The sequence below is a fragment of the Actinomadura oligospora ATCC 43269 genome, from assembly GCF_000518265.1.
GTDB classification, from domain to species: Bacteria; Actinomycetota; Actinomycetes; order Streptosporangiales; family Streptosporangiaceae; genus Spirillospora; species Spirillospora oligospora.
The window spans coordinates 453,540-510,524 of record NZ_JADG01000008.1 but is presented as its reverse complement, the minus strand read 5'-3'; the positions used below and the strand labels follow the sequence as shown (position 1 = coordinate 510,524).

Sequence of the window (56,985 nt, the reverse complement as noted above, 5' to 3'; positions counted from 1 at the left end):
CTCGCGGGACGCGTCCACACCTCGCGGCGTACCTGGTCGACGACCTGCGTGAGGTTCCGCGCCCGCCAGACGAGCAGCTCGTCGCCGAGCAGCAGCGGGTGCGGGATCGCGAAGGCGTCCGCGTCCGCCCACGCGCTCTCGCGCAGAAGCGCGCAGCGGCCGAGGTCGGGCGCGCCGTCGACGATCGGGGCGACGACCAGGTCGGTGAGCGTCTCGCGCCAGACCGGGTCGTCCCAGACGGCCGCGAACACCTCGGCCGGGACGGGCAGCGACCGCACCATCCAGGACTCGACCCGGTCGTGCGCCGAACGCGCGTGCTCGCCGAGCCGGTCGCAGAGGGTGGCGAGCCGCACCGCCGCCGGATCCCTCCTGACGGCGGCGGGCACCTTGGCCAGCACGCGGCCCGCGGCCGTCCGGCAGGCGAGCGCCGGACGCCGCGTCCCCTCGACGGTGAGTTCGTGGCCCGTCGCGATCCCGATCCATCCCATGGCGGGCCATTCTTGATCATCCATGGGACATTCGACGGGGAACGGAGAATTCACCCGCGGTGGCGGGCCCCGGAGCGGGTCAGCGTTCCCCGGCGTCGTCCACGATCGACGCGGTCAGGACGGCCTCGTCGGTGAGCAGGGCCCCCTTGCGCAGGGCGAGCGTCCCGTCGGCACCGGACGTGCGGGAGTCGGCGACGACGACGCGCTGCTGCCCGGCGTAGGTGTAGGTGGACGGGCTGACGAGGATCGCCGTCCGGATCCCGGCATCGGTGCGGTACAGGCTCAGGGCCGGGCGTCCGGCGAGGTCGGTGACGTGGCCGAGCCGGACGGACCCGGTCCGCGCCAGCGCCCCGTAGAGGGCGGCGTTCAGCTTCGCGGGCAGCACGGGGTAGTTCTCCATCAGCGCGAGCACGGCGTCGAAGACCTGGTTCTCGGCCAGCGGCGTCCTCGTCGTCGCGAGGTTGTGCCTGATGGTCGTCAGGAGCCTGTCGGGGTCGGTCGGCAACGACTGCAGGTAGGCGTAGTCGAGCCCGGCGGGCCAGCCCCCGACCTGGCTCGGCATGCCGTTGGCGAAGACGAGCCTGCCGTTCTCGAAGTGGGCGAACCTCAGGAAGTCCACCCGGTCCCACGTCTCCTTCACCTGACGCGTGCCGGGGTCCTGCACCTGCGCGCCCGACGGCTTGGCGTGCGAGGTGGTCGTCATCATCCGGGTGTGGATCCACTGCGTCGGCTTCGGCGGCGGGGACCCCTTGGCCAGCGCGGCGGCGTTGGAGGCCAGCGTCATCGGGCTGGTCACCGCCACCAGCCTGACCGGGGACGACGCGCCGGGCGAGGACGGAGCGTGCCGGGACCCGCCCGAGCCGAGCGTGGTGACCGCGACGACCGCGCCGGCCGCGACCGCCCCCGCCAGCAGGCCGCCGAGCAGGATCGGCCTGCGCGTCCCACGGCCTCCGCCGGGCCAGGACCTGCGCGCCTTGCCTCCGCCGAGCCGGACCGGCCCGCTCGCCTCGCGGCCTTCGGCGTTCGACGGCCGTCCCGCGATCTCCGCCAGCAGGGCCTCCCGGGCGGCCGGGTACCGGGCGTCGGCGGGGACCTGACTGCGCATCTCGGAGAGCGTCGCGAGCTCATCCATGGCGGTACTCCTTCTTCTCCAGCGCGGAACGGATCTTCGTGCGGGCGCGGCTGAGGCGGGACCGGGCGGTCCCTGCGGGGATGCCCAGCACCTCCGCCACCTCGTTCAGGGTGAGATCGGCCCACGCGGTCAGCAGCAGCACGTCCCGCTGCCCCGCGTCCAGCCCGGCCAGGACGGGGGCCAGCACCCGCGAGGTCTCCGAGGCCGCCACCCTCCCGTCCACCTGGTCGGCGAAGGAGTCGGCCAGCACCGGATCGACCCCCGTCCGCTGCAGGGCCTTGAGGGCGCGCATCTCGTCCCTGCGATGCCGCCTGATGAGGTTGGTCGCGATCCCGTACAGCCAGGGAGCCGCGTTCCTCCGGCTCCGGTCGTACGCCGTGCGACGCCGGAACGCCACCAGGAAGGTCTCGCCGACGATGTCCTCCGCGACGCCGGGCCCGACCCGGCGGGTGACATAGCGTCCGATCTCCCCGGCATGCCGTTCGAACACCTCGGCGAACGCGCTCGGATCTCGCAGCGACCGGTCGATGACATCCGAGTCATCGACCCTCGGCAGTTCTGACGTCCGTCTCACCCAAGCCGCCTTCCGTAGACCCTTCGTCACCCCCTTCTTGTCCACTGCGTCTCAGACGGGTCCCACCTTTTTCAGAGTCCTCCAACCGGACGTTTCCGGCAGTCGTTCATGCGGTCATGGGACGGTGACGGGCTCGGTCTCCTTGACCTCCGTGTCGTCCGCCGTCGCCGCGGGGGTGTTGTTCTTCGGGCCGCGGAGGGCGATGTAGACCAGCACCACGGCCATGACGGCGACGCCCGCCCACATGGACTGCTGCCATCCCTCAACGTAGGACTGCTTGGCGGCGTGCACCAGGTCCTGGGCGTGCGGGCCCGCGCCGCCCGAGACCGCGACGGCGTTGGCGATGCCTTCCCGGGCGGTGTCCGCGGTGCCCTGGGGGACGTCGTGCAGCCGGTCGTCGATGGCGTGGCGGTAGCCGGCGGTCAGGAGCGCGCCGAAGACCGCGACGCCGAGCGCGGTGCCGAACTCCCGCGTGACGTCGTTGAGGGCGGAGGCGACACCCTGCTTCTCGCGCGGCAGGGAACGGGTGATGGCCTCGGTGGACGGCACCATCGACAGAGCCAGGCCGACGCCCATGACGATGATGCCGGGCAGGATCGACAGGTAGCCGTCCTCGACCGAGACGAACAGAGCCATGAGCGCCAGGCTGACGCCGGTCAACCCGATGCCCGCGGCCATGGTCGGACGGGCGCCGAACCGCGCGGCCAGCTTGGGGGCCAGGCCGGACGCCGTCATCATGGAGGCGGCGAGGGGCATGAGCGCCGCCGCGGACCTCAGTCCCGACCAGCCGAGCACGGCCTGCAGGAACGGGAACAGGACCACCGAGATCCCCGCCTGGGCGCCGAAGACCATGACCAGCGTGATCGAGCCGCCCGCCAGGCCACGCTCGCCGAACAGGCGGACGTCCAGCAGCGACGCGTCCCGGCGGTGCAGCTCCCAGGACACGAAACCGGCCGTGGCGACGAGGCCGACGGCGAGACCCGCCAGCGTCACCGGCGCGGTCCAGCCGCGCTCGGGGCCCTCCTGCAGGGCGAAGATGAGACCGACCACGGCGACGACGGACACCAGCGCGCCAACGGTGTCGAAGGCGTGGCCGGAGCGCTCGTGGGAGTTCGGAACCGACGTCAGCGTCATCGCCAGGGCGAGGACGACCAGGACCACGGGCAGGACGAACAGCCAGCGCCAGTCGGCGACGTCGACGAGGAAGGCGGAGAGGAACATCCCCAGGATGCCGCCGCCCCCGGCGACGCCGGTCCACACGCCGATCGCCTTCCCGCGCTTGTCCTCGGGGAACGACGAGGTGATGACGGCCAGGGTGATCGGCATGATCATCGCTGCGCCGACACCGCCCGCCACGCGCGCGCCGATCATCACCCCGGCCGTCGGGGCCAGGCCCGCCACGACGCTCGCGACGCCGAAGACGGCCAGCCCGGCGACCAGCATGGGCTTGCGGCCCAGGCGGTCGCCGATCGCGCCGAGCGGCAGCAGCAGCGCCGCGAGGGTGAGGGTGTAGATGTTGATGATCCACAGGACCGTGTTCTGCGAGGCGTCGAAGTCGACGGCCATGTGCGTCTGGGCGACGTTCAGCCCCGACACCGACGCGATGACGGCCATCAGCGCCATCGAGACGGCGATCAGGATCGCGCGCAGCTGACCCGCGTTCAACTCACCCCCGCCACCTCGGCCGCTCCCGCTGGTGGATGCCACCCGTTCAGGGTTCGCGCTCATAGGTTCCTCTCACAGGACGTGCTGTTCGTGCTCTTCGTGGATCGAGCGGGGCAGCGCCCCGATTGCTGACAGGAACCGCATGTAGCGTGCGTCACAGCCCTGTGACGTGCGGTTTTGGACGTCGTCCGCCGTCCGCCGAGTGCTGGCGAAAGCGAGCGGTTCAGAGGAAGTCGGCGATGAGGGGGTTGGCCTGGTCGGGGCAGTCCTCGTGGGCGTTGTGCCCGCAGCCGGGAAGGACGTGGGCCACGGATCCGGGGATGCGGCGCGCCATCGCGGTCGCCTCCCAGGGCTTGTCCCATCGGTCCTGATCGCCCCAGAGGATGAGGGTGGGGACGTGGACCTGGCCCATGAGGCGCTGGGTGAGCGCGTAGTCGAGGTTGCGCTGGGACATCCAGAGGGCCTTCCGGTTCTGGAGGCGGCTCATCGGCGCCCAGTCCTCGTCGATGAGCTCCGGGGTGACGCGTTCCGGATGGGCGAAGGCCTTCCGTAGCGTCCGGGCGGCGTCGGACCTGCGCATGAGCTTGCCGATCAACTCGCCCGCGACGGGGTACTCCAGCGGACGCCAGTCCCAGCTGGACGGGACGTCCAGGCCGGTGGAGTCGATCAGCACCAGCCGGTCGACCCGTTCGGGGTGGCGCTCGGTGAAGTACAGGGACCAGCTGCCGCCCCAGGAGTGGCCGACGATCGAGGCCCTGCGGAGCCCGACCGCGTCCAGGAAGGAGCCGATCGCGCCGGACATCGCGTCCAGGTCGTAGCGGAAGCCGTGCTGTTCGAGGGTGGTGTAGCCCTGGCCCGGCAGGTCGACCGCGTACACCGTGTGCTCCTTGGCGAGGGCCGGGATGGTGTCCCGGTAGGAGTAGATCCACTGGCCCCCGCCCGCGATGAGCACGACGGGCGAGCCCTGGCCGGTCCGGGTGTAGTGGAAGCGCGCGACCGGCGTCCGCACGTACAGCGCCTGCGATCGGGCCAGGTAGGACGAGCTGTACCGGGCCTCCGACGGATGCCAGGCGTAGGCGGCCAGCAGCGCGGCGGCCACGACGAGCGTCGTCAGCGCGCCCACGCTCACCAGCGTGCGGCGGATCCATCTGCGGCGTCGAGAGGGGTTCTGGCTCATGACACGGTCCTCACCGGCGGCGGAGCGCCGCTCTACACTTGGAGAAGTATGTTCGCCGAACGTAGAGATTCTCTCTCCAGGTGTCAATCGGCTGGCATAATCCCGGCATGGGCATCGGGAAGGACGCGGGGACGGCCGGACGCACCGACCGCCGGGCGCTGCTGCTGGACACCGCGATCGCGGTCATCGCGAGCCACGGGCTGCGCGGGCTCACCCACCGGGCCGTCCAGGAGGCGGCGGGCCTGCCCCACGGGTCGGTGACGTACTACTTCAAGACCCGGGACATGCTGATCCTCGCCGTGGTCGACCGCATGATCGAGATCGACAAGGAGCGCTCAGGCCCGGCCGCCCACGAGCTGCTGCGCGCCATCGCGACCCGCTCGGACGCCCCGGACTACGACCGGATCGCCGAGTTGCTGCGCGGCTGGTGGTCCGAGAGCCGCGAGTTGCTGCTGGCCCGCTTCGAGCTGGAGCTCGCGGGCGCGCGCGAACCGCTGATCCGCGACGCGATGGCCCGCTGCAGGGCCGAGTTCCGGCAGCTGGCCGAGCTGATCGCGCTCGCCGCCGGATCCGAGGACGCCCGCTTCGACGCCGAGGTCGTGACGAAGCTGATCGACGGGCTGATGTTCGACTTCGTCACCCGCGCCCCACAGGACCCGCGGCACCTCACCACCGGCCTGCGCCGCGCCATCGAGCCGATCAAGAACGACCGTGGAACGACAAAGAACGGCGACCGAGGTCGCCGTTCTGTTCAGTGACGTATGAAGTTCGTCGTCGTTGACGACGGGTGGGTCAGGGCTTGCGGCCCACGCCGCCGGTCATGAAGCGGACGTCGACGGTGCTGGCGTCCAGGACGGGCTCGTCGGGGCGCCACAGCGGGAGCGGGACGAGGCCGGGCTGCAGGATCTCGAGGCCGTCGAAGAAGGCGGCCAGCTCGGCCGGGGTGCGGACGCGGCCGGTGCCCAGCTGCTCCAGGAGCTGCTTCTCCAGCGCGACCGACTCGGGCGCGTCGCCCAGGCGGGTGAAGTTGGTGATGAAGAAGTACGAGCCGCTCGGCACCGCGTCCCGCAGGACCCGGACGATCCGGCCGGGGTCCTCGTCGTCGCCGAGGTGGTGCAGGATGCCGACGAGCATCACGCAGACGGGACGGTCGAAGTCGATGAGCGCGCGGATCTCCGGGCGGGCGAGCAGGTCGTCCGGGTCGCGGATGTCGGCGGTCACCACGGCGGTGTTGGCGTTGTCGGCCAGGATCGCCCGGCCGTGCGCGAGGACGATCGGGTCGATGTCCACGTACACCACGTGGGCCTCGGGGTTGGCCTCCTGGGCGACCTCGTGGGTGTTGCGGACGGTCGGCAGCCCCGATCCGAGGTCGAGGAACTGGGTGATCCCCTCCTCCGCGGCCAGGTGCCGGACGACGCGGTGCAGGATCGCGCGGTTGTGCAGGGCGATCTCCCGCAGCTCCGGCATGATCGCGAGGCTGGCCTCGGCCACGGCCCGGTCCACCGCGTAGTTGTCCTTGCCGCCCAGCATCACGTCGTAGACGCGCGCCGCGGTCGGGACGCCGATGGGGATCTGCGGGGACTCGGCCATGTGCACCTCAGGGCTCAGGGAGTGATCATCCGCATCGTACCCCCGGCAAGTCCCTCAAACTGCGAAAAACCCTTGCGGTACAGGGCCTGAAGGCCACGCCTCCCCGTCCGCCGGACGGCCGGGGGAAAGCGTCACCCGTGCGATATGTCACCTACAGCACTCGAATGATTACGTTGAGTTCGCGGTCGGTCGGTCTCCGGCCGCTCACGCCGAACGCATCGGAGGTCATCGAATATGACTCTCACCCCGGTTCAACGAAGTCACCTGAGCGGCGTCGGCCTGGCCGCCGCACTCGCCTGCTGCCTGGGCGCCGCGCCCGCCCAGGCGGCTCCGCCGCAGGTGGTGACCATGGACGGCTCGTCGGTCAAGGGCGCCCAGTACAAGGGGACCCGGTCGCAGAGCTTCCGGCTCGTCCAGCAGAAGGACGGCAGCACGGGCATTCGCGCCTTCTACAAGGACACGATGGTGCTGACCATGCAGGACGCGTCCGTCTCAGGCCAGAAGTACGCGGGCAACGCCTGGCAGAGCTTCATGGTGATCAAGCAGAAGGACGGCAGCAGCGGCATCCGCAACTACTACAAGCGCACCGCGCTGACCCTGCGGGGCGGGCGCGTCTTCGGCTCCCAGTACAAGGGCCTCAAGACCCAGAGCTTCAAACTGGTCAAGCAGAAGGACGGCAGCACGGGCATCCGCGCCTTCTACTAAAGAGGCCGGACGGACTACCAGGAGAGACCGGACGGACATGTCGCCGGGTCACGCCCCCATGGGACGGCCCGGCGAACGCCCGTGCCAGGTCGGAGGACGCGGCGGCGGCGAGCGCACGAGCCACGCCTCACCCGGCTGACACCCGCTGAGGCGGTGTGGGACGCGCGTCAGCCCCGAGCGCCGTGGGGCGCGGTGATCAGGCCGTAGATGACCAGGATCGCCAGGACGATGTTGATCACCGACCAGACCGGGAAGGCGGCCAGGAACGCGAACTGGCCGATCATCACCAGGGCCGCGATCAGGACACCGGCCGCGCGCGCCCAGGTCTGACCGCTCAGGATGCCGATGCCGACGACGATCTGGATGATCCCGATGATCAGCCAGATCCAGCCCCAGGCGGTGTAGTTGAAGACCAGGAGGTGGCCGTTGGCGGTGGTGTAGAAGTCGTGCTTGAATAGGCCGACCAGGCCGTCGATGACGTTGAAGACTCCCAGCAGGGTGCCGAGCACGCCGGCGAAGCCGAGCCATCCGGAATAGGTGCCGCGCGGCGCCGGAGTGGTGGTCATGATGAACTCGCTTTCTCACGGCCGGATTGAAGACCAGAAGACGCCCCCCGGTCACGACGAAGTACTTCTCTTCGAACAGCGCCACGAGCCCGTCGATCACGTTGAAGAGTCCTGTGACCAGGGCCGGCAGCCCGGCGAAGGTCAGCCAGCCGGACGTCCGGGAGAAGTCGGAACCGAGGAGTCGCTCAAGCTCTCTCCTTTCCGGATCGGCGGCCCGGCGGCCCGCGTCGGGCCATGAACAATCTCGACTAAAAGCTCCCCGATCCCCCGATTTCGGAAACCGAAGGGCGACCGAATGGGGTGGGACTTGGCGGAGATTTAGGTGGGGCGTTGCCGGACTCCGGCACCCGCCCTCGACCCGCGGGAGGCTTACTCCTGCCCGACCCGTCCGGTCTCCCAGGCCCACGCGGCGATCTCGACCCGGTTCCGGAAGCCGAGCTTGCGGTGGAGGTTGGCCACGTGCGTCTTGGCGGTGCCGGGCGAGATGAACAGCTCGGCGGCGATCTCGGCGTTGGTGTGTCCCCGGGCGACCAGGCTCGCGACCTGCGCCTCGCGTTCGGTGAGGCGCGGGTCCGGTTCGCCTGGGCCGCCCGTCCTGAAGTGGTCGAGGAGGCGCGCGGTGATCGCCGGGCTGATGAGCGCGTCGCCCGCCGCCGCGGCGCGGACGCCCTCGACGAGCAGGGCGGGTCCGGAGCGCTTCAGCAGGAAGCCGCAGGCCCCGGCGCGCAGGGCCGCGTGGACGTATTCGTCCAGGTCGAAGGTGGTGACGACCACGACGCGGAGGGGGTCGGGCACGTCCGGGCCCGCCAGGAGGCGGGTGACCTCCACGCCGTCCCGGCCCGGCATGCGGACGTCGGTGAGCACCACGTCGGGACGCAGACGCCGGGCCAGTTCGACGGCGGCGACGCCGTCCGCGGCCTCCCCGACGACCTGCATGCCGGGCTGGGCGTCCAGGATGATCCGGAAACCACCGCGGACGTCGTCCTGGTCGTCGGCGATGACGATCCGGGTGATCATGGGCGCGAGCGTACACGTCCGGGCAGGGGCAGCACGGCCGTGACCTCCCAGCCGTGATCGCCGGACGGGCCCGCCGCGAACTCCCCGCCCAGGGCCCTGACCCGTTCGGCCAGGCCGCTGAGTCCGCGTCCGCCGCCGAGGCCCCGGAGACCGCGACGGCGGCGCGGGCGGGCGGGGGCGTCGTCCGCGACGCGCACGCGGACGGCTGGACCGGGCACCTCGGTGACGGTGACGTTGATGGCGGTCGCGTCCGGTGCGTGCCGCCGGACGTTCGTCAGCGCCTCCACGACCAGCCGATACGCGGTCGCCGACACCTCGCGGGGCGGGTCGTGGACGTCCACGCTCAGGTGGACGCGCGCGTCGCACGATTCAGCGAACCGGTCTGTCAGTCCTGGGAGGTCGTCCAGGCCGTACGGTCGCGGGCGCGGGTCGTCGTCCTCGGCTTCGTGGAGCATGTGGACGGTGCGGTCCATGGACTCCATCGCGCGCAGCCCGGCGGCCTCGATGCGTTGGAGCGCGGCGCGCGCCACCTCGGGGTCGGGGCTGACCTGGGCCGCCTGCGCCTGGACGACCATGCCGCTCACGTCGTGCGCGACGAAGTCGTGCAGGTCGCGGGCCAGGTCGAGGCGCTGCGCGCGGCGGGCCTCGGCGACCGCGCGGGACCGCCGCGCGTCCAGGCGCCTCGGGTACAGGGCGGTCGCGGCCGTCGTGAGCGCGACGAGGCCGCAGATCACGCAGCCGAGCACCGCGCCGCGCGTCGTCGCCGGTGGGACGACGTGCAGGGTCAGCCGCAGCGGCAGGGCGGTGATCGCGACGAGCATCGCCGTGCCACCGAGCGCGGCGGCACGGCCGGGCGCCCGCCGTACGGTCAGTCCGAGCGTCAGGATCGAAGCGCCCAGTTCGGCGACCCACCACAGTGCCGTCCGGTTGTCGGCGGGCCCGTCGTGAAGGAGGGTCACCACGAGGGAGGCGGCAGCGGCCACGCAGGGGATCGCGGCCCGCCGGACCTGCGGAAACGCGGAAACGGTGATCGCGGCGGCGCACGCGAGCCATGCCGCGCCGGTGATCGGCAGCCCGGTGCGAGGGGCGTCCGCGACGGCCGGTATCGCCGCCGCAGCGAGGATCGCGCCGCACCACGCGGCTCGGCGGTATGCCTCGCGGGCTATGCCGAATGGCCGAGGTGACCGTCCGGAAGATCTGCCGGACGGCCGATGTCGGGCGGGGGTCCCGTCGCCGAGGCTGTCTTCATGAACGATCACTCACGCATCGTAAGCATGGGCCTGGCGGCGCTCGCCTCCGCCGCCGTGGTCGCCGGCCTGGCCGTCCCCGCGGCGGCGGGCGCGCCCTCGCGGGTCATGCTGCGCGCCGACACCGATCGCGACGGCCGCCTGACGGCCGCCGACGACGCCGGACGCGGCGCCTGGTCCGGCGCGCGCGGCGCGATCATGCTGCCGAACCTGGACGACGACCGGTCCCGCTGCCCCAAGGCGGCACCGGACGGCGCGCGGCTCACCGACGCCGCGCTCGCCGCGTGCGACGACGCGTCCGACGACGTGGTGAACGGCGCTTCCGACCTCGCGGACCTCGCGCGGCTGGAGATCCCGGCGATGCGCGACGTCTCCGCCTCCGCGAAGGCGACGCTGCTTCCGGACGCACGCTCACGCGACAAGGTCCGTGTCTTCGTCGAACGCAAGGGCACGTTCGTCGCACTCGGCCCAAGCGGTTCCGTTCGGGTGGACGAGTTGCGTCGTGGGGTCCGGCTGGCGGTCGAGGCGCGCGACGTCATCCGTGATCCGGCCGTCTGGTCGGGGTTCACCGATCTCACCCTGAGCGTCGCCGACCGGGGCGCGACGCGCACCGACCGGGTGCGGCTGCGCGTCGCGCCGGTGCTCTTCCAGAACGACCTCATGCCGCTGAACCGGGTGGTCGTGGCGAACCCCAAGGCCCCCGAGACCCTCGAGGGACGCAAAACCCCGAGCACTCCGGTCGCGGGAGAGGCCGAATACCGTCGTGACATGCGGCGCGCCCTGGACGCGGACGGCCTGCGCAAGCCGTTCGTCGAGTCGCCCGCGGGCGGCGACCAGTGGATGGGCGACATGTACAAGACCGCCTACGCCTCGATGCCGGGGCCGGGCGGGAGCGAACATCGCATCGTGGTCAACCTCAGGTCGCCCGCCGTCACGCCGAACTTCCCCGCGCGTGACCGTCCGCTGCGCGACGCGTCCCGGCCGGTCTTCACCAAGCTGCGCGGGCCGGGCGTGGCGGGGATCCAGCAGTTCGACGCCACCCGCGTCGACCGTCCGGACGACAACCTCTACTACGGCTCCGCCAGCTCCACCGGCAATTTCGGGACGATCCCGCCGTACGCCGGCCACCCCACCGGACGGATCGTGTACGGCGGCGAGGGCGAGTTCACCCCCGACCCGACGTTCACCACGATGCTCGCCGCGCAGGGCTACCAGGATCCGGTCGTCGTGGACACGAGCTGGCTCGGGGTCGGGCACATCGACGAGTTCATGCACTTCGTCCCGGCGCGCAACCGCCGGGGCTGGGCGATGGTGGTCGCCGATCCGCGCATGGGCATGAAGATCCTCCGGGACCTCGCGGGCAGTGGCGGCGGGTCCCAGCGCCTGATCGAGGGCGTCGACCCGTCCAAGACCGACAAGCCCGGGATGACCGTGGCGCAGGCCCTGCGCGACCCGGCCCTGGTGGACGGCACGCGCATCGCGGGCCGGGGCGTCGACAAGGCCCTGCGGCAACTGCGCGAGCAGGCGGGCATCACCGAGAAGGACATCGTCCGTGTCCCGGCCCTGTTCACCAAGCTGACCGTCCCCGAGGGCTACCCGCGCGACGGCCTGACGGTCACCTACCTGCCGGACGCCGCCAACGGCATCGCCACCGGAACCGGCACGCGCGGCTATCTCGCCCCCGCCCAGCACGGTCCGCGACGAAACGGGAAGGACCTCTTCGAGCAGGCCACCGAGCGGGCGCTGCGGAAGGTCGGAACCCACGTCCGCTGGATCGAGGACTGGGACTACGCCCACCATGTCGGCACCGCGGGCGGCGACATCCACTGCGTCACCAACGTCGACCGCGACCTGCGCGGCACGACCGCCTGGTGGAGGACCCCGACGTCCTGAGCGGACGGCGGCAGCGGCGGCACACGGGCGTGCGGCCGGTGTTGACAGCGGCGATCGAGCATGAATTAACTATATATCTATGGATATAGATAAAGTGGTGGCGGCCGGCCGTACCCGCTCTCTGGGGCTGGTCGCCGCCGCGGCCGCACTCACCCTGGCGCTGGCGGGATGCGGCGGCTCGACCGGCCGGGACGCCTCCGCGAACACGTCCCGTTCCGTGACCGCCCGTTCCGTTGCCGCCCACTCCGTCGCTGCACAGTCGTCGCAGAGCCCCGCGCTTCCGCGTCCGGCCGGCCCGCACGCGGTCGGACGCGACGTCCTGCAGGTCGTCGACGCGCACCGCCGGGACCCCTGGGTGCCGTCGGCGGGCGCGCGGCGGCTGATGGTCTCGATGTACTACCCCGCCCAGCCCGGGACGGGCGAGACCGCGCCGTACATGACCACCGAGGAGGCTCGGCTGTTCCTCCAGGCCAAGGCTCCGGGCTCCGCCTTCCCGCCCGCCCTGCTCGCCGCCACCCGCACCTGGGCGCGCGCGGACGCGCGTCCGGAGGACGGCCGCTTCCCCCTCGTGGTGCTCTCCCCCGGCATGACCCTCCCGCGCGCCACCCTCACCGGACTCTCCGAGGACCTCGCCAGCCGGGGATACGTGGTCGCGCTGGTCGACCACACCTACGAGTCCTCCGGCGTCACCTTCCCCAGCGGACGCACCCTCGCCTGTGCCATCTGCGACAAGCCTCCGGCCGGGGGGAATCCGGCCGTCGCCCGGAGCCGGGCCAAGGACGTCTCCTTCGTGCTCGACCGGCTGACCGCTCACCGTCCGTCCTGGCGTCATGCGGGCACGATCGATTCCCGGCGGATCGGCATGGCCGGGCACTCCATCGGCGGCGACGCCACCGCCACGACCATGGCCGCCGACCATCGCGTGCGCGCGGGGGTGAACATGGACGGCACCTTCTTCGCGCAGGTCCCGCTCAGCGGCCTGAACCACCGCCCCTTCCTGATGTTCGGCGCCGAGCACGAGGCCCCGGGCGACGACCCGTCCTGGACGACGGCCTGGACGCGCCTGAACGGCTGGAAACGCTGGCTCACCGTCGCCGGTTCCGACCACGGCACCTTCACCGACTTGGCCGTCCTGAACGCGTGGGCGGGCAGGCCCGGCCCCGGAATCTCCGCGGAACGCGCCGAAGCGGTCACACGCACCTACGTTGGCGCGTTCTTCGACCGGCACCTCAAGGGCGTCCCACGACCGGTGCTCGACGGCCCGTCGGCGTCCAACCCTGAGATCACCTTCCAGCACCCCTGACGAGGCGGCTCCGCCGCCGGCGGCGGAACAAGCGCCTGACCTGGGCGGACGCTCGTACGACGCGTCCGCCCGGGTCTTTCTTGTCCGCGCCGACCGGTCGGTCCCGTCGGGACGGGTCGTCAGGGGTTCTTCAGGGGCGATATCAGGGGTCGGCCCGGAGGTGGCGGGGCCGGGCGCGGCCCTACCTTCGGGGGGCGGCGAGGCCGGGGAGCCTCGCTTCACCCTCTGAAGGCGGAAGCGTGTTCTGGAGAACCTCCTCGTCGGCGTCCTCGCCGGATCCGGCCCCTGCCGGGACGGCCGACAAGCGGGCGGTCGTCAGCCTGGTCGACGTCCGCAAGACCTACGGGAGCGGCGGCGGGGGCCAGGTCGCCGCCCTGGACGGGGTCAGCGTGTCCTTCCGGGCCGGGACCTTCACGGCGATCATGGGGCCGTCCGGGTCGGGCAAGTCGACGCTGCTGCAGTGCGCGGCGGGGCTCGACCGGGTGGACGCGGGAGAGGTCCTGCTGGACGGGGCGCCGCTGCACCGGCTGTCCGAGCGGGCGCTGACCGAGCTGCGCCGGGAGCGGATGGGGTTCGTCTTCCAGTCCTTCAACCTGGTCCCGGCGCTGACCGCCCGGCAGAACGTCGAGCTTCCGCTGCGACTGGCCGGACGCGGGATCGACGCCGCGGCCGTCGACCGGGGGCTCGCCGAAGTCGGGCTCGCCGAGCGCGGCGGGCACCGTCCTTCCGAACTGTCCGGCGGGCAGCAGCAGCGGGTCGCCATCGCGCGGGCGCTGGCGACCAGGCCCAAGGTCCTCTTCGCGGACGAGCCGACCGGCGCGCTCGACTCCCGCACCGCGCGCGACGTCCTGGCACTGCTGCGCCGCCTCGTCGCGGACCACGGCCAGACGGTGATCATGGTGACGCACGACCCGGTCGCCGCGTCCCACGCGGAACGGGTGGTCTTCCTCGCCGACGGCCGGGTCACCGGCGAACTCACCGACCCGACCGCCGAGTCCGTCGCCCTCCGCATGGCCGCCCTGGAACCCGACGACCCCGGAACCGACTCACGCCCCGGAACAGACGCGCGCCTCGGAGCGGACGCGCGCCTCGGAGCGGACGCGCGCCTCGGAGCGGACGCGCGCCTCGGAGCGGACGCGTGTTGAAGGTCGCGGTCGCCACTCTGCGCCATCGGCTGACGGGCTTCGTGGGCGCCTTCGTCGCGCTCGCGCTCGGGACGGCCATGATCGGCATGATGGCGCTGACCCTCGCGGCCACCGCCGGCACGCCGCATCCGGGGCCGCAGCGCTTCAAGGACGCCCCGGTCGTGGTCGCGCCGCCGGGCTTCGAGGGGAACCCGATGAAGGCCCCCGCCGTCCTCCCACCGGACGTGGTGGCGCAGGTCAGCGCGGTCGGCCATGCCACGGCCGACCGCGGGTTCCCCGTCCGCCCCACCGTCGGGCCGTCGTCGGACGTCATCGGCCACCCCTGGTCGTCGGCCGCGTTCGCGCGCTACCGCCTCACGGCCGGACGCGCGCCGGCGGCCTCCGACGAGGTCGTCATCGGCGGCGGTTCCGCGACGTTGGTCGGACGCGGGATACCGGTGGCCACCCGCGACGGCGTCCGCCGGTACCAGGTGGTCGGCGTCACCGGCGCGCTGTGGTTCGAGAACGCGGTGTTCTTCAGCGACATGGAGGCGGCACGGCTGTCCCCTGGCGTGAACGCGCTGGTCACCGACCAGGACCCAGCCCGGTTGTCCAAGCTCGTGGGCGACCGGGCCGCCGTCCTCGCGGGCCGCGACCGGATCCGGATCGACCCGGACGACACCGGCGGATCCGCCGAGTTGTCCAACGCGCGGGGCATGGCGGGCAGCACGACCGGGCTCGCCGTGTGCGTCGCGGTGTTCGTCGTCATCGCGACGTTCGCGTTCGCCACCGAGCAGCGCCGCCGCGAACTGGCGCTGCTGCGGCTGGTCGGCGCCGCGCCCCGGCAGGTCCGGCGCATGGTGCTCGGCGAGGCCCTCCTGGTCGGCGTGGCCGCGGCCACCACCGGATGCGCGCTCGCGCCGCTCGGGACCGTCCCGCTGCGCTCCTGGATGCTCGACCACGGCGTGGCCCCGCCCTGGTTCACGATCCCGTTCGACGTCGTGCCGCTGCTGATCGCCTTCGTCCTCGGCGTGGCCGCGGCGCTGACCGGCGCGGCGGCGACGCTCCCGCGCGTCTCGCTGATCCGTCCGGTCGAGGTGCTGCGCGAGAGCGCGGTGGAGCGCCGCGCGATGACGCCGATCCGGCTCCTCCTGGGCACGGCGATGCTGGCCGGAGCGGTCGTCGCGGGGATCCAGATCGCTCGGACGACGCCCTACCTCGCGGCGACCGTCCGCAAGTACGAGGCGGTCCCGGTGCTCTATGTCGGCGCGGTCGCCCTGTTGTCGCCGCTGCTCCTGCGTCCCGTCACCCGCCTGCTGCTCGCCCCGCTCCGCGGCTCCACGAAGGCCGGGCCCCTGCTGGTCCGCGAGAACATCCTCACGTCCCGGCGCCGGACGGCCGCCATCGTGACGCCGATCGTCCTGGCCGTCGGGCTGGTCGGCACCCTGCTGACGATGCAGAAGTCCGGGGACGCCGCGACGCTCGTCCGGCAACGCCAGGAGGTCCGCGCGTCCGCCGTGGTCATGCCCGGCAGCGGCATGGAGATCGACGCCCGGACGCTCGCCCGCCTCTCCGCCGTTCCCGGCATCCGGGTCACCCCGGTCAGCACGATGAACGTCCGGATCGGAACCGTCCAGGGCGAGCAGATCGACTCCCTGACCACGAACGCGGTGCCCCCACGGGCTCTGAACGACACCGTCCGGCCGCCCGTCCGCGCCGGTTCCCTCGCCTCGCTCCCCGAGAACTTCCTGGTCATCGACGAGCACGCCGCCGAATCCGACGACCTCGCACCCGGCGACCACGTGATCGCCCTGCTGCCGTCCGGCAGGCGTGTCCCGACCGTCATCGCCGCCGTCGTGGCCCGCGGCCCGCACGGCGACGACACCTACATCTCGTCCTCGCTGACCGGCACGACCACCGCGACCCAGGTCTACCTGGACGGCCCTCTCGACACGACCGCACTGCACCGCGCCCTCGCGGGCACCGGCGCCCACCTCATGACCTTCGACGCCTACCTCGCGGCCGAGCGCTCACACGCCAGCCGGCAAACGAACAACGCCGCAGTCGTGATCCTGGGCATCGCCCTGACCTACTCACTGATCGCGATAGCGAACACCCTGGTCATGGCCATGTCCGCCCGCCGCCGCGAGTTCGCCCTGCTGGGCCTCACAGGCACCACCCGCGCCCAGATCATCCGAATCACCGCCGCCGAATCCGCCATCGCCGTCGTCGTTGGCACACTCCTGGCCGCCGTCGCGACCACCCTGGCCGCCCTGACCCAACACGCCTCACTCACCAAACTCGCCCCCACCGCCCCAACCGTCATCCCCTGGCCACAGATAGCCGCCACCACAGCCCTCTGCACCCTCATAGCCCTAGCGACAGCCACCACCACAACCTGGCAATCCACCCGCCCCACCCTCAATAAGCACCCCTGACCGCGCCCCAGGCTCACCAACGTGCCGCCGGATCACCGCACATCCGTCGCGTTCGCTCGTGCACCCAACGTCCGCCGGCCGTGCTGCGTCCAGCGCTGGGCGAGGTGCTTACTTTCGGCGGTAATGGAGCCCCGCGGGCGACTTGTAGCGTGGGTGGGGTGGTACGGGTTGGGTGGGGTGCGCTGGTTTGGGTTGTTGTGGCCATGCCGGTGGTCATTGGTGGGTTGCTGCCGGTTCGGGGGGCTGACTGGCGGTGGTGGGTCGCGGTGGCCGGGGTGGGGGTCATCGGGGCGGCGGTGGCCGGGTGGATTCGGCCGCAGGTGGGGTTGTTGCTGGTCATCGGGCTCACGATGGATCAGGGGAACTTCGCGTTCGCGGTTCCGGTCGTGGCTTACCTGACCGGACGGCGGGCCGCGCAGGCTCGTCCTGTGGTGTGGCTGTTCTCGGCGGTGTTCGTCGGCGGGACGGTCCTCAACCTCGTGCGCGGGATCGACGTGACGCAGTGGTTCCCGCTGACGATCTGGCTGGTGCTGCTCGGGGTCCTGCCGTGGCTTGTGGGGCGGTACCGGCGGCAGTATCAGGCGCTCGTGCGCGCGGGGTGGGAGCGGGTCGAGCAGCTGGAGCGGGAGCAGCGGATCGTCGCCGAGCGGGAGCGGCTCAGGGAGCGTGCCCGGATCGCTCAGGACATGCACGATTCACTGGGGCACGAGTTGGCACTTCTTGCCGTCCGGGCCGGGGCGTTGCAGGTCGCGGCGGATCTGCCGGAGCGTCATCGGAAGGCGGCGGCCGAGCTGCGCGCGGGCGCGGCGGACGCGACCGACCGCCTGCACGAGATCATCGGGCTGCTGCGGGACGAGGCCGACGGGTCGGTCGCAGGGCTGGTGCGGCGGGCGGCCTCGTCGGGGATGGACGTCCGGCTGGTCGAGGACGGTGTTCCGGTGGACGCTCGGACGGCGTACCGGGTCGTCCAGGAGGGGCTGACGAACGCGGCCAAGCACGCGCCGGGAGCGAGTGTTGTGGTGCGGGTCGGCGCGTCGGTGGTGTCGGTGACCAACGGGCCCTCGGAGGAGACGTCGCAGCTCACTGGGGGTGGTAGCGGCTTGGACGGGCTGGCCGGGCGGGTTCGTGACCTGCGCGCGGGGGCCACGGCGGACGGCGGGTTCGAGGTGCGGGCCGTCCTGGAACGGCCGGAGAGCGGTCCGCAGGACGAGCTGACGCGGCACAGGCAGCAGAGGCGGCGGGGGCTGGTCGTGACGTTCGCGGTTCCGGCCGGGCTGGTGGCGGCGCTGTCGGTGGTGATGGTCGGTTACTACGCCTTCGCGACGCTGAACTCGGTGCTGCGGCCCGCCGACTTCGCGGCGCTGCGGGCCGGGCAGGCGCAGGGCGACGTCGAGCGGGTCCTGCCCCGGATGGATCTGATCAACTCCGACGTCGACCGCGTCCGGACGTTCCCGGACCCGCCCGCCGGAGCCCGGTGCCGGTACTTCCGGTCGGACGGGAACCTCCTGGGGCTCGGGGAGGTTTACCGGCTGTGCTTCCAGAACAACAGGCTGGCCACGAAGGACGCGCGGCCGTGATCCGGGTGCTGCTCGCGGACGACGAGGCCATGATCCGGGCCGGGGTCCGGGCGATCCTGTCCGCCGCCCCGGACGTCGAGGTGGTCGCCGAGGCCGGGGACGGGCGGGCCGCGATCGAGATGGCCCGCGCGCACCGTCCGGACGTGGTGCTGCTCGACATCCGGATGCCCAGGCTGGACGGCCTGTCCGCCGCGGCCGAGCTGCGCCGCGCCGTGCCGGGCACGGCCGTCGTCATGCTCACCACGTTCGGCGAGGACGAGTACATCGAGCGGGCGCTGGCGGACGGCGCGGCCGGGTTCCTGCTGAAATCGGGGGATCCGCACGAGCTGATCGCGGGCGTCCGGGCCGTCGCGGACGGGGCGGCGTACCTGTCGCCGCGGGTGGCGCAGCGGCTGATCAGCGAGTTCGGCGGCGGACGCCTGACCCGCCGGGCGACGGCGCGGCGGCGGACCGCGGTGCTGTCGCCCCGGGAGACCGAGGTGCTGGCGCTGGTCGGGGCCGGTCTGTCCAACGCGGAGATCGCCGCGCGGCTGCACGTCGTCGAGGGGACCGTCAAGTCGTACGTGAGCGCGGTGCTGGCCCGGCTGGACGTCCGGAACCGGGTGCAGGCGGCGATCATCGCCTACGAGGCCGGCATGGTGGACGATCCAGACGGGCCGGGCTGAGCCGGACGCTCAGGCGTCGCGGCGCTCAGGCGTCGCGGCGCTCAGGCGTCGCGGCGCACCAGGATGAAACGGCCGAACAGCAGGGACGCGACCGTCCACGCGACCAGGACGGCCAGCCCGATCGAGCCCCGGTAGGGCGCGTCCTCGGCGATCCCCATGAAGGTGCGTCCGGCGCTGCTCGGCAGGTTCTCGGCCAGCGGACGCGACGCCGCGGGCCCCATGAGCAGCATCGGCAGCGCCATCAGGCCGAGGAACGCCGTGGTCAGCGTGCCCGCCGTGCTGCGCAGCAGCGTCGCGACACCGAGGGCGAAGACGCAGACCAGGCCCAGGTACAGGGCGAACGCGAGGATGTCGGACGTCGCGTCCGTCCAGCTGAAGCGGCCCCAGTCCCCCAGCGCGAAGCCCGCGGCGACCGTGCCGACCACGCCGAGCAGCACGCCCAGCGGGATCACCACGGACGTCACGACCAGCGCCTTCGCCGCGAGGACGCGTCCGCGCGACGGCACCCAGGTGAAGGTCGGGCGGATCATCCCGGACGCGTACTCGCCCGTCACCATCAGGATCGCCAGCGCGACCGGGACGAACTGGACCAGGTCGACCGAGCTGATCGCGGTGCCGCTGACCGAGACGATCCCCTGGTCGTCGCCGCTCTGCGCGTTGGTGTTGTTGTCGACGACCGACCGTCCGACGGTGAACGCCATCACCGTCATCAGGCCCATCGAGATCGCCAGCGCCCACCACGTGGAACGCAGCGACCAGAGCTTCGTCCACTCCGCCGCGAACGCGTTCCTCATGCCCCCGCCCTTGCCCATGCCCCCGCTCATACCTCTGCCTTCGTTCATGTCCCCGCCCCCGCTCATGCCCGCGCCTCCACGCGCGGCTCGGCGACGCCGAACTCGACGCTCTCGCTGGTCAGCTCCATGTACGCCTCCTCCAGCGACCGCTGCCGGACGGTCAGCTCGAACAGCGGTATCCCGGCCTCGTGCGCGAGCGTCCCGACCCGTTCGGCGGACGCGTCGGACACGGTCAGTTCCCCGTCCGGCCCGACCATCACGTCCAGTCCGGCCGAGGTGAGGAAGGCGGCCAGCTCGCGGGCGCGCGGGCTGCGCACCCGGACCCGGGTCCCGGACGCGACGACCTCCGCCATCGGGGCGTCCGCGAGGAGCCGCCCGCGGCCGATCACCACCAGCCGGTCGGCGGTCAGCTGCATCTCGCTCATCAGGTGGCTGGACACGAACACCGTGCGCCCCTCGGCGGCGAGCGACCGCATGAGCCGCCGCATCCACAGCACGCCGTCGGGGTCGAGGCCGTTCACCGGTTCGTCGAACATCAGCACCGCCGGGTCGCCGAGCAGCGCCCCGGCGATGCCGAGCCGCTGCCCCATGCCGAGGGACAGCGTCCCGGCGCGGCGGCGGGCGACCGCCTCGAGCCCGACGAGTGCCAGCACCTCGTCGACGCGCCGTCCGGGCAGGCCGTTGCTGCGCGCCGCCGCCAGCAGGTGGGCCCGGATGGACCGTCCGGGGTGGACGGCCTTGGCGTCGAGCAGCGCGCCCACCTCGCGGAGCGGATGCCGCAGCTCGGCGAAGGGACGGCCGTTCACCAGCGCCGTCCCGGCGCTCGGCCGGTCCAGGCCGAGGACCATCCGCATCGTCGTGGACTTGCCGGCTCCGTTCGGGCCGAGGAAGCCGGTCACCTTGCCGGAGGCGATGTCCAGCGTGAGGCCGTCCACCGCCGTCCGTTCCCCGAACCGCTTGGTCAGGTCCCGCATCGTGATCATGCCGACCACGCTAGGAACCGGGCCCGGCCGGGCGGAGCCGACGATCGGCACCGGCCGCCCCCGACTTTCGTCAGGGCGGCGGGGGGAACGCGTCAGCCCCTCGGGGGACCCGAGGGGCTGACCGGGCGGTCACAAGTATTTCTGACCAGGTGGTCACAATGTCGGCCGGATCGCGGACGTCACTTCCGGACGTCAGGTCGGCACGTCATCGCATGACCGAAATAGGACCAGTTTCGCCGCGTCCTACTTGAGGGCGGAGGCGACGCCGTTCTTGAATCCGGGCAGGTAGCCGCTGGACTGGCCGAGCGCGGTCGGGTGGTAGGAGTTCCCGATCGGGATGGTGACCGAGTTCAGCCAGTCGTCGCCCGAGCAGAGCTCGTGGGTGTTGAAGATGGGCCTGACGTCGGAGAACTTGAACCCGGCGCGGGACGAGGCGGCCGAGATCGTGCTGTCGAGGGCGTCCGCGGCGGAGTTCAGGGCGCTCCGCTTGGTGTTGCTCAGGCCGATGCAGAAACCGCTGTTCATGTAATAGAGGTGCGGGTATCCGAGCACCACGAATTTCGCGGACGGGGCCTTCGACTTCATCGACCCGTAGAGCGTGTCGAGTTTCCCGGGAAGCGTGTTCTGCGCGTACGTCTTCGCGTTATTGACCGCCGTGACACAGGACGAGTCGGAGCTGAGCACGCAGGTCTGCATGACGCTGGCGAACCCGGCGTCGTTGCCGCCGACGGTGATGCTGGCGAGGGTGGTCGAGGAGCTGAGGGCGCTCAGCTGGCCGCTGGTCACCGAGTCGGTCGTCGCGCCCGAGCACGCGACGAACCTGAACGACGACGGGGCGTTGGAGTTGGCCCAGAGCTGCGGGTACGCCTTGGTGCTGCGCGAACAGGAGCCGCTGCCGGAGTCGTAGGACCCGGCGCCGACGCCGGCCGAGTAGGAGTCGCCGAGCGCGACGTAGTTCTGTCCGGCGGCTTCCGCCGTTCCGGTGGTGAGCAGGGCGCCGCCGAGAATGACGGCGGTACCGGCGGAGAACGCGAGCAGGCGGGGGACGCGCATGGGGCACTCCTGAAAAAGGGGGGTTGATCACCTCACTTATACATCGCATGGCTAATTGCAGTCCCAGTCAAAAAGTGCGCGCTTTTCGGCGAGATTCGCCATTGACGGGAGGCGGCCTCCGGAGCTTCCCGCGAAACGGGCCGGGCACGCGTCATGTCGCGATCGCGTGACGCGCCGGGGCGGTCACCCAGGGTGCCGGAGCGCATGTCCGTGAACGCCCGATGAATTGGGTCTTGTTAGGACATGTCGCATGTGACATTTTACAGCCGTCCGACAGAAGACCGGCCGGTCTCGCCCGACTCTCCACTCCCCCCGTTCAGAGGAGAAGCTGGCCAATGTCCCCACGCCGATGGGCGACCACGCTCCTGGTCGCCGTCGCTCTCGCGGCCGGAGGCACGGGCGCTCCCGCCCTCGCCGCCCCGTCCCAGCCCACACCCGCCAAGCCCACCCCCACCCGGCACGACCGCGAGATCTCCGGCCCGACCAGGCTGGTCAAGCCGGACGAGATGAACGTGAAGAAGGGCGCCAAGCTCCGCGACCCGCTCACGCCGTCTCTCAAGAACGCTCCCAGGAAGCTCCTCAAGCCGGCCACGCTCTCGCCCGCCGCGGCGGCGGCCTGCTCGGTGTCGGACTTCACCGGCAACACCGGAACAGCGCTGGTCAACGCCGTGAAGGCGGCGTCGGTCGACTGCGTCAACTCGCTGTTCTCGATCACCGGCCAGGACCAGTACGGCGCCTTCCGCGAGGCGCAGATGGTCACGATCGCGAACGCGCTTCGCGACAACGCCACGTCCTACAACGGGACGAACGCGACGAGCACCGAGCAGCTTGTCCTGTTCCTGCGGGCCGGCTACTACGTGCAGTACTACAACCCCGGCACGGTCGGCCAGTACACGAAGACGCTGGCCACGGCCACCGAGGGCGCGCTCGACGCGTTCTACGCCAACGCGGCGTCGAGCACGCTCAGCGACGCGAACGGCGAGATCCTGGGTGAGGCGGTCATCCTGATCGACTCCTCCGCGGAGAACGCCCGCTACCTGTACGTGGTGAAGCGCCTGCTCGCGGCGTACAACAGCGCGTACGACGCGTCCTGGTACATGCGGAACGCGGTGAACAACGTCTACACCGTGTTGTTCCGGGGCCAGTGGGCCGCCGGATACCCGGAGGCCGTGCAGGCCGACCCGAGCATCGTGGACGCGGTCTACTCCTTCGCCCGCGACCACATGAACCTGCTCGGCACCGCCTCGGCGTTCCTGGTCTCGAACGCGGGCGGTGAGACCGCCCGGTTCGTCCAGTACGCGGGGTTGCAGAGCAAGGTGCGCCCGCTCATCAAGAGCCTGCTCGACGGCAGCTCCATCACCGGCACGACCGCGCCGCTGTGGGTGCGGGTCGCGGACGTGGCCAACGCCTACGACGAGTCGAACTGCTCGTCCTACGGCACGTGCGACCTGCCCAACCGGGTCAAGCAGGCCGTCCTCACGAAGAACTACACGTGCAGCGCGAACGTCCTGCACATCCTCGCCCAGGCCGTCACCTCGGACGAGGCGAACGCGGCCTGCACGAGCATGCTGAACCAGAACGCCTACTTCCACAACCTCACCAAGGACGGCGGAACGCCGGTCGCGAACGACAACAACTCCAACATGGAAGTGGTCGTCTTCGCCTCGCCGGACGACTACCAGACCTACGCCGGGGTCATCTTCGGCATCGACACCAACAACGGCGGCATGTACCTGGAGGGCGACCCGTCGTCCACGACGAACACGCCGCGCTTCATCGCCTACCAGCGGTCCGACGACAACGGCTTCGCCGCCCGCATCTGGAACCTCAACCACGAGTACACGCACTATCTCGACGGACGCTACGACCAGTACGGCGACTTCGACGCGTCGACCGTCCGGCCCGACATCTGGTGGGTCGAGGGCGTCGCGGAGTACGTCTCCTACTCGTACCGGAACCTGGCCTACACCGACGCGCTCAACGAGGCCAAGAAGCACACCTACGCGCTGAGCACGCTCTTCGACACGACCTACGCCAACACCAACGTGAACCGCACCTACCACTGGGGCTACCTGGCGGTCCGGTTCATGTTCGAGAAGCACCCGGCGGACGTCACGAGACTGCTCGGCTACTACCGCGCCGGGAACTACGACGCCGCCTACACCTTCACCAAGTCCCTGAACTACGACAGCGAGTTCACCACCTGGCTGGACTCCCTCTCCGGCGGCGGCGGCAACCCGCCCGGTGGCGGCACGACCTGCGACGGAACCGACACGCGCGCTCTCGGAAAGGACTGCACGCGCACCGGGGTCTCCGCGACGGCCGGCAACTACGCGTACTTCTACCTGTACGTCCCGGCCGGGACGAGCAGCCTCACCATCACCACGTCCGGCGGCACCGGAAACGCCGACCTCTACTTCAACCCGAACAACTGGGCCACGACCGGCGCCTACGCCACTCGATCAGCGAACTCGGGCAACTCCGAAACCCTGACCATCACCGGCCTGCGAGCCGGTGACTACAACTACGTCAGCCTCTACGCCACCACCGGCTTCAGCGGCGTGACCATCTCCAGCAAGTACTAGGAAACCGACGGGAACGCCCTCGCGACGGTGTCGTGAGGGCGTTCTCCCGTTTCGGGATCAGGAGGTCGTCTTGCAGGTGGTGCCGTCGGCGAAGACGGGTGAGCGACCTGGGTTGCGCCATTTACAGACGTCGGTCCAGGTGACCGGGATGGAGCTGGGCACGGCACAGTAGTAGTGGCCGCCCTGCTGCATCGAATATGCCTGGCCCTTCGCGTTGCAGTAGCGGTCCATATCCGCCTTGCCAACGGTCCCGAGCGTTTTCGTACCGTTGCCGGGCTTGGATCCGCCACCGCCGCTCTTCGGAGGACGGCTGCTCTTACCGGACGGCTGGGTCGGACGGTTCCCCGACGGGCCGGACGAATTCACCGGGCCGTTCGACGCGGACGACCCGCTCGACGGTTTCTTCGCCGGCTTCCCCGACGACGGCGCGCTCGACGGCGTGGGCGCGGTCGTCGCCCCGCTGGCGAGCGGCGTCGGTCCCGACGCGGCGCGTGGGCCGCCCGGATCTCCGGCCGTCCCGGCCATGTAGGCCGCACCCGAGGCCGCGAGGACCAGGGCGGCGACCGCCGCCGTCAGCAGGACGACCCGGCGGCGCGACCGGCCCGGCGCCTTCCCGTCCGCATCGCCGCCCGGGGAGAGGGCGGCCTGCTGGGACGACGACGCGTCCAGGGCGGCACGGGCGGGCGAGGACGGATCGTCCTGCACCGTGCGACTTGGGGTGGACGCCTCGTCCTGCACCGTGCGAGCGGGCGCCGGCGACTCGTCTTGCACCGTACGACCAGGCGCGGACGGGTCGTCCGACATCGTGCGAGCGGGCACGGACGGCTCGTCCGGCGTGGACGGCTCGTCCGGAACGGCAGGCGCAGGGACCGGGGCGGCGACGGGCGTGGCGCGGGAGGACGGGCCGCGGAGCGCGTCGAGGACGGCGACGGCGGTGGGACGGTCGGCGGGGTCCTTGGCGAGGCAGGCGCGGACGAGGTCGCTGAGCTGCTCGTCCAGATCCGGGAGGTCGGGTTCGTCGTGCAGGATCGCGTGCATGACGGCCGGGATGGAGTCGCCGCCGAACGCGCGGCGGCCGGTGGCGGCGAAGAGCAGGGTGGCGGCCCAGGCGAACAGGTCGGCGGCGGCGCCGATCTCCTTGTTCGCGATCTGCTCGGGGGCCATGTAGGCGGGGCTGCCGACGGCCTGGCTGGTGGTGAGGGACTGGCTGAGGTCCAGGGCGCGGGCGATGCCGAAGTCGATGACGACCGGGCCGTCCGGGCCGAGCAGGACGTTGCCGGGCTTGAAGTCGCGGTGCACGACCCCGGCCTCGTGGATCGCGGCGAGCGCGGACGCGGTGTTGACGGCGAGGCGGTGCAGCGCGGCCCCGGAGCGCGGGCCGGTCGTCCGGACGGACGCGTGGAGGGACGGGCCGTCCACGAACTCGCTGACGATGTAGGGACGGTCGCCCTCGACGCCGGGGGCGATGCCGCTGTCGAGCACCGGCGCGGTGCAGAACGGCGCGACGCGCTTGGCGATCTCGACCTCGCCGAGGAACCGTCCGCGCGCCCGCTCGTCGGCGACCAGGTGCGGGTGCAGCAGTTTGATCGCCACGCGCTGCCCGCCGGGACCGAGCGCGACGTGGACCGTCCCCTGCCCGCCGGTGCCGAGTCGACGTTCCAGCCGGTAGGGGCCCACCGTGCCCGGGTCCCCGGCCCGCGCGGCCGTCGTGTCCGGCACTCCGCCTCCAGTCTCGGGAAACCGCCCCGCAGATCGTACCGATACGGGACGTTCCGGGAAGGACGAAGCGCCCGCCGGAACGTCGGTTCCGGCGGGCGCCCCTCGAACGGTGGGCAGGGAGTGGGACAGAGGCCACGAGGCAACGGGGCGGCCACCGTCAGACGCGGCCGGACGGGCGGGACTCTCACGGGCGGGATCCGTGAGCGCGGGCGCGGTCCCGGCGTCCGGTCTCAGGCGGGGACACCGGCCAAGACGGCGTCCCCGGCGGACGGTCAGGTTTCGGGAGGGGGCCCGATTTCCGGCGGGGGCCCGATTTCCGGAGGGGGTCCGAGGAGTCCGCCCCGGGCGGCGAGCAGTCCCGCCTGGAAGCGGCTGGCGGCGTTGAGGTCGGCCATGATGGACGCGACGTGGCGGCGGCAGGTGCGGACGGACATGCCGAGCCGGCGCGCGATCGTCTCGTCCTTGTCGCCGTTGGCGAGCATGCACAGGATCGCCGTGCGCAGTTCCTCGGGTTCGCCGGCGTCGGGGCAGCGCCAGCCGTGGTCCCAGGTGTAGGCGAGGGTCCAGAGCAGCTGGTCCACCACCGGCGCGGCGGTGATCTCGACCGGCTCGGAGTCCGGCGGGCCGACCGGGAGCAGGGCGACCGAGCGGTCGAGGACGGTGACCGGGGCGGGCAGCCGGTCGACGGTGCGGATCTCTCCCCCGGCCTCGCTGAGCATCGTCGCGTAGCCGAGGAAGGCGGGATCGTTCCGGACGGAGTGCGGATAGAGGAGCCGGACCCGGATGCCGCCGTCCAGCAGCGCCAGGTCGCGGCGCGCGGAGACGCCGTCGGGCGGTCCGGTGGGCCGGGCCGCGAAGAATTCGACCCGGCAGTCGAGCGGGACGCCGGAGCCGGGCGTCCCGGCCTCGGCGCCTGGGGGCGCCTCGGCCACGTGGTGCGGTGGGGGGGTTGCCATGCCCTCAATAAGACACACTTTCCGCCCGTTTTGGCTACGGACGCTCACTTCTCTATGCATTGTCCTCTGCCGCGACCGGAACGTCACCGCGCGTATTCATAACAGCGGTGTTTTCGTTTCCTGAATGGCTCGGTGAAGGTTTGTTGTCAGCCGGGACAAAGGTTGTTGATTTTTCGACGATTCCGGCGCGGGCGGCGAGGACGGCGACCAGCCCGATCGCGCCGCAGTACAGCCAGACGGGCCGCCCGACGGCGTGCCACAGCTCGACGCCGAGCACCGGGCCGAGCGCCGAGCCCAGGCCGAACATGGCGTGCGCGGATCCCAGGTACCGGCCGCGCAGGCGCTCCGGGGCGGCCTTGGCCGGGTAGGCGAACATGGTCGGGCCGCCGACGATCTCGCCGAGCGACCACACGACCGTGGCGAGGACGAGCGCGGCGATGCCGAGCGGCACCCAGTACAGCGCGAGGCCGCCCGCGAGCAGCGCGAGCCCGGCCACGCCGACGGCCCGCGCGGGCCAGTTCTGCGTCTTCTTCGTCAGCGGCAGCTCGCACGCGATCACGATGAAGCCGTTCAGCGCGACGAGCGCGCCGTACACGAAGGTCGGATGCCCGGCCGCCCTGACCGACAGCGGGAGCACCGCGAGGTACTGGACGTAGATGAGCGAGTTCAGCAGGAAGGCGAGCAGGAACAGCAGGTAGCGGCCGTCCGCGAGCACCGCCCGGTAACCGCCGGACGGCTCGTGCGCGGCGTCCCGCGGCGCGTCCTCCTCCGCGGCGTCCCCGGCCTTGGACGGGCGTCCGCCGGGCAGCGTCATGTAGGCGATCACCGCGTAGACCAGCGCCGCGATCGCCTCGCCCCAGAACAGCAGCGAGTAGGACGCGGCGAGCAGCAGCGACCCGAACAGCGGCGCGACGGTCGCGCCGACGTTCTGCGCGAGCCGCAGCATCGCGAACACCATGACCTGCCGCTCGTCCGGCACCATCTCGGCGAGCAGGTTCGCCGAGGCCGGGCGGTAGACCTGCGCGAACGCGCCGAGCAGCGCCAGCGCGGCGAGGATCGCCCAGAACTGCGACGCGTACAGGACGGCGAGCGTGAGGACGGCCGATCCGGCCATCGACAGCACGATCGTCCGGCGGCTGCCGATCCGGTCGGTGAGGCCGCCGCCGACCAGCAGCCCGAGCACCGTCCCGGCCCCGTACACGCCGAGCCCGATCCCGGCGTCGGTGTTCGAGAAGCCCCGGTGCGTCAGGTACAGGACGAGGAAGACCTGCACGAACGTACCGAGCCGGTTGACGAGCAGCCCGACGATGACCGCGCGGACCGGGACCGGCGCCTCCCGCCAGGTCTCCCAGACGCCCGCCGATCGCGCGCCGTCGGAACTCACCCGGCGCTCCCGGCGGCATCGGCACCGGCACCGGCCTCGGCCTCGGCGGACTCCGCGGAGGGACGCCAGGACGCCATCGGGGTCGGCTCGGACGGCGGGCCGGACATCGCGGGCCCCGCCGGGACCGACGCGGTGCCGGGCGGCGCGGGCTCCAGCGTGATCGCCTTGGCCGCCGCGTCCAGCGCCTCGCGGCACTCCCCCGCGGTGTCCGCGATCGCGAGGGCGGCGGCGTAGCGCGCCCACATGTACCCGTCCTCGGCGCGTTCGACCAGCTCACCGGGCTGCGCGATGGGGACGACCTTGTCGGTGGCCGGGTGCAGGAGCGACTCGTCCACGCGGAGCGCGCCGAACACCGTGGCGACCTCGGGGTAGAAGAACTCGACGGAGGCGGCGCCGGTCCGGGTGCGCTCCACGGCGGGCGTCCGGCCGACGGCGACGGCCGCGGCGGCGAGGCCGGCGTCGATGCCGGTGATGCGTCCGCCCAGGTAGGGGATGAAGTCGCCGCCGAGCCGGCCGTTCAGCTCGACGACCCGGGGACCGGTCTCGGTGAGGAAGACCTCGGTGTGGGTCATGCCGGTGTGGAAGCCGAGCGCGGCGTGCGTGTCCTCGATGACCTTGAGCAGCGCGGGGTCGCCGAGCAGCGGGTCGTCGGCGACCAGGTCGTGCCCGATCTCCTCGCAGAACGGCTCGTAGCCCTTGCGCTTGTGCGCCAGGTACAGCGGGACGACCTTCCCGCCGAACACGGCCGAGTCGATGCTGAGCTCCTCGCCGCGCAGGCACTCCTCGACGAGCACGCCGTACTCGTACTCCTCGACCTCCGGCAGCGTCGTGCCGCGCACCCGCTCGTAGGCGTCCTCGAGCAGGTCGGCGGACTCGACCACGATCACCGCGACGCTCGCGGCGAGCGCGCGCGGCTTCACCACGACGGGGTAGCCGATCCGGTCGGCCTCCCGCCTGGCCTCCTCGAACGAGGCGACCGCGACGGACGCGGGCTGCGGGACGCCCGCGGCGGCGAGCGCGGTGCGGGACAGGTGCTTGTCGCGGCAGCGCTCGACCACCTCCGGGGACACTCCGGGCAGCCCGAGCGCCTCGGCGACGCAGGCGGTGGGCCAGATCCGGGCCTCGTCCCAGCAGAGGACGCCGTCGAACGGGTCGGTGTCGTGGACGGCGCGGGCGGCGGCGATCGCGAGGTCGGGCTCCAGCGTGTTCACCACGGTCACGCCGTCCACGTAGGCGAGCTCCCAGGACGGCTCGGCCTTGGCGAACAGGTGGATCCTGTACTCCCGCGCGATCGACTCGACGAGGTACTCGCGCCACGCCTGCATGCCGGTGGCGATCAGTGCCAGGTGCGGACGGACATCCATTCCAGGGTCCCCTTCGACTCGATCATCAACTCGATCACGAACTTGATCATGAACGACGCGTCCTCGGCGACTCCGCTGCCTCTCGCCGGGCACTGCGCCGCATGGTCTCCCGGCGCTCACAAGATCGTCAATGTTCCCTTTCCGTCGCGGTTCGCAATGCCGGGATCACGGAAAGCGAATGGCGGCAGTTCAGCTCGGGCGGGAATCCCCGAACGCCGACCACACAAGGGCTCCTGTCAACTTCCTGCCACCGGGAAAGCGGCTTATCCGGGTCAGAATCCCTTCCGGGGCGGCCGCCTCGATTCGGTCTGTGGCGACCGCCTCGATTCGGTTCCGCGGCGCCCGCCCCGATTCGGTGCCGTTCGACGGGAGATCGCATGGAGAAGTTGCAATATTCCTCGGCCCGGTTGACCGAGGAATACGGAATCCGCATCGGCCGGTGGACGCAGTACGCGGCCGATCGCGAGCTGCCGTTCGACGCCATGTGGTGCGTGATCCCGCCGGGCGGGTCCAGCGACCGCGACCAGCACCCGGAGGTGGAGCTCTCCGTGGTGGCGTCCGGTCACGCCGACTACGAGGCGCCTGCGTCCGGGGAGCGGACCGAGGCCGAGCAGGGCTCGGCGATCCTGCTGCCCAGCCGGGAGCCGCACGTGATCCACAACCGCTCGGACAGCGAGCCGCTGGTGCTGCTGAGCATCTACTGGTCGCCCGAGGAGGCCGCCGAATGACCGGGCCGACGACCCGCCGAGGGAAGATCGTCGTCACGACTCCCCCGCCCACGCCGAACGGCCCCCTGCACGTCGGGCACCTGAGCGGGCCGTACGTCGCGGCCGACATCGCGGCGCGGGCGCTGCGCGCGGCCGGCGCCGACGTGCTGACCATGACCGGCCTGGACGGGCACCAGAACTACGTCCTGGCCAAGGCCGAGGCGCTCGGCCGTCCGGTGGACGAGACCCTGCGCGACTACTCCGGCCAGATCCGGACGGCGCTCGCGAAGGCCCGCGTCGAGTACGACGTCTTCCTCGACCCCGCCGAGGACGCCGACTACCGCGACGCCGTGCGGCGGCACGTCGCGGAGCTGTTCGCGGACGCCGGGGAGAACGCCGAGGAGACCGTCCTGCACCGCTGCCCGGACTGCGGCCGGACGATGCACCACGCCTACGTCGCCGGCCTCTGCGGGACGTGCGGCGCGGGCGCGGCGGGCGGCGCGTGCGAGGCGTGCATGGCCTACAACACGTCCGGGACGCTCCGCGACGCGCGTTCGACCTGCTGCGACGCCGTCCCGGAGGAGTTCACCGCGCGCGTCCCGGTGCTGCGCCTGGAGGACCACCGCGACGCGCTGACGCGCACGTGGGCCATGGCCGAAACGCACCCGCGCGTGACCGACCTCGTCCGGCGGCTGCTCGCCGACGGCCTGCCCGCCGTCCCCGTCGCCTACCCGTCGGACTGGGGCATCGAGCTGGACGTGCACCTCGACGGCCTGCGCCTCGACGTGTGGGTCGAGATGGCCTTCGGCTACCTCTACAAGATCGCAAAGGCCCTGGACCCATCCGTCCACACGCTCGCCGACTGCGTCGAGGCATGGAACGGCGTGGACGAGCTGTGGCACTTCCACGGCGTCGACAACACCTTCTACTACAGCGTGCTGATCCCGGCCGTGTTCGCGGCGGCGGGTGTGAAGCCGGGCGTCCTGCGCGGGCTCGCGGTCAACGAGTTCTACCGGCTGGACGGCCTGAAGTTCTCCACCAGCCGGAACCACGCCGTCTGGGCGCTGGACATCCTCGACGACCAGGACCCCGGCGACGTCCGTCTGTTCCTCGCCCAGGACCGTCCGGACCGGTACGAGAGCGACTTCACCCACGACGCGTTCAAGACGGGCGCGCCGTCCGCCGAGGCCGACCTCGAACGCGCCCGCTGCGCGCTCAGGCCGTCCGGGTTCGACCCGGCGCTCGCCACGCGCCTGCTCCTCCCGATGCGGGAGGACCCGAGGGCCGCCGAGCTCCTCGCCCTGATCACCGGGACGTCCTCCGGGGACGCCTCATGAGGATCTGCGTGGTCGGCGCGGGACTCGCCGGCGCGCTGCTCGCCTGGCGGATCCGCCTCGCCGACCGGTCCGCCGAGGTCGAGCTGGCGGGCCCGCCCGAGCCCGCCGACGCGACCGCCGCGTCCGGCGGGATCGTCCGCGGGTTCGAGCCCGAGGCCGTGCTGCGCGTCCAGGCGACGGCGTCGCTCGCCGAGCTGTACGGCAGCCGCCTGCTGCGCGGCTGGGCCGAGTACCGGGAGACCGGCTCGGTGTACGTCCGGTCGGGACCGCCGCCGCTGCCGTCCGACCTGGCCGCGATCTGCGCGGCGCTGCCCGGCTCGGCCGTCCTCGCCGACGCGCCCGGCTTCCCGGACCGTCCGCCCGCGGTCGTCGAGCGGCGCGCCGGGCACATCTCGCCGGGCGCGCTGCGCCGCGAGATCGTCGCGGACCTGCTGAGGATCGGCGGACGCCGCACGACCACGCCCGTCACCGGCCTCACCGAGGAGCCGGACGGCTCGCTCACCCTGCACCACGGCGCGGCGCGCACCACGTTCGACCAGGTCGTCGTGGCCGCCGGGCCGTGGACGCCCGGCCTGCTCACGCGGTTCGGCCTGCCCTGCGACGGCCTGCGCACCAAGCGCGTCCAGTACACCGTGCACGCCGCCGCGGTCCCGCCCGCACGCGTCTTCGTGGACGAGACGACCAGCCTCTACGGACGTCCCCACGGCGACGGCGTGCTGCTCGGCGTGCCCAGCGACCGCTACGACGTCGACCCCGACGACCGGCGGCCCGAACCGGCGCTCGCGCACGCCGCGTCCGCGCTGGCCCGGGTCACCTTCCCCGGGCTGCGGCTCGGCCCGGCCCTCCGGACCGTCGTCGCCGCCGACTGCTACCACCCCGACCCCGGCCTGCGGCTCCGGCCGGTCTCCGGCGCGTCCGCGCGCCTGTCGACCTTCACCGGCGGCAGCGGCGGCGCGGCGAAGACCGCCCTCGCCGCGTCCCGCACCGCCGCCGAAGAGCTTCTGCGGCTCCGCACCCCCGCATGACCCTCTTGGAGGCACTGCCCATGTCCGAGTTCGACATCCCCCACCACCACACCGTCGGCGTCGGCGCGGGCCCGGCGAACCTGAGCCTGGCCGCGCTGTTCGAGGCCGTCGCGCCGCACCGGCTGGTCCTGCTGGAGCGCCGTCCCGTCCCGACCTGGCACCCGCAGCTGCTGCTGTCCGGCGTCCGGATGCAGACGTCGTGGCTCAAGGACCTGGTCTCGCTCGTCGACCCCACCCACCGGCTGTCGTTCGTCAACTACCTCGTCTCGTCCGGACGGATCTACGCGCTCATCAACGCCCAGTACAACGTCATCCCGCGGCGCGAGTACCAGCGCTACCTGAAGTGGGCGAGCGAGCAGATCGACGGGATCCGGTACGGCGTCTCCGTCGACGAGATCGGCTTCGAGGAGGGTGTCGGCTTCTCCTACGAGAGCGACGGACGGACGATCGCCCGCTCCGACCACCTCGTCCTCGGACTGGGCAGCGTCCCGTCCGTCCCGGCGGGCCTGTCCGGAATCGTCGGGGACGACGCGTTCGTCCCCGAGGAGCTGGCCGCGCGGCTGCCCGGCATGGACCGCGACGCGCCCGTCTCGGTCATCGGCGGCGGCCAGACCGGCGCCGAGTGCGTGCTCGAACTGCTCGGGCACGGCTTCACCGACATCACCTGGCTCGGCCGCCGTCCCTGGTTCCAGCCGATGGACGACTCCCCGCCCGCCAACGACTTCTACCGTCCCGCCTACGTCGAGTTCCTCCAGCAGGTCACGCGGGAGACCCGGCGGCGGCTCGTCGAGGGCCAGACGCTCACCGGCGACGCGATCACGCCGGGCGCGCTCCAGTCCATCTACCAGGCCAACTACGACGGGATGCTGCGCCTCGACCGGTACCCGCTGACCATGCGGCCCGGCCGGGACGTCACGTCCGCCGAGCGCGACGGCGACAGGTTCGTCCTGTCGGCGACGTCCCCGACCGGACACGAGAGGGTGCCCGCGAAGTACGTCGTCCTCGCCACCGGCCGCGCCAACGCCCCGACGCCGCTCGCGCCGTCCCTGACCGACCTCATCGACCACGACGACGCGGGCGAGATGATCGTCGACTCGGACTACTCGCTGCGCTGGAAGGGCTCCGACCGCAACAAGATCTTCGTGCAGAACCGGGCCCGGTTCACGCACGGCGTCGCGGACGCGAACCTGACGCTGCTCCCGGTCCGCGCCGCGACGATCATCAACTCGCTGTTCGAACGGGAGGTCTACACCGTCCGCGACGCCGCGCCCAGCGTGGTCTGGGGGTGAGCTCCGTGCGGATCGACTACGAGGGCCGGGTGTTCCGCTCGTCGGCGGTGGAGACGGCGTCCGCCGGGGACGTCCCGGTCGGCCGCTACCACCAGGACGGCGACACCGTCTGGGCCGACTTCGACGGCGGACGCGTCGTCCGCGGCTACCTGGTCGGCCGCCGCACCGACGACGACAGCCTGGACCTCGCGTACTGCCAGGTCCTCGCGGACGCGACGGTGGTCAGCGGCCGGGTCCGCTCCACACCCGAACTCCTCCCGGACGGCCGCGTCCGCCTCCGCGAGGAGTGGGAACGCTACGGCCCACACGCCTCCCGAGGCGTCTCCGTGATCGAGGAAGTCTCCGGCTAGCACGGCCGCACCGGCGTCCCCAGTCCGCCTGGGGGCGCCGGTCAGGCTGCCGTCATGGCAGGACGAGATCGTCCGCCACCAGACCGTGTGAGGGCTGGGTCTGTTGGACGCCCGCGTGCGGTTCGCGGTTCGGCCTGGTGTGGCCCGACGGGTACACCGCGTTGGCGCGAGGGTGGACGCACACACGCCGGTGCCGGACAGTGATGTGAAAGGGGTCACACAGCGTCGAGCGGGGGCGAGACGTGATGAGGAGCACCGTCGTCGCGGCGGGCGCGGGCCTGGCATGCGCGGTCGCGACGCTCGGCGCGTGCGCGCACGGAGCCGTCAGCTCGTCCATCAAGCCGGTCGGGGTCGTCACCGTGGACTCCCATCGCGGCTGCAAACCGGGCTCCCAGGTCGGCGACTGGCACGGTCAGCCCGAAATCGAGGGAACCGGACGCAACGCGACCCTCTGGGCCCTGGCCGACCAGACCCCCTTCAAAGCGGGCCGCAGCGTCCGCTTCACCTTGCGCGTCACCGGACACGGCGTCCTGCGGCTCCACGCGCGCGGCCCAGGAGTGTCCGATCTCCCGCCGCTCTCCGGTCCGTCACCGGGCGGCGGCGCCTACGACCGTCCGGGAGACGAGTGGACGCTGGTCTACCGCTTCCCGAGCGCGGGCTGCTGGCACCTCAGGTTCCAGCGCGACGCCTCGGCCGCGGGCCTCTGGCTCACCGTCCGCCCCTGACCGGGGAGACCGCCCGGCCGCGCACCCGGCCGGACGGACCTCGTCCTTACTGATCAGGGACGCAGGGCGCTGGCGTAGTCCTTGAGGGCGGCCATAGCGTGGTGGTGAGGCTGCGGGCCCCACGAGATGCGCGCGACGCCCAGCTCGGCGAGGCGGGACACCTCCAGGCCGGGCAGGCACAGGATGTTGACCGGGCCCGGGAGCTCCTTGACGAGGGTCGCGATCGCGGTCTCGTCCCGGACGAGGATCGGGTAGACCGCGTCGGCGCCCGCCTCCAGGTAGCGGCGGCCCCGGTCGAGGGCGGCGTCGATCATCTCCGGAGTCACCTCGCCCTTGCCGAGGAACACGTCCACCCGAGCGTTGATCACCAGGTCGGTGCCGTTGGCATCGGCGGCCTCGCGCATCGCCGCCAGATAGTCCACCTGGACGGACGCGTCGACCAGGACGCCCGCGGCAGGATCGGTGTCCTCCAGGTTGCAGCCGACCGCGCCGATCCCGGCCAGGCGCGCGACCAGGTCGGCGGCCGGGAGGCCGTATCCGGCCTCGGCGTCCACGGTGACGGGGAGGTCCCCGGCGACCCGGACGACCCGGGCGGCGGCCGCGAACATCTCCTCCATCGGAGCGCCCTGGTGGTCCTCGTAGCCGAGCATCGCCGACACGGCGGCGCTGGCGGTCGCGAGCGCCGGGTACCCGGCGTCCGCGACGACCCGCGCGCTCGCGGCGTCCCACACGTTGGGCAGCATCAGCGGGTCGCCGGGACGGTGCAGCTCGCGCAGCCGTGCGGCCCGGTCGTCATGGGCGGTCATCGGAGCTCCTCAAGATCGGTTTTCCGCGTCCACAGTAATGACGGCGGGGCGGACCGGGATGTGACGTCACCGGCCCGCCCCGTATCCGTCTCGATCAGCCGTGCGCGGTCACCCGGAGGATCTTCACCGGGTGCTTCGGCAGGCCGTCCTGCGGGCCGGACTGCGGGATGATGCCGCCCGCGGCGATCTCGTCCAGGACGTTCATGCCCCTGGTGACCGTCCCGAGGACGGTGTACGCGGGCGGGATGTTCGCGTGCGTGTGGACGATGAAGAACTGGCTGCCGTTGGTGTCCGGGCCCCAGTTGCCCATCGCGACCGTGCCGCGCGGGTAGGTCTCCTTGCCGGTCAGCTCGTCGTCGAACTTGTAGCCCGGCCCGCCCTCCTCGGCGCGGTAGATGTCGCCGCACTGCAGGACGCCGAGCCGCTCGGAGTTGGTCAGCCGCCAGCACTGCGTGCGGTCGTAGAACCTCTGCCTGGTCAGGCTCACGAAGTTCTCCACCGCGCAGGGCGCGTTCCGGCGGTCCATGCGGATCCGGACCTCGCCGTGGTTGGTGACGATCCGGACGTCCACCGTGCCGTGCGCGCGGGCCTTCGCCTTCGGCGGGTGGACGGGCTTGGCCGCCGGGTTGTCGGGCGTCGGGGTGAAGACGCAGTGGGCCTGGCGCGCCTTCGGGGCCGGCGCCTTGGCGGGGGCGGCGGCGTTCGCGGCGGACGGGGCGAAGGCCACCGCACCGGCGACGGCGGTGGCGGCGGTCAGGACGGGGAACATCCGGCGCATTCTCATGCCGCCAACCTAAAGATCATCTTGGTCGGCGGGCAATCGGCGGACGCCCACGAAATCAAATGTCGGACGCGTGGGTCACCATGGAGGTATGTGCCGCAGCATCAAGACGCTCCGCCCGCCGTACGCCGAGGACGTCACCGAGGACGACGTGCGCGCGGCGGCGCTCCAGTTCGTCCGGAAGATCTCGGGGTTCCGCGCGCCCGCCGCGCACAACGCCGAGGCGTTCGACCGCGCCGTCGAGGAGATCACCCGCGCCAGCACCGCCCTCCTCGACACCCTGGAGGTCCGGGGCGCCAGGACCTGACCGCCGCGCCGCCCGACCGGCCCGGAACGGCGAACCGGCCCGCCGAGGCGACGGGCCGGTGTCGTGATGCGGGCGGGTCCTACTCGGCGAGCTCGGCGGCGACCAGCTCGGCGATCTGGACGGCGTTGAGCGCCGCTCCCTTGCGCAGGTTGTCGCCCGAGGCGAACAGCGCGAGGCCGTTCTCGACGGTCTCGTCGCGGCGGATGCGGCCGACGAAGGTCGGGTCCTGCCCGGCGGCCTGCAGCGAGGTCGGGACGTCGCTGAGCACGACGCCCGGCGCGTCCGCGAGCAGCTCGGCGGCCCGCTCCGGGCTGACCGGACGGTCGAACCGCGCGTTGATCTGCAGCGAGTGCCCGGTGAACACCGGCACCCGGACGCACGTCCCGGACACCTTCAGCCCCGGGATCCCGAGGATCTTGCGGCTCTCGTTCCGGAGCTTCTGCTCCTCGTCGGTCTCGCCCAGGCCGTCGTCCACGATCGAGCCCGCCATCGGCAGCACGTTGAAGGCGATCGGGCGGACGTACACGTTCGGCTCGGGGAACGCCACGGCCGAACCGTCGTGGGTGAGCGCGTCCGCGCCCTCGACGACCTTCAGCGCCTGCTGGTGCAGCTCGTCCACGCCCGCGAGGCCGCTGCCGGACACCGCCTGGTAGGTGGCGACGACCAGCGCGGTCAGCCCGGCCTCCTCGTGCAGCGGGCGCAGCACGGGCATGGCGGCCATGGTGGTGCAGTTCGGGTTCGCGATGATCCCCCTCGGCCGGACACGGGCGGCCTCGGGGTTGACCTCGGAGACCACGAGCGGGACGTCCGGGTCCATCCGCCAGCCGGACGAGTTGTCGATCACGACCGCCCCGGCCTCGGCGACCTTCGGCGCGAGCGCCAGCGAGGTGGTCTTCCCGGCCGAGAAGATCACGATGTCCAGGCCGCGGTAGTCGGCGGACTCGGCGTCCTCGACGGTGATCTCCGCGTCGCCCCACGGGAGCGTGCGTCCGGCCGACCGGGCCGAGGCGAACAGCCGGAGCTCGTCCACCGGGAAGTCCCGCTCGGCGAGGATCCTGCGCATGACCCCGCCGACCTGTCCGGTGGCGCCGACGATCCCGATTCTCATGCCGCTCCCTACGCTCATGCCTCTGGCCTAGGCCGACCGACCTGGGCCAACAGAGTCTGCCGAGCCCGCGTCCGGGCCGTCCAGCAAGTTACCCTTCAGCACGACTTTAAGCTTTGCTACACGGTGATCGTGCTCACCCGAAAGATCGACAGGCCCGTTCGCCCGTCAGCGGAAGGCGTCCAGGCCGGTGATCGCCTTCCCGAGGGTCAGCAGGTGCACCTCCTGGGTCCCCTCGTAAGTGAGCACCGACTCCAGGTTGTTCATGTGCCTGATCACCGGGTACTCGAGGGTGATCCCGTTCGCGCCGAGGATCGTCCGGGCCTCGCGGGCGACGTCGATCGCGGCGCGGACGTTCGCGAGCTTGCCGAACGAGACCTGCTGCGGGGTGACCGTCCCCGCGTCCTTGGCGCGGCCGATGTGCAGGGCGACCAGCCCGGCCTGCCCCAGCGCGACCTCCATCCAGGCCAGTTTCTCCTGCGTGAGCTGGAACGCCCCGATCGGCTTGCCGAACTGCTCGCGCGTGCGCGCGTAGTCGACGGCCGCCTCGTAGCAGGCGCGCCCCGCGCCGACGGCGCCCCACAGGATCCCGTAGCGCGCCTCGGACAGGCAGCTCAGCGGCCCCTTCAGCCCGGTCACACCCGGCAGGACGGCATCGCCCGGCAACCGCACCTCGTCCAGCACCAGCTCGGACGTCACCGACGCGCGCAGCGACAGCTTCCGGTGGATGTCGGACGCGCCGAACCCGGGCGTCCCCGCCGGGACGAGGAACCCGCGGATCCCCTCGCCCTCGACCTGGGCCCACACGACCGCGACGTCCGCGATCGAGCCGTTGGTGATCCACATCTTCGCGCCGGAGAGCACCCAGTCCGAGCCGTCCCGGCGCGCCCGGGTCCGCATGTCGCCAGGATCGGAGCCCCGGTCGGGCTCGGTGAGGCCGAAGCAGCCGATCGCCTCGCCCGCCGCCATCCGGGGCAGCCACGCGGCCTTCTGCCCCTCCGAGCCGAACTTGTGGATCGCCGCCATCGCCAGCGAGCCCTGCACGGACACGAAGCTGCGCAGCCCCGAGTCGGCCGCCTCCAGCTCCCGGCACGCCACCCCGTACGCGACGGCGCTCGCCCCGGCACACCCGTAACCGTCCAGACGCATCCCGAGCAGGCCGAGTTTCCCCAGCTCAGGGGCCAGTTCGCGGGCGGGGAACACGCCGTCCTCGAACCACTGGGCCAGATGCGGGGTGATCTTCTCCGCGACGAACGCGCGGACGGTGTCCCGGACCATCCGCTCCTCGCCGTCGAGGCCGTCGTCCACGCGCAGCACGTCCATCGGGCATCCCATCCGTCGGGGGCGAAACGACGCGGCAAGGGTATGACGGCCCTTTTCTCGGGGACGTTCTCAGGGTCGGTTCAGGGCGAATCCCGATGCCGGAGCACGGCCTGGAGAGGCAGGATCTAAGTATGGACACGCAGAACGGCACCAAGCAGCTCCGCCGGACCCGCGACGGCAAGATGATCGCCGGGGTGTGCTCCGGCGTCGGCCGCTACCTGGGCGTCGACCCCAACCTGGTCCGGCTGGGCCTGGGCGTCTTCACCCTGTTCGGCGGCGCGGGCCTCGCGCTCTACATCATCGGCTGGCTGGTCATGCCGGAGGACGGCGCCGAGTCGTCGGTCGCCGAGGACCTGTTCCAGAAGGCCAAGGAGAACCCGTCCGTCCAGGACGCCGCCCAGAAGGCCAAGGACAAGGCCAAGGAGACCTTCGCCAACGCCAACAAGCCCCGTCAGTGACCGCGCGCCCTGAGCGAACCGCCAGGGCCACGGGACCCGTGCGCCCGCGTCAGGACGGCGACGCGGACGGCCGGACACCCCCGGCCCGTCCAGGCCGCACCCCACCCGCCCGCGTCTCCCCACCCCGAACACCCTCAGCCCCCGCAGCCACCTCGCCACTCGCGGACAGTTCGGTGCTCGCGGACGCCTCAGCGCCGCCAGGCTTCTCCGCCCCGGCGGTGACCTCCCCCGCCACCGGCCCCGCCCCGCTCCCCGCAGCCGCCTCGGCCTGCTGAGCGGGCCCCTCGCGCTCCACGAGCTCCTCGGGCCCTTCGCAGACCACGGGCGCTGCGGCGAGCGAAGCCTCCTCGGGCACCGCGCGCGCTCCGCTGCCCGCGAGCTCCTCGGGGACGCTGTGCCCGGCCCGTCCGGCTGATCCGTTGAGCGGCTCGTGCGCCACGGACGGCTCGTGGACGGCCGGGGCCTCCTGCTGGACCCCTGAGGGTTCGCGGGGTTCGCGGATGCCGAGACGTTCCCGGGACGTGGAGATCAGCGAGCCGCGCAGCTGGTTCCAGGTGAGGGTGAGCATCGCGGCGACCGACAGGCCGAGGACGCCCGCGAGCGCGACCACGGTCTCCGGGCCGAGGTACTGCGCGGCGGCGCCGCCCACCAGGATGCCGACGCCCTGACCGGCCAGGATTCCCGACTGGGCGAGCCCGAACGCCCGCGCCCGTCCCTCCGCCGGGACGGCGGCGACGAACGCGGCGTTCGCGGCCAGCTGGTACGCGCTGCCCACGCCGGACAGCGCGTAGATCGTCACCACGCCCCACAGCGGCGGATGCGCGCCCGCGACGATCAACGGCGCGCAGGCGAGCATGGCCATCCAGCCCATCGACCGCAGCCGGTTCGTCGGCCGGACGAACCGGCTGAACACGAACGCGCCGAACACCATCCCGGTCGGCATCGCCGACATCAGCAGCCCGACGGTCAGCGGGTTCCGGTCGAAGGTGGCGGCGTAGGGCGCGGCGATCCCCTCCGGCAGGACGTAGAAGGCGCAGAGCCACGCGAACGAGACCAGCGCCCGCAGGACGGGGTCGCCGAACACCAGGCGCGCGCCGTCCCGGGTGCCGCGCCACAGGCTCCGCGACGCCCGCTCGTGCTCGCGCGGCGCGGGCCTTCGGCGCAGGCCCACCACCAGGATCAGCGCGGACGCGGCGAACGTGAGGGCGTCGAGCCCGAGCGCCTGGTAGGTGCCGACCATGGCCACGATCGCGCCGCCCGCGACGAACCCGAGCATCTGGGTGGCCTGGTGGGTGATGTTGTTGATGGCCGACCCGGCGACGTACCTGTCCCCTTCCAGGACGTCCGGGAGCAGGGCCGCGCGCGCGGCGGTGAACGGCGCCCCGAGCAGGACGCTCAGGAACACCAGCACGCACAGCACCCAGAACGGCAGCGCGCGCAGCGCCATCAACGCGACCAGGACCGTCCGGGCGACGTCGCACATGATCATGACCGTGCGACGCGGGAACAGGTCGGCCAGCCCGGACAGCACCGGCCCGCCGACGATCGGCGGCAGGTAGGTCAGCGCGTAGGTGAGGGCGGTGTAGAGGGCCGATCCGGTGCGCTGGAAGACCAGCACCGCCAGCGCCACCTGCGCGAGCTGGTCGCCGATGAACGACAGCGCCTGCGCCAGCCACAGCGCGCGGAACTCGCCCACCGCGAACACCTCGCGATAGGTGGCCTGCGCCTCCGCCGGCCGCCGGTGCCGACCGCTCTGCCGTCCAGCCACGCGCTCTCCACTCCGCTCTCCTCCTCCCATTAACTCACGCTGCGTGGCAGTTATGTGACCTACCGTGCCCAATTCGTGGAACACATTGCCGGGCGAACCTCTTGACCCGCCCGTGATCTGCGCTTATCCGTCCGCGCGGTCAGTACCCGAGCTCGTGCAGCCGGGCGTCGCCGATGCCGAAATGGTGGGCGATCTCGTGCACGACGGTGATCCGGACCTCCTCGACGACCTGTTCGGCCGTCTCGCAGACCCGGAGGATCTGGTCACGGTAGATCGCGATGTGATCGGGCAGGACCCCGGCGTACCAGTCGCCGCGCTCGGTGAGGGGTACGCCGTGATAAAGACCGAGCAGGCCGGGTTCGGGCGCGACATCCTCGACGACGATGACGACGTTGCGCATGTGCGCGGTCAGCTCGGCCGGGATGGAGTCGAGGGCCTCGGAAACCAGGTCCTCGAACGCGTCCCGCGACATCTCGATCACAACGCCCATTCTGCTCCACGAAGGGAGACTCCTTGCCGCCACGTTCCCGGAACCCCCGAGCCCTGGTCTCCCGCGTCAGCGCGCGCCTCGAAACCGCGCGCTCCCGGCTGCGGCCGATCACGTCCCGCCTGCGAACACCCCGGACCCGCCGCGCCGGACGCGTCCTGCTGGTGATCGTCGTGGGCCTGGGCGGCGGCCTCGCGGGCCTGCTCCTCGGCGGACGCGTCGACACCCCGGTCGGCCCCACGGACGTCTCGCTCACCCTCCAGGCGTCCTGGCACGGCGGGACGACCATCGCGATCCCGCCACTCGGATCCCTCCACCTGGACACCCACTGGGGGCCCGTCGCGCTGCGCGCCCAGGTGACCCAGCTGCGCCTCGCCGACGCCCGCGCGTTCATCGAGAGCGCCAACGTGTCCGACCAGCAGATGACCGACCGGATCGCCGGGCAGCTCTGGCACGGCATCTGGATCATGCTGCTCCGGGCCGTCCTGCTGGCCCTGGCGGGCGCGTTCGCGGCCGGGCTGCTCGTCTTCCGCTCGTGGCGGCGCGCCCTCGCCGGGTCCGGCGTCGCGCTCGCGGGGATGCTCGCCGTCTCCCTGACCGCCTGGCTGTCCTTCAGCCCGACGTCCCTGGCCGAACCCCGCTACACCGGCCTGCTCGCCAACGCGCCCCGCGTCGTCGGCGACGCCCGCAACCTCGTCGAGCGCTTCACCTCCTACCGGGCGCAGCTCGCCCGCCTGGTCGGCAACATGTCCCGGCTGTACGCGGCGACGTCCACCCTCCCGACCTACGAGCCCGACCCGTCCACGCTGCGGATCGTGCACGTCTCCGACATCCACTTGAACCCGGCCGCCTGGGACGTGATCCGCTCGGTCGCGAACCAGTTCCAGGCCGACCTGATCGTCGACAGCGGCGACCTCATGGACCACGGCACCCGCGCCGAGGACAAGTTCGCCGACGACATCTCGACCTTCCGCGTCCCCTACGTCTACGTCCGCGGCAACCACGACTCCCGGGGGACGCAGAAGGCCGTGGCCCGGCAGAAGAACGGCGTCGTCCTGGACGACGCCACCCGCCAGATCGAGAACCTGCGCATCTACGGCGTCGGCGACCCCCGCTACACCCCGGACAAGTCCACCCGAGGCGACAACGTCGGCGACGCCCAGATGCGCGACGAGGGCCTCCGCAGGGCCGAGAAGCTCCGCGCCTCCGGCGCCCGCCCGGACATCGTGATCGCCCACGACCCCGCCGAGGGCGCCGCGTTCTCCGGCCTCACCCCGCTCGTCCTGTCCGGGCACACCCACAAGCGCGAGACCAGCCTGCTGCCGACCGGCACCCGCCTGTTCGTCCAGGGCTCCACCGGCGGCGCTGGCCTGCGCGGCCTCGAACACGAGGAACCCACCCCGATCGAGCTGTCCGTCCTCTACTTCAGCCGCGCCACCCACCGCCTCCAGGGCTGGGACGACCTGCGCCTCGGCGGCCTCGGCCTGACGTCCGCCCAGATCGAACGCCACCTCGAGCCCAAACCCGACCACGCCGTCACCCAGCCCGCCCCCTCCCCGGCCCCGGCCCCGTCCTCCCCCTTCCCGTCCCTGCCGCCGTCCCAGTGGCCGACGACACCTCCGTCCCGTCCATAACCGTTTGTGCGTCCCCCCACGTTGTCCCCTATGCTGGGCACAACGGTGGGCCCAGCCCGCCTTAGGCCCCCTTCGTCTAGCGGCCTAGGACGCCGCCCTTTCAAGGCGGTAGCGCCGGTTCGAATCCGGTAGGGGGTACGCACTTTCGGGTATCCGACAGCCGTTCACGCTCGGATTCCTCCCATCTTCCTCAGCCGGACCTGCTCGATCAGGTCCGGCTTTGTTGTTTTCGCCGGTAGACGCTGCCGTGCTCAAGGTCCCCGACGATGTGGCGCCCGACGTGTACGGCCCCTGAGCGGTCGACCGGGCCGTCCCGCTGCTGCGGAGCAGCCTCGCCGTGAAGCGGCGGCTCGGCGACCGCTTGGGCGCAGGGACCGTGGGCGAGACGCTCGCCTGGGTGCTCGCGGAAAAAGATGATCACGAAGGGCGGTCGGCGGGGTAGCATCCCACCACTCACATCACTCCCCCGCACAAAAGGTGTCAGCATGCGTAAACTCACCGCAGCCATCGTCGGCGGCGCGGCGCTGGCGACCACCCTCGCCACCACGCTCCCGGCGTCCGCGGACACCGGCCACCGGGCCGCCTCCGGCTCGTCGTTCCTGGCCGGCTCGGACGTGTCGTCCACCGCGAAGATGGTGCGCACCGGCAAGATCCACTACTACAAGGCCAAGGAGATCAGCGGCGCCAAGGTCTGGGGCCACTGGTACTGGGCACGCAAGGGCAACGGCCCCGCGTTCGTCTTCCTGGTGACCAAGGTCAAGGACACCCGCGGCGACGGCAAGAGCGCCGGGTTCTGCTACGACCTGTGGGGCGGCAAGGGGCACGACGCGATCCGCGACATGTGCTTCGTCACCCGCGGCGGCAACGGGACGGTCCGCCGGGTCGCCGGCGCGATCGAAGGCGCCGACCACTTCCGCCTCCACGCGGCCGTCGGCCGTCTCGACAGCAAGAAGCACATCTTCTACACCTCGAAGGTCGGCCCGACGCTCCGCGTCCGCTAAGACCGTCCCCGCACGCGCGGGACGGATCGCATGCGCGGGTTTTGACGACGGCCGGGCCCCTTGGGTTCGGCCGTCGGCTCGTGGGTATTCGCACCCCTCGCACCACTTGTCCCCCGAGGCCCGGAGGACTACTTAATGAGGGAGATCATTCCCCCCACAACCCCGACCCCCGAGGAGAGTTGAATGCGCCGACTCCTGCTTGGTCTCGTCCCGCTGGCGATCGCCGGGACGATCTCGGCGGCCATGCCCGGCACCGCCGAGGCCGCCGTGCACCGAGCACCGGATCGGGCGGGCCTCGTCCCGCACACCGTCGCGGCCGCCCGGGGTGACGTCTCGGCCCAGGCCAAGACGCTGCACTATGGCGACAAGGGCGCGACGGTGAAGTATCTCCAGACGCGCCTGCGGGCGCTGCACTACGACCCGGGCACGGTCGACGGCCGGTACGGCAAGGACCTGCGGTACGCGGTCTTCGCCTTCCAGCGCGTCAACAAGATCACCCCGAGCAGCACCGTCGGCGCGAGGACCTGGAAGGCCCTCGCGCACCCGGCGCAGCCGCCGCGCGTCCTGAAGGGCGGGGCGGCCAACCGCGTCGAGGTGTCCAAGAAGCACCAGCTCGTGGTCGTCTACAAGGGCAACAAGGTCCAGCTGATCACGCTGACGTCCACGGGGTCCGGCCAGCGGTACTGCTCGCAGGGCAAGTGCTCGTACGCCAAGACGCCGTCCGGGAACTTCCGCGTCCTGCGGAAGATCAACGGCTGGCGGCACGCGCCGCTGGGCGGCCTCTACAAGCCGCTGTACTTCCACGGCGGTTACGCGCTGCACGGGTCGCCGAGCGTCCCGCTGTACCCGGCGTCGCACGGGTGCGCGCGCATCCCGATGTACCACACGGCCGATCTGCTGTTCCGGATCGTTCCGGTGGGCACCGCCGTCTACGTGCGCTGACCGGCGCGGACGGGCGGCCAGGGCGCGGTGGGCGGGTCGCCCACCGCGCCGGGCCGATCCGGGGGCCCGGGGGTCGGTGACGGGCTCCGGTCGGTGTGGCCCGGCGCGGCGGGCGTCCTTGCGAGAGAGGTTGATTACTCTCCGCAGCCTCTTCATTACCCTTGAGCATGATCGCTAACCGTGCGATGGGAATCTCCTGAAACGAACGGGAGAACCGGGAGGGACGAGGCGTCCCAGACCGGACGGCGCGGACTACGATTGCCCCATCATGCAAACGTCGGACGGAGCGGGGACGGATCCGGTGACGCGCAGACGGCTGGGGCAGCTGGAGGCCGAGGTGCTGGCGGCGCTCGCCGCCGCGGAGCGCCCGGTCGCGACCGCGGAGCTGCGCGAGGCGCTGATCGGCGCGCCCGCCTACACCACGGTGAACACGATCCTGTTCCGGCTGCTCGGCAAGGGCCTGGTCAGCCGGATACGTGAGGGCCGCCACTTCCTCTACAAACTGGCCGTGGACGAGTCCCGGCTCGTCGCCGACCAGATGCACGACCGGCTCCGGGTCGCCAGCGATCCGCCCGAGGTGCTGGCCCGGTTCGTCGCGACGCTCAGCCCCGAGGAGGAGCTGACGCTCCGTGCGATCCTGGCGCGCCCGCACGACCCCGTCCCCGACCGTCCCGCCGTCGAGGACGTCCCGGCGGAGAACCGTCTTGACCTGAGGAGTGGTTGAGGTCGTAGCGTTCTTCGCATGAGCGACATGTGGCACGGCGGCGACCTGGATCTCGACGCCTACCTGGACCGGGTCGGCTTCGGCGGAGAGCGGACGCCGACGCTCGCCACGTTGCGCGCGCTGCACCGGGGGCACACCACGTCGATCCCGTTCGAGAACCTGGAGCCCGTGCTCCGCCGCCCCGTCCTGCTGGACGTTCCGTCCCTCCAGGACAAGCTGGTGCGTTCCGAGCGCGGAGGCTACTGCTTCGAGCACGCCGCGCTGTTCGCGGCGGTGCTGGAACGACTCGGCTTCGACTTCACCGGTGTCGTCGGACGCGTCGTCGTCGGCGCGCCCGAGGGGACGGTCCGTCCCGCGACGCACGCGCTGCTGGTGGTCCGGCCCGAGGACGACGACCGCGCGTGGCTGTGCGACGTCGGGTTCGGCGGCGGGCCGCTGGAGCCGCTGCCGCTCGAGGACGGCGCCGAGTCCGTCCAGGAGGGCTGGCGGTTCCGGCTCGTCCGGCTGGACGACGACGAGTTCGGCGTGCGGAACTGGACCCTCCAGCAGCACGGCCCGGAGGGCTGGGTGCGGCGGCACGTGTTCACGCAGGTCCGGGCGTTCCCGATCGACTTCGCCCTAGGCAGCCACTACGTCGCCACGAACGCGCGCTCGCCGTTCGTCGCACGCGTGTTCGCCCAGCGGTTCGCCGTGGACGCGCTCCGCCAGCTCGACAACCTGACCCTGATCACCATCCGGCCGGACGGCACGCGCGAGACCCGCGAGCTGGAACCCTCCGAGTTCATCAAGACGCTCGCCGACTTCGGGATCATCCCCTCGGGCGAGGACGTCCAGAACCTCCTGAAGGTGGTCGGTCCGACCCCCTGACGCCCGTTCTGAGCGCGTCCGCGAGCAGTTCGGCCAGGTGGACGGCGCGCCGTCCCGTCCCCTGGACGATCTGGACGCGGCACGAGAACCCGTCCGCCAGGACGAGCGGCGCGTCGCGGGCCTTCGGGTACAGCTCGCGTTCGGCGCAGCCCTGCGACACGTCCCAGTGCCCGCGCGCGAACCCGAAGTCGCCCGCGAGGCCGCAGCACCCCGACCCGACCACGTCCGTCCGCACCCCGAGCCGTTCGAGAACGCGCAGGTCGGGAGCGTAGGAGCCCTTGGCCTCCTGGTGGCAGTGCACCTGCGCGACGGCGTCCTGGTCGACCGTCCCGAACGGCCACGGGTCGACGTCCGCGACGAGCTCGGCGAGCGTGACCACGGACGCGGCTAGGCGGTGCGCGCGCGGATCGTCCGGCAGCAACTCGGGGGCCTCGTCGCGCAGCATGACCGTGCAGGACGGTTCGAGGCCGACGACCGGCAGCCCGGCGTCGAGGGCGGGTTCGAGCACGTCGAGCGTCCGCCGCAGCACCCGCTTCGCGATCCCGAGCTGCCCGGTGGACTGCCAGGTCAGGCCGCAGCAGACCGCGCGCGGCGGTAGGACGGCCCGGTGCCCGGTCGCGGACAGAACGGTCACGGCGGCCCGTCCGACCTCAGGCGTGTGGAACGCGGTGAACGTGTCGGGCCACAGCACGACAGGCCGTCCCCCACCCCGCTCAGGCAGGCTGCCCCGCAGCGGCCGGACGGCGAAAGGCGGCAGGTCACGACGCGGTTCGACCCCCGCCGCGAACTTCACCGCCTTCGCGACGCGAGGCCGCCGGAGCGCCGCGTTCGCCATCCCCGCCACCCCCGGGACGGACGTCGCGAGCCGCGACCACAGCGGCAGCCACCCCATCGAGTAGTGCGTCATCGGCCGGACGCGCCCCGCGTAATGGCGGTGCAGAAACTCGGACTTGTACGTGGCCATGTCGACGTTGACCGGGCAGTCGCTCGCGCACGCCTTGCACGAGAGGCACAGGTCGAGCGCGTCCCGCGCCTCGGTCGAACGCCAGCCGTCCCGCAGCGACTCACCGCGCAGCAACTCGGCCAGCACCCGGGCCCGCCCCCGCGTCGAATGGACCTCGTCCCGGGTGACCTTGAACGACGGGCACATGGACGTCCCGCCCGAGACGACCCGGCACGCGCCGACGCCCACGCACCGCTGCACGGCCGCCGTGAACGAACCGCCGTCGCGCGACAGCGCGTGCACCGGCGTGATCGTGAGCCGGTCCGCGCCCGGCCCGGGACGCAGCCGCTCGTCCAGCGGCTCCGGATCGGTGATCACGCCCGGGTTGAACGTGCGGCCGGGATCGAAGAGGTGCTTGAACGCGGCGAACGCCACCCGCACCTCGGGCGAGTACATGCGGTCCAGCAGCTCGGACCGGGCGTGGCCGTCGCCATGCTCTCCCGACACCGATCCGCCGTGCCCGACGACGAGATCGGCCGCGTCCTCGACGAACGCCCGGTACGCCCCCGGACGCGTCCTCAGCGGAAAGTCGAGCCGCACATGCAGGCAGCCCTCGCCGAAATGCCCGAACGGCACGCCGCGCAACCCGTGCGTCCGCATCAATGCATACAGTTCCCGCAGGTAGGAGGCCAGACGTTCGGGCGGGACGGCCGAGTCCTCCCAGCCGGGCCACGCCTCACCGCCGTCCGGAAGGCGCGTCACGATGCCCGCGCCCGCCTCCCGGATCCACCACAGGTCCCGCATGCGCCGCGGCTCGTCCACGACCACCGAGTGCTTCGTCGCGCGGGCCAGAGCGTGCGCGGCCTCGCGCGCCGCCTCCGGGCTCTCCCCGCCGACCTCGCAGTACAGCCAGCCGCCGCCGGACGGTAGGTCGGCCCCAGCCCGCTGCCGTCCCGGCCGGGCGCGCAGCGCGGCGAGCAGGTCGGACGCCATGCCCTCGACGGTCAGCACCGCCCCGGACGCCGCGATCGCGGGCCCCGCCTCCGCCGCCTCGTACACGTCCGCGAACCCGAGCACCGCGAGCGCACGCGCCTTCGGCGGCTCGACCAGCCGGACCGTCGCCTCGGTGACGATCCCGCACGTCCCCTCGGCCCCGACCAGCGCCTTCGCCACGTCGAACCCGTTCTCGTGCAGCAGATGGTGCAGCCCGTAACCGGACCCCTGCCGCTCGAACCGTCCGAGCTCGGTGCGCAGCGGGCCGAGATACGCGTCCCGCAACGCCCGCAACCCACGTTCGAGTTCGAGGTCGTCGATACCGCCGCGCCGCGCGGTGACCTGCCGCCCGTCCGCGAGCAGAAGCCGCAGCTCCAGGACGTTCGCGGCCGTCGTCCCGTACGCGACGCTGTGCGGCCCGCAGGCGTTGTTGCCGATCATCCCGCCGAGCGTGCACCGCGCATGAGTGGACGGATCGGGCCCGAACGTCAGCCCGTGAACCCCCGCCGCCGCGCGCAGATCGTCCAGGACGACCCCGGGCTCGACCACGGCCGTCCGCGCCTCGGGGTCGATCGCCTTGATCGCCGTCAGGTGCCGCGAGACGTCGACGACCAGCCCGTCCCCGATCGAGTTCCCCGCCACGGACGTCCCGCCGCCGCGCATGGTCACCGGCACCCCGGCCCCGACCACCACCCGCCGGATCCGTTCGAGGTCCTCCACCGAGCGCGGCTCCGCCACCGCGACCGGGACACGCCTGTACAGGGACGCGTCCGAGGAGTAGGCCGTCCGCGCCGTCAGGTCGGTGCGGACGATCCCCGAAAGCTCTCCGGCAAGAGACCTGATCATTCCCTCACGGTAACCCGCGACCGCCCGCCCGACCCGCGACCGCTTCAGGCCGCCCCCACCAAGCCGCACTCCAGGACGACATCACCCAGAGCCAAAATCACCGCAGGACGACACCACCTCTGGGCGACATCGCCACAGGACGACGCCACCACGGGACGGTGTCGCCGCGGCCCCGTCCGCCTCGCGGAGCACGTGTGCTCCGCTCACCCCGCGGCGACCGTCCCTCGCCCGAGCGTGGTCGCCCCACAACACACACTCGAACACACGGAATTCCGGTGGACGAAAATCAGCCGGATCTTGGCACAACGTCACATCGTCCAGCGCGAATACTTGTCAGAAGTCCGCGCCACCGATCGTGACTCAGCTCCATCTCCCCACGCTCGGGCGCGTGAGAATCTCGCACCAGCACCGATGTCCGCCACGGCGCGACCTCGACGCAATCGCCCTGGTTGCCACTCACACTGCTCTTCCGCCAATCGAGCACGTTCCCCCGGTCCGACCGAACGACCATCCAGCAACCCTCCATACATTGCCGGCAGGGGTCACCTCGCCCGAGATCGGACCGGCGCACCCACTGAGCCAGGGTCGAGTTGGGCATAACTCACCACAACCTTGTGGCCTCTCCGCCCATGAGTGTAAACGTTTGTCCTTTTCCCGCCTACACTCCGCCACAAGATCACGGAGTCGCCCTATATGGCCCGGTGGCCCGATAGGTGTGCGATTCGAGTTATCCCTCCCTCACCCTTCCAGCTCGTCCGCTACCTGCCGGATGAGTTCGATGGTCTGGTCGGCCGGCAACGCGGCCTCGAGCATACGTTCGAAAATGTCCCGGTACTCGGCGATCTGCGGGTCGTCGCCGGTGATCGTCGCCGCCGTGCCGGGCCGTCCCTCGAGGTGCAGCACGTCGGACAGCTCACCGTCGAACTCCAGCAGGACGAACGGACCGTACACGCCCTGGTGGTATCCGGCCTTGAACGGAATGACCCGCACGCTGAGCTGGTCCTCGCCCTCCACCCGGTCAACGATGTGCCTGAGCTGCATGGGCATGATGCCCGGGTCCTGGCCAACACCGACGTGGCGGCGGATGACGGCCTCGTCGAGCAGGTAGTACTGGCGCGGGGGCTTCGCGCGCTCGGCGAGCCGGCGCTGACGCTCCAACCGCAGCTCGATGCTCATCTGCGCAGCCGTCGGATCACCGAAGTCCGACACGAGCACCTGCGCGTACTCGCGGATCTGCAGGAGCCCCGGCACCAACGTGCCGTGGAACTGGCGGATGATGGAGGCGCCGGCGGTGTAACCAGTGAGACTCAGCAGGTCGTCGTTGACCAAGCCGCGGTATCTGCTCCACCAGGGGGTCTCGCGGGCGCCTCGCGCGAGCGTCTGCAGACGCTCCTGGCGGCTCTCGGACGTCACGTCGTACGTCATGAGGAGCGCCTGGAGATCGGTGCGGGTGATCGAGCTCTTGCCGCCCTCGACCCTGATCAGCTTGGACGGCGACCACTCCAGGGTCCGCGCCACCTGCTCCTGGGTCAGGCCCTTCTCTTTCCGCAGCCTGACGAGTTCGCTGCGCAGCAACGCGCTGTCGACTACAGGACCCTGGTCCGTGGCCATCTCAGCCTCATCCTCACTAGGAACGGGCGCAGGTGGGCGCGTCCGGCGTCCGAGTCCGAACGGGCGGCACCTTCACCCGCGTTATCCGCTCGTTCTCACTTTGTGTAGCTGAAATCATATAGCCGGTTGCCACATGGCAACACGTAACAAGTCACATTGCTGGCGGTCGAGGCGGCAGCAACCGTGTCGCCACCCGCCCGCCCGGCGGGAGGCAACCCGCCACCGAGCGCCCTCCCGTCGGCCGCCGACCGGGCGCCCCGCCGAAGAAGTGACCCCATGTCCGCCTCTGTCATGGTTTCATTCCTCTTCCTTGCGGTAAGGCAGGTGTTAGGATGCAATGTAGCAAATCGGTAGACGCTCAGATGCTCCACGCCAAGGTGGATGGTACAACGCAAGACCGGCCTTCACCGCGCGTAGGGGGTTGCGGCCTCGTCCGTGGAGGCGGGAGCGCGCCGATCGACACCGTGCCGACGCTCGGGAGGCAGTGACGACGGACGCCAGACCGCCCTACAGGGACGCGAACAGAGCCGCCCCGGATCCGTCTCGACCGCCGGTTGCCAGCCAGGGAGATCGAGAGGGGACGGGGGCGGCTCCGCAGGGGACCGCCGGATCGCCGCCGGACCGGCGGCCCGCACCCGACCAACGGGGTGTGGGCTCGTTGACCAGCGGAAACGATGACGGTCTCCGTCAATCAAAGCACGCTCGACCGGTTCCCACCAGAGCCGGACCGGCTTTCCGTTCCCGCAGCGCCCGGCGGTGCGGGAGAGGTCACGGAGGCCGGGCACCGCGGGCCGGCGCCCCCCGCCGGTCCCGCCCCAGCGCTTCGATTCCGGCGGCTCGTCCCGCCCCCTCCCCCTAAGAGGGTCGTGATGACCAGATACCCCGATCGGCACCTTCCCTTCGATCCCGACGAGACCCCTGATCCCGACGACACCGACCAGCCTCCCGACGAGGTCACCCGGCGGGACCGTCCGGCCGGCGACCGGCACCGGCCCAGCCCGGCGCGCCCAGGGCCGAGAGGCCCCGGACAGGGGCGTTCCGGGCCGATGCGCTCAGGCGCGCGCCGTGACGACGACGCGCTCCCCCCGACCCAGCCGATGCTCTGGCGTCCGGACGCCGACGACGGGCCGGTCCCCACACGTCCGTCGGCGTCCGGGAGCGGTCGCCGTCCGCAACTGGACGGGGCCGGCCGGCACGACCGTCCGCCGGTGTCCACGCCCGGGTTCGATCACGCGCCGGGCCGAGCCGTCGAGGGGGCGGCCCGGCCCGGCGTCCCCGCCACCGTGCCGGCGTCCGGGGTTCCGGCGCGTCCGGCGGGACGCGGCGTCAACGGCTTCGGCGGCGGCTCCCCGGCGCCGCGTCCGTTCGAGGACCCCCCGCTGCCCGAGCCGGTCGGCTGGACGGCCGGGTCGGCGGACTTCTGGTCCGCGCTGACCTCGGTCGAGCGGATGCACTTCCTGCGGTACTCCGAGCCCGAGGTGCTGCCCGCCGGGCACGTCCTGTGGCGGCAGAACGAGCACGCCGACCATGTCGCGGTGATCTGGAGCGGGAAGGTGACGATCCGGGTCGGCCAGAACGGCGGTGAACGGATCGTCGCGGTTCGGGGGCCGGGCGACCTGATCGGCGAGCGGGCCGCGCTTCTGGTGCGGCAGCGGTCGGCGACGGTCGTCGCCCTCGACCGGCTGACCATCCTGCGGATGCCGGTGAGCGAGTTCGCCGCGTTCCTGACCGCGTACCCGCGCGTGCTCACCATCCTGGACCAGCAGATGTACGCGCGCCTCACGCAGCCGCCGGTGCAGGAGGAGCGGCATTCCACGGTCGCCGCCGCGACCGTGCCGATGCAGCTGCCGGTGGCGCACGGGTCGGTTCCGCCGCCGGTGCGGCGGCCTCCGGAGACCACGCTCGACTGGGCCGGGACGGTCTGCTCGATCATGTTCGTCGACGTCGTCGGGTTCTCGGCCGAGCACCGCAACGACACCGACCGGATGGAGCTGCGGCGCGTCCTGTACGAGGCGGTGCCGGAGGCGCTGGAAGGGTCGAACGTCCCCTGGGCGGCCTGCTACCACGAGGACCGCGGCGACGGCATGCTCATCGTCGTCCCGCCGCAGGCCCCGCCCGCGGCGGTCGTCGACCCGATGCTGTCGCTGCTCACCGCCCGGTTGCGCCGCCACAACCACGCCGCCAGCGAGGCGATGCGGCTGCGCGTCCGGATGTCACTGCACATCGGCCCGGTCATGCCGGACCGGGAGGGCGTGAACGGCGCGGCGATCATCCAGGCCGCCCGCCTGCTGGACGCCCCCGAGCTGCGGAACCAGATGGCCGACACCGACGCGGACGTCGGGTTCATCGCGTCCGACTACGTGTACCAGTACGTCCTCGCGCCGGGGCCCGGGTACATCAACCCGCGGTCCTTCCAGCGCATCCGCTTCCGCGCCAAGAACGCGGCCTACACCGGATGGATGCACCTGTCCCAAGGCACCTTCTGACCGTCCCCACCGCGATCGACCCCGCCGGACGGCGGCACGGGAGCACGCCGGCCGGTTCGCGGACCACCCCCGCGCGGACCCTCCACCGCGCGGGGGTCACCGCTTTCCGACCAGGTTCGGAACTCGGTTCGGACGTTGCGAAGGTCCCCTCCGGTGGACGGGGCGTGGCTCACGGGCCGGATCCGGCCGGCCTGGTCTTGGAGACGCGCGGGAGGCGCAGGACGAAGCAGGCGCCCGTCTCGCTGTCGGCGATGGTCAGCGTCCCGCCGTGGGAGCGCGCGATCTCGCGGGCGATCGGCAGGCCGAGCCCGGTTCCGGTCGGGTCGCGGTCGCGGCTCTCCCGGAGCCGGACGAACCGCTGGAAGACCAGCTCGCGGTCCTTCGGCGGGATGCCCGCGCCGTCGTCGGCGACCGTCAGGACGGCCTCGTCGCCCTCACCGGCGACCGACACCGAGATCCGGGACGCGGCGTGCCGTTCGGCGTTGGTGAGCAGGTTGGTCAGCAGCCGCGCGAGCTGCAGCCGGTCGCCGCGCACGACGACGCCCTGGTCGAGGTCCACCGAGGTGTGGGTGTCCTGGACGGCTCGGGCGAGTTCGGTGGAGACCAGGCGCGCGAGGTCCACCTCCTCGTCCCCGGCGTCCGCGGCGGCGTCCAGGCTGGCGAGCGCGAGCAGGTCGGCGACGATCGCCTGCAGCCGGTCCAGCGACACCAGGACGTTCTGCGCGACGCGCGGCCAGTCGGTCTCGTCCGGGTACAGCAGCGCCTCCTCCAGCCCCGTGCGCGCGCCGGTGATCGGGCTGCGCAGGTCGTGGGACGCGTCGGAGGTGAACCGCCGCTGCCGCTCCAGCGCCGCGTCCAGCCGGTCCAGGGTCGCGTTGGCGGTCTCGGCGAGCCGCCGGATCTCGTCCCCGACGGGCGGCACCGGCACCCGGCGGCCGGACTCGGTCGCGGTGATCTCGGCGAGCTCGGAGCGGATCGCGTCCACGGGCGCGAGCGTCCGGTCGATCGTCCGGCGGGTGAGGAACGCGGTCAGCAGGGTGATCGCCAGCGTCGCCCCGATCACGAACGCCAGCAGGGCCCCGCTCCCGTACCAGGGGCCGACCGGGTCGGCCGCGTAGACCGTCCAGTCGCCGTCGGGCTGGAACACCCGGAACGCGACCACGATCATGCAGCCGCGCAGCCCCCGCGGCGGGCAGAGGACGTGGGAGGCCGTGACGGTCTCCTCGCCCGGCTCGAACGTGGCGATGGGCGGACGGCCGGCCAGGCCGGGCGTCGAGGACACGACCCGGCGGCGCGTGTCCAGCACCTGCGCGGCCTCGATGCCGTCCACCACCGGCAGCCGGGCGGGCAGCCGGCCCCGCTTGATCATCTGGATGAAGGTCGTCGCCGCGGTGGTGGTCCGCTCCCGGTCGTAGTCGGCCACGCGGCTGTGCACGCCGCCGATGAGGAGCACGCTGATGACGACGCAGGCCAGTGCCGCCACGGCCGCGGCGAGCAGCGGCATGCGCACGCGTATCGGCAGAGTCCGCAGTCTGGTCAACCGACCTCCCGTGGGGAGGTAATCATCCGGCACGTCCCGTTTCCCTCTCGGGACGGGCCGGTCAGCGATAAGAGGGGGCAAAAACCGGGTCATTTCGCGACGCCGGAGCCACGAAGGTGCTCTCCGGACAACGGATTCGGCCGGCCCTTGGGACGGTCTCCGGCCTCCGGGGGTGGTCAGCCCGCGACGTCCGGTTCGCCCTCGTGCGCGGCACGGCGGCGGATCGGAACGCGCGGCCTCGGCAGCCTCGGGAAGCGGCGGGAGTCGCGCTGCTCGTCCTGCTCGACGGCCTCGACGGCGACGGCGACGGCGTCCGGGGCGAGGTCCGGGCGGCGCGGGAGGGCGAGGCGGGTCGCCCGGCCGCGTCCGCGCAGGTTGACCGTGTCGCCGAACCGCCACCTCCCGGCCTCGGCCTCCCGGGCACGCTCGACGACGATCCCGGACGCCAGCACCCGCTCGTCGTAGGTCTTGGCGAGGTCGCTGAGCCGCGCGGCCTCGTTCACCGGGTCGCCGATCACCGTGTACTCGAAGCGCTGCTCGGCCCCGATGTACCCGGCGACGACCGGACCCGCCGACACGCCGATCCCCGCGTCCACCTCGGGGACCTCCTCGCGCAGCCGGTCGCCCAGTTCGCGGGCCGCGCCGAGGACGGCCCCGGCGGCGTCGTCCATCCCGGACGGCGCGCCGAAGATCGCCAGCGCCGCGTCCCCCTCGAACTTGTTGATCCAGCCCGCGTGCGCGGCGACCACCCGGACCACCACGGCGAAGAACGCGTTGAGCAGCTCGACCACCTGGTCGGGGGACCGGGTCTCGGCGAGCCGGGTGGAGCCGGTGAGGTCGACGAACAGCACCGCGACGTCCCGGGTCTCGCCGCCGAGCTCGATGTCGCGCTCGAACGCCAGGCCCGCGACCTCCTCGCCGACGTGCCGTC

Annotated in this window: 51 protein-coding genes and 1 tRNA gene (2 of these 52 running past the window's edge); 25 read left to right on the top strand and 27 right to left on the bottom strand. The window is 72.0% G+C overall.

Features of this window, described 5'->3' with window-relative positions:
- The 5 genes from P696_RS0114200 to P696_RS52420 form a co-directional block, all read right to left on the bottom strand.
- Positions 1-488, bottom strand: the start of a protein-coding gene (locus tag P696_RS0114200; protein WP_026412861.1) for a DUF4132 domain-containing protein. The gene continues 4,351 nt to the left of window position 1, outside the view; only the first 488 of its 4,839 coding nucleotides appear in the window; the start codon lies at positions 486-488; its stop codon lies off the left edge, out of view.
- A 79-nt stretch (positions 489-567) separates the two neighbouring features.
- Positions 568-1,620 (bottom strand): CU044_5270 family protein, encoded by a 1,053-nt coding sequence (locus tag P696_RS0114195; RefSeq protein ID WP_026412860.1) that lies wholly within the window; start codon positions 1,618-1,620, stop codon positions 568-570.
- Positions 1,613-2,194, bottom strand: a complete 582-nt coding sequence (locus P696_RS0114190; protein ID WP_026412859.1) for an RNA polymerase sigma factor — start codon at positions 2,192-2,194, stop codon at positions 1,613-1,615. Before P696_RS0114190 ends, P696_RS0114195 begins: the two co-directional genes overlap by 8 nt.
- A 114-nt stretch (positions 2,195-2,308) precedes the next feature.
- Positions 2,309-3,859 carry an MFS transporter gene (locus P696_RS45415; RefSeq protein ID WP_211245736.1) on the bottom strand — a complete coding sequence of 517 codons (1,551 nt, stop codon included), beginning with the start codon at positions 3,857-3,859 and terminating at the stop codon, positions 2,309-2,311.
- Positions 3,860-4,082: 223 nt separating this feature from the next.
- Positions 4,083-5,036: an alpha/beta fold hydrolase gene (locus P696_RS52420; protein ID WP_084337441.1), complete on the bottom strand. Its 954-nt coding sequence runs from the start codon at positions 5,034-5,036 to the stop codon at positions 4,083-4,085.
- A 107-nt stretch (positions 5,037-5,143) separates the two neighbouring features.
- On the opposite strand from P696_RS52420, the gene P696_RS45405 reads away from it, so the two are divergent.
- Complete coding sequence (locus P696_RS45405) at positions 5,144-5,794, top strand: TetR/AcrR family transcriptional regulator (RefSeq protein ID WP_051467529.1); 651 nt, start codon at positions 5,144-5,146, stop codon at positions 5,792-5,794.
- 34 nt (positions 5,795-5,828) lie between these two features.
- Here the strand turns inward: P696_RS45405 and P696_RS0114170 are convergent, their stop codons facing one another.
- Complete coding sequence (locus P696_RS0114170) at positions 5,829-6,626, bottom strand: SAM-dependent methyltransferase (RefSeq protein WP_026412858.1); 798 nt, start codon at positions 6,624-6,626, stop codon at positions 5,829-5,831.
- A gap of 234 nt (positions 6,627-6,860) precedes the next feature.
- Between P696_RS0114170 and P696_RS0114165 the strand changes: the two genes are divergently transcribed.
- The gene (locus P696_RS0114165; protein WP_026412857.1) at positions 6,861-7,331 is read left to right on the top strand and encodes an RICIN domain-containing protein; all 471 of its coding nucleotides are present in this window, start codon (positions 6,861-6,863) and stop codon (positions 7,329-7,331) included.
- A gap of 167 nt (positions 7,332-7,498) precedes the next feature.
- Here the strand turns inward: P696_RS0114165 and P696_RS0114160 are convergent, their stop codons facing one another.
- Positions 7,499-7,897, bottom strand: a complete 399-nt coding sequence (locus P696_RS0114160; protein ID WP_034484634.1) for a DUF7144 family membrane protein — start codon at positions 7,895-7,897, stop codon at positions 7,499-7,501.
- On the opposite strand from P696_RS0114160, the gene P696_RS55890 reads away from it, so the two are divergent.
- Positions 7,896-8,135, top strand: coding sequence for a hypothetical protein (locus P696_RS55890; RefSeq protein WP_157429694.1), 240 nt, complete (start codon positions 7,896-7,898; stop codon positions 8,133-8,135). The genes P696_RS0114160 and P696_RS55890 overlap by 2 nt on opposite strands.
- 131 nt (positions 8,136-8,266) lie before the next feature.
- Here P696_RS55890 and P696_RS0114155 read toward each other — a convergent pair whose 3' ends face one another.
- A complete protein-coding gene (locus P696_RS0114155) occupies positions 8,267-8,914 on the bottom strand; it encodes a response regulator (protein ID WP_026412855.1) in 648 nt (215 codons plus the stop codon).
- On the bottom strand, positions 8,911-10,173 hold the full coding sequence (locus P696_RS45400) for a sensor histidine kinase (protein WP_157429693.1): 1,263 nt from the start codon (positions 10,171-10,173) through the stop codon (positions 8,911-8,913). Before P696_RS45400 ends, P696_RS0114155 begins: the two co-directional genes overlap by 4 nt.
- On the opposite strand from P696_RS45400, the gene P696_RS0114145 reads away from it, so the two are divergent.
- The 6 genes from P696_RS0114145 (at position 10,162) to P696_RS0114120 (ending at position 19,161) form a co-directional block, all read left to right on the top strand.
- Positions 10,162-12,054, top strand: a complete 1,893-nt coding sequence (locus P696_RS0114145) for a protein-arginine deiminase family protein (RefSeq protein ID WP_170026440.1) — start codon at positions 10,162-10,164, stop codon at positions 12,052-12,054. The genes P696_RS45400 and P696_RS0114145 overlap by 12 nt on opposite strands.
- A 79-nt stretch (positions 12,055-12,133) precedes the next feature.
- Entirely contained in the window at positions 12,134-13,357 is a 1,224-nt protein-coding gene (locus tag P696_RS0114140; protein ID WP_084337439.1) for an alpha/beta hydrolase family protein, read from the top strand.
- Between the two features lie 239 nt (positions 13,358-13,596).
- Positions 13,597-14,502, top strand: a complete 906-nt coding sequence (locus P696_RS45395) for an ABC transporter ATP-binding protein (RefSeq protein ID WP_084337437.1) — start codon at positions 13,597-13,599, stop codon at positions 14,500-14,502.
- Complete coding sequence (locus P696_RS45390; RefSeq protein WP_157429691.1) at positions 14,496-16,919, top strand: FtsX-like permease family protein; 2,424 nt, start codon at positions 14,496-14,498, stop codon at positions 16,917-16,919. Before P696_RS45395 ends, P696_RS45390 begins: the two co-directional genes overlap by 7 nt.
- Positions 16,920-17,185: 266 nt before the next feature.
- Positions 17,186-18,496 carry a sensor histidine kinase gene (locus P696_RS45385; RefSeq protein ID WP_170026438.1) on the top strand — a complete coding sequence of 437 codons (1,311 nt, stop codon included), beginning with the start codon at positions 17,186-17,188 and terminating at the stop codon, positions 18,494-18,496.
- Positions 18,493-19,161, top strand: a complete 669-nt coding sequence (locus tag P696_RS0114120; protein WP_026412852.1) for a response regulator transcription factor — start codon at positions 18,493-18,495, stop codon at positions 19,159-19,161. Before P696_RS45385 ends, P696_RS0114120 begins: the two co-directional genes overlap by 4 nt.
- 41 nt (positions 19,162-19,202) lie before the next feature.
- On the opposite strand, the gene P696_RS0114115 is transcribed toward P696_RS0114120, so the two are convergent.
- From P696_RS0114115 to P696_RS0114105, 3 genes are all read right to left on the bottom strand, one after another.
- Positions 19,203-19,955, bottom strand: coding sequence for an ABC-2 transporter permease (locus tag P696_RS0114115; protein WP_157429689.1), 753 nt, complete (start codon positions 19,953-19,955; stop codon positions 19,203-19,205).
- Between the two features lie 62 nt (positions 19,956-20,017).
- Entirely contained in the window at positions 20,018-20,938 is a 921-nt protein-coding gene (locus P696_RS0114110; protein WP_026412850.1) for an ATP-binding cassette domain-containing protein, read from the bottom strand.
- A 243-nt stretch (positions 20,939-21,181) separates the two neighbouring features.
- On the bottom strand, positions 21,182-21,991 hold the full coding sequence (locus tag P696_RS0114105; protein ID WP_026412849.1) for an SGNH/GDSL hydrolase family protein: 810 nt from the start codon (positions 21,989-21,991) through the stop codon (positions 21,182-21,184).
- Between the two features lie 335 nt (positions 21,992-22,326).
- Between P696_RS0114105 and P696_RS45380 the strand changes: the two genes are divergently transcribed.
- On the top strand, positions 22,327-24,576 hold the full coding sequence (locus tag P696_RS45380) for a M9 family metallopeptidase (RefSeq protein ID WP_051467519.1): 2,250 nt from the start codon (positions 22,327-22,329) through the stop codon (positions 24,574-24,576).
- A 57-nt stretch (positions 24,577-24,633) separates the two neighbouring features.
- Here the strand turns inward: P696_RS45380 and P696_RS52415 are convergent, their stop codons facing one another.
- The 4 genes from P696_RS52415 to P696_RS45360 all read right to left on the bottom strand — a co-directional run bounded on the left by P696_RS52415 (position 24,634) and on the right by P696_RS45360 (position 29,999).
- On the bottom strand, positions 24,634-26,295 hold the full coding sequence (locus P696_RS52415) for a serine/threonine-protein kinase (RefSeq protein ID WP_051467517.1): 1,662 nt from the start codon (positions 26,293-26,295) through the stop codon (positions 24,634-24,636).
- Between the two features lie 272 nt (positions 26,296-26,567).
- Positions 26,568-27,251, bottom strand: coding sequence for a helix-turn-helix transcriptional regulator (locus P696_RS45370; protein WP_084337431.1), 684 nt, complete (start codon positions 27,249-27,251; stop codon positions 26,568-26,570).
- 52 nt (positions 27,252-27,303) lie between these two features.
- The gene (locus tag P696_RS45365) at positions 27,304-28,635 is read right to left on the bottom strand and encodes an MFS transporter (protein WP_064744018.1); all 1,332 of its coding nucleotides are present in this window, start codon (positions 28,633-28,635) and stop codon (positions 27,304-27,306) included.
- Positions 28,632-29,999 carry an ATP-grasp domain-containing protein gene (locus P696_RS45360; RefSeq protein WP_064744017.1) on the bottom strand — a complete coding sequence of 456 codons (1,368 nt, stop codon included), beginning with the start codon at positions 29,997-29,999 and terminating at the stop codon, positions 28,632-28,634. Before P696_RS45360 ends, P696_RS45365 begins: the two co-directional genes overlap by 4 nt.
- 377 nt (positions 30,000-30,376) lie before the next feature.
- Between P696_RS45360 and P696_RS0114075 the strand changes: the two genes are divergently transcribed.
- The 6 genes from P696_RS0114075 (at position 30,377) to P696_RS0114050 (ending at position 35,432) form a co-directional block, all read left to right on the top strand.
- On the top strand, positions 30,377-30,727 hold the full coding sequence (locus P696_RS0114075; protein WP_026412848.1) for a cupin domain-containing protein: 351 nt from the start codon (positions 30,377-30,379) through the stop codon (positions 30,725-30,727).
- The gene (locus P696_RS0114070) at positions 30,724-32,043 is read left to right on the top strand and encodes a class I tRNA ligase family protein (protein ID WP_026412847.1); all 1,320 of its coding nucleotides are present in this window, start codon (positions 30,724-30,726) and stop codon (positions 32,041-32,043) included. The genes P696_RS0114075 and P696_RS0114070 overlap by 4 nt, the downstream gene beginning before the upstream one ends.
- The gene (locus P696_RS0114065) at positions 32,040-33,068 is read left to right on the top strand and encodes an NAD(P)/FAD-dependent oxidoreductase (protein ID WP_026412846.1); all 1,029 of its coding nucleotides are present in this window, start codon (positions 32,040-32,042) and stop codon (positions 33,066-33,068) included. The genes P696_RS0114070 and P696_RS0114065 overlap by 4 nt, the downstream gene beginning before the upstream one ends.
- A 20-nt stretch (positions 33,069-33,088) precedes the next feature.
- Positions 33,089-34,357, top strand: coding sequence for a lysine N(6)-hydroxylase/L-ornithine N(5)-oxygenase family protein (locus P696_RS0114060; protein ID WP_026412845.1), 1,269 nt, complete (start codon positions 33,089-33,091; stop codon positions 34,355-34,357).
- A 5-nt stretch (positions 34,358-34,362) separates the two neighbouring features.
- Complete coding sequence (locus P696_RS0114055) at positions 34,363-34,707, top strand: avidin-fold protein (RefSeq protein ID WP_026412844.1); 345 nt, start codon at positions 34,363-34,365, stop codon at positions 34,705-34,707.
- A 245-nt stretch (positions 34,708-34,952) separates the two neighbouring features.
- The gene (locus P696_RS0114050; protein WP_026412843.1) at positions 34,953-35,432 is read left to right on the top strand and encodes a hypothetical protein; all 480 of its coding nucleotides are present in this window, start codon (positions 34,953-34,955) and stop codon (positions 35,430-35,432) included.
- 53 nt (positions 35,433-35,485) lie between these two features.
- Here P696_RS0114050 and P696_RS45355 read toward each other — a convergent pair whose 3' ends face one another.
- Positions 35,486-36,238 (bottom strand): isocitrate lyase/PEP mutase family protein, encoded by a 753-nt coding sequence (locus P696_RS45355; protein ID WP_034484630.1) that lies wholly within the window; start codon positions 36,236-36,238, stop codon positions 35,486-35,488.
- Between the two features lie 94 nt (positions 36,239-36,332).
- Positions 36,333-37,022, bottom strand: a complete 690-nt coding sequence (locus P696_RS0114040; RefSeq protein ID WP_026412842.1) for a peptidylprolyl isomerase — start codon at positions 37,020-37,022, stop codon at positions 36,333-36,335.
- 88 nt (positions 37,023-37,110) lie between these two features.
- Between P696_RS0114040 and P696_RS0114035 the strand changes: the two genes are divergently transcribed.
- Positions 37,111-37,326, top strand: a complete 216-nt coding sequence (locus P696_RS0114035; protein WP_026412841.1) for a DUF2277 domain-containing protein — start codon at positions 37,111-37,113, stop codon at positions 37,324-37,326.
- Positions 37,327-37,405: 79 nt separating this feature from the next.
- On the opposite strand, the gene P696_RS0114030 is transcribed toward P696_RS0114035, so the two are convergent.
- Positions 37,406-38,434 (bottom strand): aspartate-semialdehyde dehydrogenase, encoded by a 1,029-nt coding sequence (locus P696_RS0114030; RefSeq protein ID WP_026412840.1) that lies wholly within the window; start codon positions 38,432-38,434, stop codon positions 37,406-37,408.
- A 165-nt stretch (positions 38,435-38,599) separates the two neighbouring features.
- Positions 38,600-39,754 carry an acyl-CoA dehydrogenase family protein gene (locus P696_RS0114025; RefSeq protein WP_026412839.1) on the bottom strand — a complete coding sequence of 385 codons (1,155 nt, stop codon included), beginning with the start codon at positions 39,752-39,754 and terminating at the stop codon, positions 38,600-38,602.
- A 131-nt stretch (positions 39,755-39,885) separates the two neighbouring features.
- Here P696_RS0114025 and P696_RS45350 point away from each other — a divergent pair, with 131 nt between their 5' ends.
- The gene (locus P696_RS45350) at positions 39,886-40,212 is read left to right on the top strand and encodes a PspC domain-containing protein (protein ID WP_051467512.1); all 327 of its coding nucleotides are present in this window, start codon (positions 39,886-39,888) and stop codon (positions 40,210-40,212) included.
- Between the two features lie 49 nt (positions 40,213-40,261).
- Here P696_RS45350 and P696_RS45345 read toward each other — a convergent pair whose 3' ends face one another.
- Together P696_RS45345 and P696_RS0114010 are read right to left on the bottom strand one after the other, a co-directional pair.
- Positions 40,262-41,980, bottom strand: a complete 1,719-nt coding sequence (locus tag P696_RS45345; RefSeq protein ID WP_245627655.1) for an MFS transporter — start codon at positions 41,978-41,980, stop codon at positions 40,262-40,264.
- A 139-nt stretch (positions 41,981-42,119) separates the two neighbouring features.
- On the bottom strand, positions 42,120-42,461 hold the full coding sequence (locus tag P696_RS0114010) for a metallopeptidase family protein (protein WP_026412838.1): 342 nt from the start codon (positions 42,459-42,461) through the stop codon (positions 42,120-42,122).
- 32 nt (positions 42,462-42,493) lie between these two features.
- Here P696_RS0114010 and P696_RS0114005 point away from each other — a divergent pair, with 32 nt between their 5' ends.
- The 6 genes from P696_RS0114005 (at position 42,494) to P696_RS0113980 (ending at position 47,635) form a co-directional block, all read left to right on the top strand.
- Positions 42,494-44,101 carry a metallophosphoesterase family protein gene (locus P696_RS0114005; protein ID WP_245627654.1) on the top strand — a complete coding sequence of 536 codons (1,608 nt, stop codon included), beginning with the start codon at positions 42,494-42,496 and terminating at the stop codon, positions 44,099-44,101.
- Between the two features lie 65 nt (positions 44,102-44,166).
- Positions 44,167-44,239 (top strand) — tRNA-Glu (locus P696_RS0114000).
- Positions 44,240-44,586: 347 nt separating this feature from the next.
- Positions 44,587-45,102, top strand: a complete 516-nt coding sequence (locus tag P696_RS0113995) for a hypothetical protein (RefSeq protein ID WP_026412836.1) — start codon at positions 44,587-44,589, stop codon at positions 45,100-45,102.
- Positions 45,103-45,285: 183 nt separating this feature from the next.
- Positions 45,286-46,044: a L,D-transpeptidase family protein gene (locus P696_RS45340; RefSeq protein ID WP_245627653.1), complete on the top strand. Its 759-nt coding sequence runs from the start codon at positions 45,286-45,288 to the stop codon at positions 46,042-46,044.
- Positions 46,045-46,345: 301 nt separating this feature from the next.
- Positions 46,346-46,768 carry a BlaI/MecI/CopY family transcriptional regulator gene (locus P696_RS45335; protein ID WP_051467510.1) on the top strand — a complete coding sequence of 141 codons (423 nt, stop codon included), beginning with the start codon at positions 46,346-46,348 and terminating at the stop codon, positions 46,766-46,768.
- A gap of 18 nt (positions 46,769-46,786) precedes the next feature.
- The gene (locus P696_RS0113980) at positions 46,787-47,635 is read left to right on the top strand and encodes an arylamine N-acetyltransferase family protein (protein WP_026412835.1); all 849 of its coding nucleotides are present in this window, start codon (positions 46,787-46,789) and stop codon (positions 47,633-47,635) included.
- On the opposite strand, the gene P696_RS45330 is transcribed toward P696_RS0113980, so the two are convergent.
- The 3 genes from P696_RS45330 to P696_RS0113970 form a co-directional block, all read right to left on the bottom strand.
- On the bottom strand, positions 47,577-50,417 hold the full coding sequence (locus P696_RS45330) for an FAD-binding and (Fe-S)-binding domain-containing protein (RefSeq protein ID WP_064744015.1): 2,841 nt from the start codon (positions 50,415-50,417) through the stop codon (positions 47,577-47,579). The genes P696_RS0113980 and P696_RS45330 overlap by 59 nt on opposite strands.
- A gap of 286 nt (positions 50,418-50,703) precedes the next feature.
- Entirely contained in the window at positions 50,704-50,928 is a 225-nt protein-coding gene (locus P696_RS59290) for a DUF397 domain-containing protein (RefSeq protein WP_084337427.1), read from the bottom strand.
- 227 nt (positions 50,929-51,155) lie between these two features.
- Positions 51,156-52,028 carry a helix-turn-helix domain-containing protein gene (locus P696_RS0113970; protein WP_026412834.1) on the bottom strand — a complete coding sequence of 291 codons (873 nt, stop codon included), beginning with the start codon at positions 52,026-52,028 and terminating at the stop codon, positions 51,156-51,158.
- A gap of 869 nt (positions 52,029-52,897) precedes the next feature.
- On the opposite strand from P696_RS0113970, the gene P696_RS0113965 reads away from it, so the two are divergent.
- Positions 52,898-54,514: a cyclic nucleotide-binding domain-containing protein gene (locus P696_RS0113965; RefSeq protein WP_026412833.1), complete on the top strand. Its 1,617-nt coding sequence runs from the start codon at positions 52,898-52,900 to the stop codon at positions 54,512-54,514.
- Between the two features lie 169 nt (positions 54,515-54,683).
- Here the strand turns inward: P696_RS0113965 and P696_RS45325 are convergent, their stop codons facing one another.
- A complete protein-coding gene (locus P696_RS45325; RefSeq protein WP_245627652.1) occupies positions 54,684-56,054 on the bottom strand; it encodes a sensor histidine kinase in 1,371 nt (456 codons plus the stop codon).
- Between the two features lie 176 nt (positions 56,055-56,230).
- On the bottom strand, positions 56,231-56,985 hold the final stretch of the coding sequence (locus tag P696_RS45320) for an adenylate/guanylate cyclase domain-containing protein (RefSeq protein ID WP_064744014.1). 1,117 nt of this gene lie beyond the right edge of the window; the window shows 755 of its 1,872 coding nt (coding positions 1,118-1,872); its start codon lies beyond the right edge, outside the window; it ends in the stop codon at positions 56,231-56,233.

What these genes read in the sequence shown, in the direction of transcription:
- P696_RS45355 (WP_034484630.1), bottom strand. Translation starts at nt 36,238, where the DNA reads ATGACCGCCCATGACGACCGGGCCGCACGGCTGCGCGAGCTGCACCGT.
- P696_RS0114025 (WP_026412839.1), bottom strand. Translation starts at nt 39,754, where the DNA reads ATGGACGTGCTGCGCGTGGACGACGGCCTCGACGGCGAGGAGCGGATG.
- P696_RS0114160 (WP_034484634.1), bottom strand. Translation starts at nt 7,897, where the DNA reads ATGACCACCACTCCGGCGCCGCGCGGCACCTATTCCGGATGGCTCGGC.
- P696_RS0114035 (WP_026412841.1), top strand. Translation starts at nt 37,111, where the DNA reads ATGTGCCGCAGCATCAAGACGCTCCGCCCGCCGTACGCCGAGGACGTC.
- P696_RS0114030 (WP_026412840.1), bottom strand. Translation starts at nt 38,434, where the DNA reads ATGAGAATCGGGATCGTCGGCGCCACCGGACAGGTCGGCGGGGTCATG.
- P696_RS0114105 (WP_026412849.1), bottom strand. Translation starts at nt 21,991, where the DNA reads ATGCGCGTCCCCCGCCTGCTCGCGTTCTCCGCCGGTACCGCCGTCATT.
- P696_RS45330 (WP_064744015.1), bottom strand. Translation starts at nt 50,417, where the DNA reads ATGATCAGGTCTCTTGCCGGAGAGCTTTCGGGGATCGTCCGCACCGAC.
- P696_RS0114040 (WP_026412842.1), bottom strand. Translation starts at nt 37,022, where the DNA reads ATGAGAATGCGCCGGATGTTCCCCGTCCTGACCGCCGCCACCGCCGTC.
- P696_RS0114050 (WP_026412843.1), top strand. Translation starts at nt 34,953, where the DNA reads ATGAGGAGCACCGTCGTCGCGGCGGGCGCGGGCCTGGCATGCGCGGTC.
- P696_RS0114145 (WP_170026440.1), top strand. Translation starts at nt 10,162, where the DNA reads ATGAACGATCACTCACGCATCGTAAGCATGGGCCTGGCGGCGCTCGCC.
- P696_RS52420 (WP_084337441.1), bottom strand. Translation starts at nt 5,036, where the DNA reads ATGAGCCAGAACCCCTCTCGACGCCGCAGATGGATCCGCCGCACGCTG.
- P696_RS0114140 (WP_084337439.1), top strand. Translation starts at nt 12,134, where the DNA reads ATGGATATAGATAAAGTGGTGGCGGCCGGCCGTACCCGCTCTCTGGGG.
- P696_RS45405 (WP_051467529.1), top strand. Translation starts at nt 5,144, where the DNA reads ATGGGCATCGGGAAGGACGCGGGGACGGCCGGACGCACCGACCGCCGG.
- P696_RS45380 (WP_051467519.1), top strand. Translation starts at nt 22,327, where the DNA reads ATGTCCCCACGCCGATGGGCGACCACGCTCCTGGTCGCCGTCGCTCTC.
- P696_RS0114115 (WP_157429689.1), bottom strand. Translation starts at nt 19,955, where the DNA reads ATGAGGAACGCGTTCGCGGCGGAGTGGACGAAGCTCTGGTCGCTGCGT.
- P696_RS55890 (WP_157429694.1), top strand. Translation starts at nt 7,896, where the DNA reads ATGATGAACTCGCTTTCTCACGGCCGGATTGAAGACCAGAAGACGCCC.
- P696_RS0114075 (WP_026412848.1), top strand. Translation starts at nt 30,377, where the DNA reads ATGGAGAAGTTGCAATATTCCTCGGCCCGGTTGACCGAGGAATACGGA.
- P696_RS0113965 (WP_026412833.1), top strand. Translation starts at nt 52,898, where the DNA reads ATGACCAGATACCCCGATCGGCACCTTCCCTTCGATCCCGACGAGACC.
- P696_RS59290 (WP_084337427.1), bottom strand. Translation starts at nt 50,928, where the DNA reads ATGGTCGTTCGGTCGGACCGGGGGAACGTGCTCGATTGGCGGAAGAGC.
- P696_RS45340 (WP_245627653.1), top strand. Translation starts at nt 45,286, where the DNA reads ATGCGCCGACTCCTGCTTGGTCTCGTCCCGCTGGCGATCGCCGGGACG.
- P696_RS0113995 (WP_026412836.1), top strand. Translation starts at nt 44,587, where the DNA reads ATGCGTAAACTCACCGCAGCCATCGTCGGCGGCGCGGCGCTGGCGACC.
- P696_RS0114155 (WP_026412855.1), bottom strand. Translation starts at nt 8,914, where the DNA reads ATGATCACCCGGATCGTCATCGCCGACGACCAGGACGACGTCCGCGGT.
- P696_RS45360 (WP_064744017.1), bottom strand. Translation starts at nt 29,999, where the DNA reads ATGGATGTCCGTCCGCACCTGGCACTGATCGCCACCGGCATGCAGGCG.
- P696_RS0114170 (WP_026412858.1), bottom strand. Translation starts at nt 6,626, where the DNA reads ATGGCCGAGTCCCCGCAGATCCCCATCGGCGTCCCGACCGCGGCGCGC.
- P696_RS45350 (WP_051467512.1), top strand. Translation starts at nt 39,886, where the DNA reads ATGGACACGCAGAACGGCACCAAGCAGCTCCGCCGGACCCGCGACGGC.
- P696_RS0113970 (WP_026412834.1), bottom strand. Translation starts at nt 52,028, where the DNA reads ATGGCCACGGACCAGGGTCCTGTAGTCGACAGCGCGTTGCTGCGCAGC.
- P696_RS0114195 (WP_026412860.1), bottom strand. Translation starts at nt 1,620, where the DNA reads ATGGATGAGCTCGCGACGCTCTCCGAGATGCGCAGTCAGGTCCCCGCC.
- P696_RS0114060 (WP_026412845.1), top strand. Translation starts at nt 33,089, where the DNA reads ATGTCCGAGTTCGACATCCCCCACCACCACACCGTCGGCGTCGGCGCG.
- P696_RS0114110 (WP_026412850.1), bottom strand. Translation starts at nt 20,938, where the DNA reads ATGATCACGATGCGGGACCTGACCAAGCGGTTCGGGGAACGGACGGCG.
- P696_RS0114070 (WP_026412847.1), top strand. Translation starts at nt 30,724, where the DNA reads ATGACCGGGCCGACGACCCGCCGAGGGAAGATCGTCGTCACGACTCCC.
- P696_RS0114065 (WP_026412846.1), top strand. Translation starts at nt 32,040, where the DNA reads ATGAGGATCTGCGTGGTCGGCGCGGGACTCGCCGGCGCGCTGCTCGCC.
- P696_RS45370 (WP_084337431.1), bottom strand. Translation starts at nt 27,251, where the DNA reads ATGGCAACCCCCCCACCGCACCACGTGGCCGAGGCGCCCCCAGGCGCC.
- P696_RS0113980 (WP_026412835.1), top strand. Translation starts at nt 46,787, where the DNA reads ATGAGCGACATGTGGCACGGCGGCGACCTGGATCTCGACGCCTACCTG.
- P696_RS0114165 (WP_026412857.1), top strand. Translation starts at nt 6,861, where the DNA reads ATGACTCTCACCCCGGTTCAACGAAGTCACCTGAGCGGCGTCGGCCTG.